Annotated in this window: 59 protein-coding genes, 8 pseudogenes and 1 riboswitch (1 of these 68 only partly in view); of the genes and pseudogenes, 29 read left to right on the top strand and 38 right to left on the bottom strand. The window is 51.0% G+C overall.

All coding sequences use genetic code 11. The features are described 5' to 3' along the window. Positions 1–183: 183 nt before the first annotated feature. Positions 184–330 carry an IS630 transposase-related protein gene (locus tag ACD630_RS07750; RefSeq protein WP_430358676.1) on the top strand — a complete coding sequence of 49 codons (147 nt, stop codon included), beginning with the start codon at positions 184–186 and terminating at the stop codon, positions 328–330. Positions 331–475: 145 nt separating this feature from the next. Next, positions 476–1843, top strand: coding sequence for a hypothetical protein (locus tag ACD630_RS07745; protein ID WP_430358675.1), 1368 nt, complete (start codon positions 476–478; stop codon positions 1841–1843). Between the two features lie 333 nt (positions 1844–2176). On the opposite strand, the gene ACD630_RS07740 is transcribed toward ACD630_RS07745, so the two are convergent. Beyond that, the gene (locus ACD630_RS07740; protein ID WP_430358674.1) at positions 2177–2536 is read right to left on the bottom strand and encodes a transposase; all 360 of its coding nucleotides are present in this window, start codon (positions 2534–2536) and stop codon (positions 2177–2179) included. A gap of 25 nt (positions 2537–2561) precedes the next feature. Here ACD630_RS07740 and ACD630_RS07735 point away from each other — a divergent pair. After that, positions 2562–3630 (top strand): annotated as a pseudogene (locus ACD630_RS07735) (IS256 family transposase); the annotation flags it as partial. Between the two features lie 40 nt (positions 3631–3670). On the opposite strand, the gene ACD630_RS07730 reads toward ACD630_RS07735, so the two are convergent. Both ACD630_RS07730 and ACD630_RS07725 read right to left on the bottom strand, forming a co-directional pair. Further along, on the bottom strand, positions 3671–4219 hold the full coding sequence (locus tag ACD630_RS07730) for an IS630 family transposase (RefSeq protein WP_430359949.1): 549 nt from the start codon (positions 4217–4219) through the stop codon (positions 3671–3673). Next, on the bottom strand, positions 4143–4508 hold the full coding sequence (locus ACD630_RS07725; protein WP_430358312.1) for an IS630 transposase-related protein: 366 nt from the start codon (positions 4506–4508) through the stop codon (positions 4143–4145). The genes ACD630_RS07730 and ACD630_RS07725 overlap by 77 nt, the downstream gene beginning before the upstream one ends. Before the next feature lie 35 nt (positions 4509–4543). Between ACD630_RS07725 and ACD630_RS07720 the strand changes: the two are divergent. Next, positions 4544–4780, top strand: a pseudogene (locus tag ACD630_RS07720) (transposase); the annotation flags it as partial. Between the two features lie 466 nt (positions 4781–5246). Here the strand turns inward: ACD630_RS07720 and ACD630_RS07715 are convergent. Continuing rightward, positions 5247–5528, bottom strand: a complete 282-nt coding sequence (locus tag ACD630_RS07715) for a DUF2946 family protein (protein WP_430358673.1) — start codon at positions 5526–5528, stop codon at positions 5247–5249. Between the two features lie 20 nt (positions 5529–5548). Between ACD630_RS07715 and ACD630_RS07710 the strand changes: the two genes are divergently transcribed. The 10 genes from ACD630_RS07710 (at position 5549) to ACD630_RS07665 (ending at position 13700) form a co-directional block, all read left to right on the top strand. Continuing rightward, the gene (locus ACD630_RS07710) at positions 5549–5719 is read left to right on the top strand and encodes a hypothetical protein (RefSeq protein WP_430358672.1); all 171 of its coding nucleotides are present in this window, start codon (positions 5549–5551) and stop codon (positions 5717–5719) included. Between the two features lie 498 nt (positions 5720–6217). Further along, positions 6218–7786 carry a glucan biosynthesis protein G gene (locus tag ACD630_RS07705; protein WP_430358671.1) on the top strand — a complete coding sequence of 523 codons (1569 nt, stop codon included), beginning with the start codon at positions 6218–6220 and terminating at the stop codon, positions 7784–7786. Beyond that, a complete protein-coding gene (gene mdoH / locus ACD630_RS07700) occupies positions 7779–10319 on the top strand; it encodes a glucans biosynthesis glucosyltransferase MdoH (protein WP_430358670.1) in 2541 nt (846 codons plus the stop codon). The genes ACD630_RS07705 and mdoH overlap by 8 nt, the downstream gene beginning before the upstream one ends. 565 nt (positions 10320–10884) lie before the next feature. Then, the gene (locus tag ACD630_RS07695; RefSeq protein ID WP_430358669.1) at positions 10885–11268 is read left to right on the top strand and encodes a reverse transcriptase domain-containing protein; all 384 of its coding nucleotides are present in this window, start codon (positions 10885–10887) and stop codon (positions 11266–11268) included. A 25-nt stretch (positions 11269–11293) separates the two neighbouring features. Beyond that, complete coding sequence (locus ACD630_RS07690) at positions 11294–12121, top strand: reverse transcriptase domain-containing protein (RefSeq protein WP_430358668.1); 828 nt, start codon at positions 11294–11296, stop codon at positions 12119–12121. After that, on the top strand, positions 12111–12731 hold the full coding sequence (locus ACD630_RS07685; RefSeq protein WP_430358667.1) for a hypothetical protein: 621 nt from the start codon (positions 12111–12113) through the stop codon (positions 12729–12731). Before ACD630_RS07690 ends, ACD630_RS07685 begins: the two co-directional genes overlap by 11 nt. A 126-nt stretch (positions 12732–12857) precedes the next feature. Further along, positions 12858–12986 carry a hypothetical protein gene (locus ACD630_RS07680; protein ID WP_430358666.1) on the top strand — a complete coding sequence of 43 codons (129 nt, stop codon included), beginning with the start codon at positions 12858–12860 and terminating at the stop codon, positions 12984–12986. A 142-nt stretch (positions 12987–13128) separates the two neighbouring features. Next, complete coding sequence (locus ACD630_RS07675) at positions 13129–13410, top strand: hypothetical protein (RefSeq protein WP_430358665.1); 282 nt, start codon at positions 13129–13131, stop codon at positions 13408–13410. Next, positions 13382–13507, top strand: a complete 126-nt coding sequence (locus ACD630_RS07670; RefSeq protein WP_430358664.1) for a hypothetical protein — start codon at positions 13382–13384, stop codon at positions 13505–13507. Before ACD630_RS07675 ends, ACD630_RS07670 begins: the two co-directional genes overlap by 29 nt. Continuing rightward, complete coding sequence (locus ACD630_RS07665; protein ID WP_430358663.1) at positions 13479–13700, top strand: hypothetical protein; 222 nt, start codon at positions 13479–13481, stop codon at positions 13698–13700. The genes ACD630_RS07670 and ACD630_RS07665 overlap by 29 nt, the downstream gene beginning before the upstream one ends. A 279-nt stretch (positions 13701–13979) precedes the next feature. Here ACD630_RS07665 and ACD630_RS07660 read toward each other — a convergent pair whose 3' ends face one another. The 3 genes and pseudogenes from ACD630_RS07660 to ACD630_RS07650 form a co-directional block, all read right to left on the bottom strand. Continuing rightward, positions 13980–14900 (bottom strand): Kdo(2)-lipid IV(A) acyltransferase, encoded by a 921-nt coding sequence (locus ACD630_RS07660; RefSeq protein ID WP_430359948.1) that lies wholly within the window; start codon positions 14898–14900, stop codon positions 13980–13982. Positions 14901–15340: 440 nt separating this feature from the next. Then, a pseudogene (locus tag ACD630_RS07655) lies at positions 15341–16642 on the bottom strand (IS256 family transposase). A 48-nt stretch (positions 16643–16690) separates the two neighbouring features. Then, entirely contained in the window at positions 16691–17050 is a 360-nt protein-coding gene (locus ACD630_RS07650) for a hypothetical protein (protein WP_430358662.1), read from the bottom strand. Positions 17051–17160: 110 nt separating this feature from the next. On the opposite strand from ACD630_RS07650, the gene ACD630_RS07645 reads away from it, so the two are divergent. Further along, positions 17161–18201: an IS481 family transposase gene (locus ACD630_RS07645; RefSeq protein ID WP_430358661.1), complete on the top strand. Its 1041-nt coding sequence runs from the start codon at positions 17161–17163 to the stop codon at positions 18199–18201. A gap of 986 nt (positions 18202–19187) precedes the next feature. Here ACD630_RS07645 and dsbA read toward each other — a convergent pair. From dsbA to ACD630_RS07630, 3 genes and pseudogenes are all read right to left on the bottom strand, one after another. Further along, complete coding sequence (dsbA, locus tag ACD630_RS07640) at positions 19188–19811, bottom strand: thiol:disulfide interchange protein DsbA (protein WP_430358660.1); 624 nt, start codon at positions 19809–19811, stop codon at positions 19188–19190. A gap of 23 nt (positions 19812–19834) precedes the next feature. After that, a complete protein-coding gene (locus tag ACD630_RS07635) occupies positions 19835–20821 on the bottom strand; it encodes a serine/threonine protein kinase (protein ID WP_430358659.1) in 987 nt (328 codons plus the stop codon). A 69-nt stretch (positions 20822–20890) separates the two neighbouring features. Beyond that, positions 20891–21160: pseudogene (locus ACD630_RS07630) on the bottom strand (YihD family protein). A 134-nt stretch (positions 21161–21294) separates the two neighbouring features. Between ACD630_RS07630 and mobA the strand changes: the two are divergent. The 4 genes and pseudogenes from mobA (at position 21295) to ACD630_RS07610 (ending at position 23310) form a co-directional block, all read left to right on the top strand. Further along, the gene (gene mobA, locus ACD630_RS07625; RefSeq protein ID WP_430358658.1) at positions 21295–21870 is read left to right on the top strand and encodes a molybdenum cofactor guanylyltransferase MobA; all 576 of its coding nucleotides are present in this window, start codon (positions 21295–21297) and stop codon (positions 21868–21870) included. Continuing rightward, positions 21863–21964: pseudogene (locus ACD630_RS07620) on the top strand (molybdopterin-guanine dinucleotide biosynthesis protein B); the annotation flags it as partial. The gene mobA and the pseudogene ACD630_RS07620, both read left to right, overlap by 8 nt. A gap of 111 nt (positions 21965–22075) precedes the next feature. Then, positions 22076–23149 carry a transposase gene (locus tag ACD630_RS07615; RefSeq protein WP_430358657.1) on the top strand — a complete coding sequence of 358 codons (1074 nt, stop codon included), beginning with the start codon at positions 22076–22078 and terminating at the stop codon, positions 23147–23149. Beyond that, entirely contained in the window at positions 23080–23310 is a 231-nt protein-coding gene (locus ACD630_RS07610) for a hypothetical protein (RefSeq protein ID WP_430358564.1), read from the top strand. The genes ACD630_RS07615 and ACD630_RS07610 overlap by 70 nt, the downstream gene beginning before the upstream one ends. 75 nt (positions 23311–23385) lie before the next feature. Here the strand turns inward: ACD630_RS07610 and ACD630_RS07605 are convergent, their stop codons facing one another. From ACD630_RS07605 to hinT, 6 genes are all read right to left on the bottom strand, one after another. Beyond that, positions 23386–24693 carry an NAD(P)/FAD-dependent oxidoreductase gene (locus ACD630_RS07605; RefSeq protein ID WP_430358656.1) on the bottom strand — a complete coding sequence of 436 codons (1308 nt, stop codon included), beginning with the start codon at positions 24691–24693 and terminating at the stop codon, positions 23386–23388. A gap of 299 nt (positions 24694–24992) precedes the next feature. Then, positions 24993–25535, bottom strand: a complete 543-nt coding sequence (ycfP, locus tag ACD630_RS07600) for an alpha/beta hydrolase YcfP (protein ID WP_430358655.1) — start codon at positions 25533–25535, stop codon at positions 24993–24995. A 150-nt stretch (positions 25536–25685) separates the two neighbouring features. Beyond that, entirely contained in the window at positions 25686–26531 is an 846-nt protein-coding gene (locus ACD630_RS07595) for a phosphotransferase (protein WP_430358654.1), read from the bottom strand. A gap of 1 nt (position 26532) precedes the next feature. Then, positions 26533–27111, bottom strand: a complete 579-nt coding sequence (lpoB, locus tag ACD630_RS07590; RefSeq protein ID WP_430358653.1) for a penicillin-binding protein activator LpoB — start codon at positions 27109–27111, stop codon at positions 26533–26535. Positions 27112–27131: 20 nt separating this feature from the next. Continuing rightward, positions 27132–27323, bottom strand: a complete 192-nt coding sequence (locus ACD630_RS07585; RefSeq protein WP_430358652.1) for a DUF1425 domain-containing protein — start codon at positions 27321–27323, stop codon at positions 27132–27134. Between the two features lie 197 nt (positions 27324–27520). Then, positions 27521–27871: a purine nucleoside phosphoramidase gene (hinT, locus tag ACD630_RS07580; RefSeq protein WP_430359947.1), complete on the bottom strand. Its 351-nt coding sequence runs from the start codon at positions 27869–27871 to the stop codon at positions 27521–27523. Positions 27872–28153: 282 nt separating this feature from the next. On the opposite strand from hinT, the gene ACD630_RS07575 reads away from it, so the two are divergent. From ACD630_RS07575 to cspE, 3 genes are all read left to right on the top strand, one after another. Then, positions 28154–29470, top strand: a complete 1317-nt coding sequence (locus ACD630_RS07575; RefSeq protein ID WP_430358651.1) for a hypothetical protein — start codon at positions 28154–28156, stop codon at positions 29468–29470. Positions 29471–29483: 13 nt separating this feature from the next. Continuing rightward, entirely contained in the window at positions 29484–29606 is a 123-nt protein-coding gene (locus tag ACD630_RS07570; RefSeq protein ID WP_430358650.1) for a hypothetical protein, read from the top strand. Positions 29607–29875: 269 nt separating this feature from the next. After that, entirely contained in the window at positions 29876–30085 is a 210-nt protein-coding gene (gene cspE, locus ACD630_RS07565) for a transcription antiterminator/RNA stability regulator CspE (protein ID WP_222159976.1), read from the top strand. Between the two features lie 53 nt (positions 30086–30138). Here the strand turns inward: cspE and crcB are convergent, their stop codons facing one another. Further along, complete coding sequence (gene crcB / locus ACD630_RS07560; RefSeq protein ID WP_430358649.1) at positions 30139–30522, bottom strand: fluoride efflux transporter CrcB; 384 nt, start codon at positions 30520–30522, stop codon at positions 30139–30141. Between the two features lie 75 nt (positions 30523–30597). Next, a riboswitch (Fluoride riboswitch) is annotated at positions 30598–30659 on the bottom strand. 172 nt (positions 30660–30831) lie between these two features. On the opposite strand from crcB, the gene tatE reads away from it, so the two are divergent. Then, complete coding sequence (tatE, locus tag ACD630_RS07555; protein ID WP_430358648.1) at positions 30832–31041, top strand: twin-arginine translocase subunit TatE; 210 nt, start codon at positions 30832–30834, stop codon at positions 31039–31041. A gap of 100 nt (positions 31042–31141) precedes the next feature. On the opposite strand, the gene lipA is transcribed toward tatE, so the two are convergent. From lipA to ACD630_RS07480, 15 genes are all read right to left on the bottom strand, one after another. Beyond that, entirely contained in the window at positions 31142–32107 is a 966-nt protein-coding gene (gene lipA / locus ACD630_RS07550) for a lipoyl synthase (RefSeq protein ID WP_430359946.1), read from the bottom strand. A 213-nt stretch (positions 32108–32320) separates the two neighbouring features. After that, on the bottom strand, positions 32321–33010 hold the full coding sequence (lipB, locus tag ACD630_RS07545) for a lipoyl(octanoyl) transferase LipB (RefSeq protein WP_430358647.1): 690 nt from the start codon (positions 33008–33010) through the stop codon (positions 32321–32323). 114 nt (positions 33011–33124) lie between these two features. After that, positions 33125–33388 (bottom strand): DUF493 family protein YbeD, encoded by a 264-nt coding sequence (gene ybeD / locus ACD630_RS07540; protein WP_430358646.1) that lies wholly within the window; start codon positions 33386–33388, stop codon positions 33125–33127. After that, entirely contained in the window at positions 33369–33527 is a 159-nt protein-coding gene (locus tag ACD630_RS07535) for a hypothetical protein (protein ID WP_430358645.1), read from the bottom strand. Before ACD630_RS07535 ends, ybeD begins: the two co-directional genes overlap by 20 nt. A gap of 90 nt (positions 33528–33617) precedes the next feature. Beyond that, positions 33618–34829, bottom strand: a complete 1212-nt coding sequence (gene dacA / locus ACD630_RS07530) for a D-alanyl-D-alanine carboxypeptidase DacA (protein ID WP_430358644.1) — start codon at positions 34827–34829, stop codon at positions 33618–33620. A 166-nt stretch (positions 34830–34995) separates the two neighbouring features. Beyond that, positions 34996–36102, bottom strand: a complete 1107-nt coding sequence (gene rlpA, locus ACD630_RS07525; RefSeq protein WP_430358643.1) for an endolytic peptidoglycan transglycosylase RlpA — start codon at positions 36100–36102, stop codon at positions 34996–34998. A gap of 14 nt (positions 36103–36116) precedes the next feature. After that, positions 36117–37229, bottom strand: coding sequence for a peptidoglycan glycosyltransferase MrdB (mrdB, locus tag ACD630_RS07520; protein WP_430358642.1), 1113 nt, complete (start codon positions 37227–37229; stop codon positions 36117–36119). Between the two features lie 8 nt (positions 37230–37237). Further along, positions 37238–39142, bottom strand: a complete 1905-nt coding sequence (mrdA, locus tag ACD630_RS07515; protein WP_430358641.1) for a peptidoglycan DD-transpeptidase MrdA — start codon at positions 39140–39142, stop codon at positions 37238–37240. A 34-nt stretch (positions 39143–39176) separates the two neighbouring features. Then, positions 39177–39647, bottom strand: a complete 471-nt coding sequence (rlmH, locus tag ACD630_RS07510) for a 23S rRNA (pseudouridine(1915)-N(3))-methyltransferase RlmH (protein ID WP_430358640.1) — start codon at positions 39645–39647, stop codon at positions 39177–39179. A 1-nt stretch (position 39648) separates the two neighbouring features. Next, positions 39649–39966 carry a ribosome silencing factor gene (rsfS, locus tag ACD630_RS07505; protein WP_430358639.1) on the bottom strand — a complete coding sequence of 106 codons (318 nt, stop codon included), beginning with the start codon at positions 39964–39966 and terminating at the stop codon, positions 39649–39651. A 221-nt stretch (positions 39967–40187) separates the two neighbouring features. After that, the gene (gene nadD, locus ACD630_RS07500) at positions 40188–40844 is read right to left on the bottom strand and encodes a nicotinate-nucleotide adenylyltransferase (RefSeq protein WP_430358638.1); all 657 of its coding nucleotides are present in this window, start codon (positions 40842–40844) and stop codon (positions 40188–40190) included. Further along, positions 40837–41874 carry a DNA polymerase III subunit delta gene (holA, locus tag ACD630_RS07495; RefSeq protein WP_430358637.1) on the bottom strand — a complete coding sequence of 346 codons (1038 nt, stop codon included), beginning with the start codon at positions 41872–41874 and terminating at the stop codon, positions 40837–40839. The genes nadD and holA overlap by 8 nt, the downstream gene beginning before the upstream one ends. Continuing rightward, on the bottom strand, positions 41871–42428 hold the full coding sequence (gene lptE / locus ACD630_RS07490; RefSeq protein ID WP_430358636.1) for an LPS assembly lipoprotein LptE: 558 nt from the start codon (positions 42426–42428) through the stop codon (positions 41871–41873). Before lptE ends, holA begins: the two co-directional genes overlap by 4 nt. A gap of 14 nt (positions 42429–42442) precedes the next feature. After that, the gene (gene leuS, locus ACD630_RS07485) at positions 42443–45025 is read right to left on the bottom strand and encodes a leucine--tRNA ligase (RefSeq protein WP_430359945.1); all 2583 of its coding nucleotides are present in this window, start codon (positions 45023–45025) and stop codon (positions 42443–42445) included. A 234-nt stretch (positions 45026–45259) separates the two neighbouring features. Then, positions 45260–45394 carry a hypothetical protein gene (locus tag ACD630_RS07480; RefSeq protein WP_430358635.1) on the bottom strand — a complete coding sequence of 45 codons (135 nt, stop codon included), beginning with the start codon at positions 45392–45394 and terminating at the stop codon, positions 45260–45262. 368 nt (positions 45395–45762) lie between these two features. On the opposite strand from ACD630_RS07480, the gene ACD630_RS07475 reads away from it, so the two are divergent. Beyond that, positions 45763–46248, top strand: a complete 486-nt coding sequence (locus ACD630_RS07475) for a zinc ribbon-containing protein (protein ID WP_430358634.1) — start codon at positions 45763–45765, stop codon at positions 46246–46248. A gap of 82 nt (positions 46249–46330) precedes the next feature. Here the strand turns inward: ACD630_RS07475 and ACD630_RS07470 are convergent. The 6 genes and pseudogenes from ACD630_RS07470 to miaB form a co-directional block, all read right to left on the bottom strand. Further along, a pseudogene (locus ACD630_RS07470) lies at positions 46331–47009 on the bottom strand (amino acid ABC transporter ATP-binding protein). An 85-nt stretch (positions 47010–47094) separates the two neighbouring features. Further along, the gene (gene lnt / locus ACD630_RS07465) at positions 47095–48684 is read right to left on the bottom strand and encodes an apolipoprotein N-acyltransferase (RefSeq protein ID WP_430359944.1); all 1590 of its coding nucleotides are present in this window, start codon (positions 48682–48684) and stop codon (positions 47095–47097) included. Between the two features lie 86 nt (positions 48685–48770). Continuing rightward, a complete protein-coding gene (corC, locus tag ACD630_RS07460; protein ID WP_430358633.1) occupies positions 48771–49664 on the bottom strand; it encodes a CNNM family magnesium/cobalt transport protein CorC in 894 nt (297 codons plus the stop codon). 285 nt (positions 49665–49949) lie between these two features. Continuing rightward, positions 49950–50417: an rRNA maturation RNase YbeY gene (gene ybeY, locus ACD630_RS07455; RefSeq protein WP_430358632.1), complete on the bottom strand. Its 468-nt coding sequence runs from the start codon at positions 50415–50417 to the stop codon at positions 49950–49952. A gap of 59 nt (positions 50418–50476) precedes the next feature. Continuing rightward, positions 50477–51496 carry a PhoH family protein gene (locus ACD630_RS07450; RefSeq protein WP_430358631.1) on the bottom strand — a complete coding sequence of 340 codons (1020 nt, stop codon included), beginning with the start codon at positions 51494–51496 and terminating at the stop codon, positions 50477–50479. Between the two features lie 341 nt (positions 51497–51837). Next, positions 51838–53262, bottom strand: coding sequence for a tRNA (N6-isopentenyl adenosine(37)-C2)-methylthiotransferase MiaB (gene miaB / locus ACD630_RS07445; RefSeq protein ID WP_430358630.1), 1425 nt, complete (start codon positions 53260–53262; stop codon positions 51838–51840). 209 nt (positions 53263–53471) lie between these two features. On the opposite strand from miaB, the gene ubiF reads away from it, so the two are divergent. From ubiF to ACD630_RS07420, 5 genes and pseudogenes are all read left to right on the top strand, one after another. Next, a complete protein-coding gene (ubiF, locus tag ACD630_RS07440) occupies positions 53472–54653 on the top strand; it encodes a 3-demethoxyubiquinol 3-hydroxylase (protein WP_430358629.1) in 1182 nt (393 codons plus the stop codon). Between the two features lie 76 nt (positions 54654–54729). Continuing rightward, positions 54730–55059: an SMR family transporter gene (locus ACD630_RS07435; protein WP_430358628.1), complete on the top strand. Its 330-nt coding sequence runs from the start codon at positions 54730–54732 to the stop codon at positions 55057–55059. Between the two features lie 347 nt (positions 55060–55406). Further along, a complete protein-coding gene (locus tag ACD630_RS07430) occupies positions 55407–55772 on the top strand; it encodes an IS630 transposase-related protein (protein ID WP_430358627.1) in 366 nt (121 codons plus the stop codon). Further along, positions 55696–56124 (top strand): annotated as a pseudogene (locus ACD630_RS07425) (transposase); the annotation flags it as partial. The gene ACD630_RS07430 and the pseudogene ACD630_RS07425, both read left to right, overlap by 77 nt. A gap of 129 nt (positions 56125–56253) precedes the next feature. Further along, positions 56254–56824, top strand: a pseudogene (locus ACD630_RS07420) (IS256 family transposase) (its annotated part continues 251 nt past the right edge of the window); the annotation flags it as partial.

Here is a 56824-nt window from a genome sequence, read left to right as displayed (position 1 = left end):
TTTTTATCGATAAATATCAGCAAGATATAAATATACCTTTGACAATCTTGCCAAAGATCATTTTACGCAGGCAAAGAGAAACCTGTGGATAAGTCTGTTAAGAAAATTATGAGATTTTATATTACATGAAACGCAAAAGAGAGGAGTATAGCTAAACGACTTAATTTTGATTACATTATTTAAATGAGCTATTCAATTGATTTTAGAGGTAAAGTGATATCTACACGGGAAGAAGAAGGGTTGAGTATCCGAGAAACAGCGAAGCAATTTCGGATTGGCCCTGCCTCTGTATCGCGTTGGATTAATCAAATAGAGGGCTTTGTTGAATAAATAGAACTTTTGGGTAATCATCGGAGCAGATCAACACAGTTGTTTCAAAATCAGGTCTCCATGGCAAAACAAAATTTTAAAATCACCAACTGGCCCTCTTATAACCATAGGTATCTACACATCTTTTGCAATATCTGCTATTACGTTGCTGCATGATCTCAACTTATCCATCGGCGGGATTGATGCCCGCCTTAACCGGCGTTATCAGCGTCTGGTTAAGCAACACATGACTCCCGCAGCACCATTGACGTCAGCCGTTAAAGATCTTGCCTGCGCGCAGAAAACAACATTCGCCACTACTCAGGCCGTTTGGCGTTTTTTTAATAATGAACGTATTAGCTTCAGTCAGCTCAATGAACCGATTATTTCGCTGGCTCTCCGGCAGGTTGCACTTAGCCCGCATCCATACGCTCCAGTCGTTCATGACTGGTCTCATTTACAGTTTCGTACCCACAATGGGAAAGAAGAACGTTTGAAAATGACGCATGGTGGCGACGTCGGTTATGAACTACAAACCCGCCTACTGCTTGATGCTGCAAATGGTTTACCAATAGCGCCCCTGTCTCAAACTCTAACCGATAGGGCGGGTTGTCGTTCAACGCTAACCGAGGGCTTGTCTGAGAGTCTGACTCATATGGATGCTTTGACGGCTGATATCGCCCGCGTTGAGTCTCTTGCTACCGGGAAGAAGTTAGTTCATCTCATTGACCGTGAAGGTGACTCTATCGGGCATATGCGCACATTAAGCTCCCAGGGAATATGTTGGCTTATCCGGGGAAAGGAAGGGCATCGGGCCGAGTGGGGCGGTGACACCCGTAAAATTGGTGAAATTGCAGACGATCTGCCATTTATCGCAAACGGACAGGTTGGCTGGAAAGGGAAAAAAGCCAATATGGAGATCGGGGAAACATCCGTGATCATAACGCGAACAGCAAAACCGAAGCGGAAAGACAAGAGCACCGGACGGCGAGTGAAAGTTCAGCCAGGCGTAGCTCTGACACTCAGATTAGTTGTGGTTCGCCTTACCAATACTCACGGTAAATTTATCGGACGCTGGACGCTGCTCACAAACGTTAGCAACGAGATCACCAGCGCGGAAGTCGCTCGCTGGTATTACTGGCGCTGGGGTATTGAATCCTTTTTTAAGCTGCTGAAAGGTGCCGGTCATGATGTAGAAAAATGGCTTCAGCGCAGTGCTGGTGCCCTGCTACGCAGGTTATTGATAGCTAGCATGGCATGTGTGCTGGTATGGCGGCTGCAACGCGCTGAAGGAGACGACAATGCGGCAGCCCGTCAGTTAATTTGCCGATTATCCGGACGACAACAAAAACGAGGGCGTAAAGAAAGCGCCCCAGCGCTGCTTGCCGGACTATCCATCCTGCTAAATACCTTGACGTTATTAGCAGACTATACCCCGGAAGAACTTGCCCACTTAGCTATGGTGGTTTTTAACCCTTTATGGGCTTTGTTGAATAATAGTGAGTCATGCTGTTTTTTCAGCCAGTTTTGGTAGAAAATGCTTGTCACCTTAGGTTTACAGTTTTCTTATGAGGCCTAACTGCATGATTTTGCGTTGCGAGGATCTGTCGTTTCACCGGGGGGTGCAGCATAAAATATGTTTATTCAACAAAGCCCCCTTTATGATGTGTAGATACCTATGCCCCCTGATCAGTAGAGAAACCGAGCTTGTGACTTGGCGAATACACGGATAAGCATGTACATGCTATTACACTTAAATATTTTGGAATTTAAAGACATTATTCGCATTCAGCGAGTCAAGCCCAACGCTATTTCTGTCGACTTCATAAAAGGGCTTGAGAAATATAGCCAAGCGACTTAATTTTGATTACACTATATGGACTGAGAACAAAATCTCTGTATCGCAACCACTCTCTCTTTTTTTGCTTTTTGCTTGTGCCCATTTATGCTCAATTGGGTTAAGATCTGGCGAATATGTAGGCAAATGCTCCACCATATACCCTGCATCGATGATGACTTGTTGAATATTATGTTTTTTGTGAAAAGTTGCATTGTCCATCACGATTACACTGTTTTTAGGGAGTACTGGGATAAGGACTTGTGTGACCCAGGAATAGAAAACATCGCTGTTAATATTGATACCAAATAATCCTATAGCAAACAGCGTTGTGCCTAATAAGGAGCCTGTACACGAGATTGTGTAATTGCTTGGTTTTGATATGTTCAATCCAACATCAAAAGCAGGTTACTTTATGGACGAAAAACAGTTACAGGCTCTGGCTAACGAGCTGGCCAAAAATCTCAAAACCCCTGACGATCTCAACCAGTTTGATCGCCTGCTGAAAAAGATCAGCGTTGAAGCTGCCCTTAATGCTGAAATGACCCATCACCTCGGGCATGAGAAGCCCCAGTCCAAATCTGGAACTAACACGCGCAATGGCTACTCCACAAAGACTGTTATAGCCAACCGACTTAAAAATGATTACAGCCAATGCCCTGATATGTGGCAAAAAAATACAGCTAATTGTTATCAAAATAATGTCGCTTGGCTATACCACCGGCGATGGTCCGCTGGAACTGCGTACACTACGTGATCGTGATGGTTCCTTTGAACCGCAGCTGCTGAAGAAGAACCAGACCCGGCTCTCCGGGATGGATAACCAGATTTTATCGTTGTATGCCAAAGGGATGAGCACCCGCGAAATTGCCGCTGCGTTCAAAGAGCTGTATGACGCGGATGTCTCACCCGCCCTGGTATCGAAGGTCACTGATGCCGTTATGGAGCAGGTTGTTGAATGGTAAAATCGCCCCTTGGATACGGTTTATCCCATTGTTTACCTTGACTGTATCGTTCTGAAAGTCCGGCAGGACAGCTGCGTTATCAATAAGTCTGTGTTCCTGGCGCTGGGTATCAATATCGAAGGCCAGAAAGAGCTACTGGGGATGTGGCTGGCCGAAAATGAAGGCGCAAAGTTCTGGATGAACGTGCTGACAGAACTGAAAAACCGTGCCCTGACCGACATCCTCATTGCCTGTGTGGACGGCCTGAAAGGGTTCCCGGATGCCATCAACACGGTCTACCCGGAAGCCCGCATCCAGTTGTGCATCGTGCACATGGGGCGCAACAGTCTGCGCTTCGTTGCCTGGAAGGATTATAAGGCGGTAACACGCGACCTCAAAACAGTGTATCAGGCTCCAACCGAAGAGGCCGCGCTTCAGGCGCTGGAGACGTTCGGTGGGACATGGGATCACCGCTATCCGCAGATAAGCCGGAGCTGGCAGTCAAACTGGGCCAACCTGTCGACATTCTTCTCGTACCCCTAGGAACTTCGCAAGGTATAGCCAAGCAACTTAATTTTGATTACACCATTTTGATTACACCATATGGACTGAGAACAAAATCTCTGTCTCGCAACCACTCTCTCTTTTTTTTGCTTTTTGCTTGTGCCCATTTATGCTCAATGGGGTTAAGATCTGGCGAATATGTAGGCAAATACTCCACCATATACCCTGCATCGATGATGACTTGTTGAATATTATGTTTTTTGTGAAAAGTTGCATTGTCCATCACGATTACACTGTTTTTAGGGAGTACTGGGATAAGGACTTGTGTGACCCAGGAATAGAAAACATCGCTGTTAATATTGATATCAAATAATCCGATAGCAAACAGCGTTGTGCCTAATAACGCGCCGATAACATTTGTTCTTCCCTTGGCTCCCCAGTTCTTCAGCCCAAAACACCGTTGACCTTTTGGGGAATAGCCGTGAGTCCGTGGGGTATCGTGTGGAAAACCACTTTCATCAATAAAAACAATAGGCTTACCTTCTTTTTCATACTGTTGTATTTTTTGTTGAAATGCTTGCCGGGCGCTTCCGTCGGCTTTCGGATGACGTAGAGTTTTTTTTATAGGTCAATCCCAGCTTTTTAAGAGCTTGCCAAATGGCCTTCTGACAAACGCCAAAACGCTCTGCACGTTCTTTTTGGTAAGCATCTGGATATGGTTCAACATCTTTTATCAACTCGGATTTATCGCTCTTTCGCTGACGCGTAGTCGATGCTTTTGACGCTATTTGATTAATCCAACGCGATACAGAGGCAGGGCCAATCCGAAATTGCTTCGCTGTTTCTCGGATACTCAACCCTTCTTCTTCCCGTGTAGATATCACTTTACGTCTAAAATCAATTGAATAGCTCATTTAAATAATGTGATCAAAATTAAGTCGTTTAGCTATACAGCACAGGAGGTAAACCGACTCTGCTGGGGATAAGCAAACGAGGTGATAAAAATTTACGCAAACTTCTGGTTCAATGTGCCCGCTCATTCATGATGCGACTTGAACATCAACAGGGCAGGCTTGCTGAATGGGTTCGGGGGCAACTCGATAACAAACATTCAAATATTGTCGCCTGTGCTCTGGCAAACAAACTGGCACGAATAGCCTGGTCAATCACAACTAATCACAACTAATCACAACTAATCACAACTAATCACAACTAATCACAACTAATCACAATGAATATCAGGCCTGATGTTATATAGAACCACATCAATACACTGATTATTAAGTAATTAAACAGCAGTTACCTATCTGGTTTTGCGAAGACTGATTATTGATGACATGAACGGCATATCGGCCTGCTGAAAAACCTGACGACAAAAATGGCTCACTGAAGCCGAGGGCCTTTTCAGGTTCACCAGGCGCGGAACTCATCAAGGCGCAGGCATCTCGCCCACAGAGACGCCGGATAGATTAGCCCACCATTAGTCAAAAATCAGTGTTGCAAAAATGGGGGTGACCATGGATTTGTCAGCGTTTACGGTATCCATAGCATGGGAGCCCTTGTCATCGTAACAAGAAGAAAATAAAGGAAAAGGAGACGTCGTCTTGTGACAGGACGTTATCCAATATCAAATTTTTGTGTTTATGGTTGTGTTATATGACTGTCGGCGGTGCGCGAGGCGATTGGGCGCGATAACACGCGGCGACGATCTTGTGCCGTGGGCGCGGCTCATTCGCCTCGAACTGAGTGACAAACCGCGGATCAAGCGGCGGCGGGTTTTCAGGAAACAGCGCTGGGTGATGGGATAACAGCCCGCAGTAATCACAGGCGTCATGGCCCATGGTTGCATAGGATGACATCGGTGACGATGTTGCCGGTTTGTCGTGAGAATGATGGTGCTGAGTATGAGTGGGCGGAGTATAATCATGCCGCATTATAGCCAAGCGACATTATTTTGATAACAATTAGCTGTATTTTTTTGCCACATATCAGGGCATTGGCTGTAATCATTTTTAAGTCGGTTGGCTATAACGCCTGTGAAACGATGGGCGCGATGAAAATCATCAGCAACGCGAAGAGGCTTAGCGTGGTGGCAATTTTGTTGTGGCGCAATGCGTTCATGTAAGAATCAGTAAGTGTCGATGCTAGTAGGTGGACGGACATAACTATGTCACCCTGCTGTACCTGATTTAACGCGATTTTGTTACCAATGGGTGTAATTCGTGTTGCATCCGAATTTTTTAATGCATCAACGTGCAATCGTTCGGATTATTCTTGAAAGTTGCACGAGCTTAAACGTCATGGTGGACGTGTTAACAAAAGCAGCATGTATTCTCTGCAACCACAGCATAAACAGGGTGTTTTGCTAACAGTGCAACAGGTAGAATTGTAGGTAAGCAGCGCGCCGCTGGCATAAATAACCGCAAGGGGTTGCCAACGCCTGACCGGTGACGGAGTATCCTCTCTAATTTTCGATTTTTTACAGAAATTTATCGGGGTTGCAGTTTGCGTTGTTTAAACACTGACCTATCATGATGAACCGGGCTTTTATCAAGTTGTCGGAAGGTTAACTTATCCATTAATATGGATTTTAGTTGATTTAAGCACACGAACAGGGGGAGCTGTGCTGTTTAATAATTTTGGGGTTAAACGTCGAGTAGCGAATTTGCGCTGGTTGTCCGCAGCGATTGTGTTGTCTTTCACTGCGTTGCCTGCTTGGGCATTCTCGCTGGATGATGTGGCAGCGCAAGCTGAACAGCTGGCAGCGAAAGGCTATGAAGCGCCGAAGAGCAATCTTCCCGCCCAGTTCCGCGATATGAAATTTGCTGACTATCAGCAGATTCGTTTTAACCAGGAGAAGTCATACTGGAATAACCTGCAAACGCCGTTTCGCATTCAGTTCTATCATCAGGGCATGTATTTCGATACACCGGTAAGAATCAATGAAGTGACGGCCACTGAGGTTAACGAGATCGCCTATTCACCGGAGTATTTTAATTTCGGTACGGTGAATCACGATGCAGAGACCGTGAAGAATCTCGGTTTTGCGGGCTTTAAAATCCTGTATCCCATCAACAAGCTTGGCAAGGATGACGAAATTGTCAGCATGCTAGGTGCCAGCTATTTCCGTGTGATCGGTAAAGGGCAGACTTATGGCCTTTCTGCGCGCGGTCTGGCGATTGACACTGCATTACCTTCTGGGGAAGAGTTCCCACGTTTCCGCGAGTTTTGGATCGAACGTCCAAAACCCAATGACAAGCACCTGCTGGTATACGCGCTGCTCGATTCACCGCGTGCAACAGGTGCATACCGTTTCGTCATTTATCCTGGACGTGACAGCGTGGTTGATGTTCAGGCTAAAGTGTTCCTGCGCGCTCGCGTCGGTAAACTGGGGCTGGCACCGTTAACCAGTATGTTCCTGTTTGGGTCGAACCAGCCTTCTCCCACTTTGAACTACCGTGGAGCGTTGCATGACTCTAACGGTTTATCTATCCACGCGGGCAACGGTGAGTGGATTTGGCGTCCGCTGAATAACCCGAAACACCTGTCTGTCAGCACCTATTCGATTGAAAACCCGAAAGGCTTCGGTTTACTGCAACGTGGGCGTGATTTCTCCAGCTATGAAGATCTGGATGACCGTTACGATCTGCGTCCTAGCGGCTGGCTTGAAACCAAGGGCGAGTGGGGGAAAGGGAAAGTCGAACTGGTGGAAATTCCGACTGCCGATGAAACCAACGATAACATCGTTGCTTTCTGGACGCCGGAAGCGCTGCCTGAAATTGGTAAGCCGCTGGAAGTGGGCTATCGCCTGCACTTCACGCGTGACGAAGAACAATTGCATTCACCTGAATTGGCCTACGTTCAGCGCACCATGCGCTTCACCGGGGATGTGAAACAGTCTAACCTGATTCGCCAACCGGATGGCACCGTTGCGTTCTTGGTCGATTTTGCCGGCCCGATGATGAAAGAGATGGAAGAGGCAACGCCTGTGTCCTCTCAAGTTAGCATCGGCGACAACGGTGAAATCGTTGAGAACAATGTTCGCTATAATCCGGTAACGCGCGGCTGGCGTTTAACACTGCGTCTGCGTGTGAAAGATCCTAAACAGCCAACCGAGCTGCGCGCTGCGTTGGTGAACGGCGAAACGCTGTTATCGGAAACCTGGAGCTATCAGCTACCTGCCAATGAATAAGTTAATTTCGAGCCCTGATTATATCGGGAAATTGCCTCTGTCCGCGCAAGCGGCGGAGGCGTTGCAGCATGCGTTGCCTCAGGCAGAGAGTAAAAGTCTCTCTGCAATACATCGGGCTCTGGCGCAGGGGGAATCCCCTGCGACGCTGCTGACGGAAGACGATTCGCCGCTGCAATCTGTCAAGGCGCGTCTGGATGCCGCTTGGCCCGATACGGCAACGGCGGTTAAACCGGTGATGGTTGATAAAGAAGGGCGTACTGCATTACAGGCGATGCCCACGATCAAACGTGCGTCGATGTTTCCTGACATGTGGCGCACCAACCCGCTGGTACGCTGCTGGGAAAGTATGCTCGGGCGCTCCCCGGCGCCGAGTCGTCCGCATGCCAGCCCGGAAGAGAAGATTGCCGAGAACCGCTGGAGAATGGTGGGGACGTTGCGCCGTTACACCCTGCTTATCTTGACGTTGTTCCAAACGGCAATCGCCACCTGGTACATGAAAACCATTTTACCTTATCAGGGATGGGCGCTGATCGATCCGTTCGCAATGGTGAATCAGCCTTTCCTGCGCTCCTTTATGCAGGTTCTGCCTTATATCCTGCAAAGTGGCATTCTGGTGCTGTTTGCCGTACTGTTCTGTTGGGTCTCTGCCGGTTTTTGGACTGCGCTGATGGGCTTTTTACAGCTGCTGATCGGCAAGGACAAATACAGTATCTCGTCAACGACGGTAGGGGATGAGCCGCTCAATCCCGAGCACAGAACGGCGTTAATCATGCCTATCTGTAACGAAGACGTTGAGCGCGTGTTCGCTGGATTACGGGCGACCTACGAATCGGTGGCAGCGACCGGACAGCTCGATCACTTCGATCTGTATGTGTTGAGTGACAGTAACGACCCGGACAAATGCGTTGCAGAGCAGAAAGCCTGGATGGACCTGTGCCGTGAAGTGGATGGGTTTGGCCGTATCTTCTATCGCCGTCGTCGTCGTCGCGTGAAACGTAAGAGCGGTAATATCGATGATTTCTGCCGTCGTTGGGGCAGCCAATATAGCTATATGGTGATATTGGATGCCGACAGCGTGATGAGTGGCGAATGTCTGACGCAACTGGTACGTTTGATGGAAGCCAACCCCAATGCCGGGATTATCCAGTCTTCTCCCAAAGCGTCCGGGATGGATACCTTGTATGCACGCTGTCAGCAATTTGCCACACGTGTGTACGGGCCGTTGTTCACCGCCGGTCTGCACTTTTGGCAACTGGGTGAGTCGCACTATTGGGGCCATAACGCCATCATCCGTGTGAAACCCTTTATCGAGCACTGTGCGCTGGCACCGTTGCCCGGTGAAGGTTCTTTTGCGGGCGCAATTTTGTCCCATGACTTTGTTGAAGCGGCACTAATGCGCCGTGCGGGCTGGGGGGTATGGATCGCCTATGATCTGCCCGGCTCTTATGAGGAGCTGCCGCCTAACCTGCTTGATGAACTTAAGCGCGATCGCCGCTGGTGCCACGGCAACCTGATGAATTTCCGTTTGTTCCTGGTGAAAGGGATGCACCCGGTACACCGTGCCGTGTTCCTGACCGGTGTGATGTCTTATCTTTCCGCGCCGCTGTGGTTTATGTTCCTGGCGCTGTCAACCGCACTGCAAGTGGTGCATACGCTGATGGAGCCGCAATATTTCCTCCAACCGCGTCAGCTCTTCCCCGTGTGGCCACAATGGCGTCCTGAATTGGCAATAGCCTTGTTCTCGACCACATTGGTGCTGCTGTTCCTGCCAAAATTGCTGAGTGTGATTCTGGTATGGGCAAAGGGGGCGAGACCTTACGGCGGTGCCGTGCGCGTTTTCCTGTCGTTACTGCTTGAGATGCTGTTTTCGGTATTGCTGGCCCCGGTGCGTATGCTGTTCCATACCGTTTTCGTGGTCAGTGCCTTCTTGGGCTGGTCCGTGCAATGGAAATCGCCGCAGCGTGATGATGATGCCACGCCGTGGAGCGAAGCCTTCGCTCGTCACGGCTCTCAACTGGTGCTGGGGTTGGTGTGGGCCATTGGTATGGCTTGGCTGGATTTGCGTTTCCTGTGGTGGCTGTCGCCGATTGTTTTCTCGTTGATCCTGTCGCCATTCGTGTCAGTAATTTCAAGCCGTGCCTTGATTGGGCTGGCATGCAAGCGTGCTAATCTTCTGTTGATTCCGGAAGAGTACGAGCCGCCGCGCGAGCTGGTAGCAACGGACACCTATTTCCGTGCCAACCGTGCACGTAAATTGGAAAATGGTTTCGTGCAGGCAGTCTTTGATCCTTCGCTCAATGCGTTGGCGAGTGCAATGGCAACTGCGCGCCATGGCTTTAGCCGTGCGGTTGAGCAGGGCCGTGCCCAGCGCGTGGCTGATGCGTTGAAACAGGATCTGGATGCGCTAAGCGACAATCAGCGTTTGGTGCTGTTGAGCGATCCGGTGACGATTTCCTGTTTACACTACGCTGTGTGGCACGATCCGCAGCAGTTTGTCGCATGGCATCAGCGCTACCACGCACTGGAGTCCTGACGGTTTTACCGTAACGGTGTTTTTTATGTGTGCCGGGCATGCCCGACAGCTTGGGGGTGAAAGTCCCCTGTACAGCATGATGGTGGCGAAGGACTAGCGAAGTGCAAGGGCGTCATCGCGAGGTGGGGTCTGAAGGAAGCGTGGAGCAAAGCCATGACCTGACGAACAGAAACCTGATACAAGGCTCATCCGATCGGCAGAGCGAGCATATGATCGCGAAGGCCATAACCATCAAGGGTCGAGTGAGTAAATCAGGCAGGTGTGTGGTGAAGGCGGTCGGGCTTACCCCGGGAGGTCTGCATAGCGTCCTGCATTCAGGACTGAGCTCATCGTGAGGTGCGCTGATCGCTATACAGAAGTCAGCAGAGGGCGTAGGGGAAACCTGAAGGCCCGAACAGTGATGAGTGGCGAGTATCACCGGAGGTTCTGAACGGTCATGCAGCAGAAAACGCAATGCGACCCCGATGAGAGCAGAAGGGGTGAAGCCCCGACTCCTGCCCCATCAGGGGCTGAAACCGTCCAGACACAACCGGAGCGGGAGAGCCCGTCGTCCGGGGATAGTCTCATGGAGGTTATCCTCAACCAAGAAAATCTGAAGCAGGCGCTGAAAAGAGTAAAAGCCAACAAAGGCGCGCCGGGTGTGGACGGAATAAGCGTGAGCGAACTCCCCGACCATCTGAAACGCCAGTGGCCGGAACTGCGGAGTAACCTGCTGGCTGGCAGATACAAACCTCAGCCCGTCCGCAGGGTGGACATACCGAAACCCGGGGGAGGAACCCGACAACTGGGAATCCCGACGGTAATGGACAGGTTCATTCAGCAGGCAGTGATGCAGGTGCTGCAAAGCCAGTGGGATCCGACCTTCAGTGAAAGCAGCTATGGGTTCCGCGTTGGCAGGTCAGCGCATCGTGCGGTGAAGCGAGCAAAGAGATATAGCCAACCGACTTAAAAATGATTACAACAGATGCCCTGATATGCGGCAAAAAAGCATAGCTGGCTGTTATCAAAATAATCTCGGTTGGCTATACTTGGAAGAAGGCCACCACTGGGTGGTGGACATCGACCTCGAAAAATTCTTTGACCGGGTAAACCACGATGTACTGATGAGCCGGGTGGCAAAGTGGATAACGGATAAGCGGGTGTTAAAGCTTATCCGGGCCTTCCTGAATGCTGTAATCATGCAGGCAGGGCTGGTCAGCCCACAGATGGAAGGCACACCGCAGGGTGGTCCGTTGTCGCCCCTGTTGTCGAATGTGTTGCTGGATGAACTGGATCGCGAGCTTGAAAAGCGCGGCCTGAAGCACGTCCGCTACGCAGACGACAGCAATATCTACGTCAGAAGCGAAAGAGCCGGTAAACGTGTGAAGGAAAGCATCACCCACTGGCTGGAGAAGAGACTGAAACTGAAGGTTAATGAGCGGAAAAGCGCGGTGTCGCCACCGTGCGAACGTAAGTTCCTGAGTTACAGCATCAGCTCCGGCAAAGGGAGAGCGTGGATCCTCATTGCCCCGGAGTCGATAAGACGGGCTAAATCCCGCCTGAGAGAGATAACCGGGCGCAGCAAAGGCCGCAGTCTGGAACAGGTTATCGGCAAACTCAGGGTATATCTGACGGGATGGCGGAACTACTACAGTCTGAACGAGTTACCGTCACTGACGCGCAACCTGCTGGGGTGGGTAAGAAGGAGGTTGCGCAGTCTGCTGTGGAAACAGTGGAAGAAAGGGCGGACTCGTTATAGCGAGCTCAGGGTGCATAGGTATCTACACATCTTTTGCAATATCTGCTATTACGTTGCTGCATGATCTCAACTTATCCATCGGCAGGATTGATGCCCGCCTTAACCGGCGTTATCAGCGTCTGGTTAAGCAACACATGACTCCCGCAGCACCATTGACGTCAGCCGTTAAAGATCTTGCCTGCGCGCAGAAAACAACATTCGCCACTACTCAGGCCGTTTGGCGTTTTTTTAATAATGAACGTATTAGCTTCAGTCAGCTCAATGAACCGATTATTTCGCTGGCTCTCCGGCAGGTTGCACTTAGCCCGCATCCATACGCTCCCGTCGTTCACGACTGGTCTCATTTACAGTTGTGTACCCACAATGGGAAAGAAGAACGTTTGAAAATGACGCATGGTGGCGACGTCGGTTATGAACTACAAACCAGCCTACTGGTTGATGCTGCAAATGGTTTACCAATAGCGCCCCTGTCTCAAACTCTAACCGATAGGGCGGGTTGTCGTTCAACGCTAACCGAGGGCTTGTCTGAGAGTCTGACTCATATGGATGCTTTGACGGCTGATATCGCCCGCGTTGACTCTCTTGCTACCGGGAAGAAGTTAGTTCATCTCATTGACCGTGAAGGTGACTCTATCGGGCATATGCGCACATTAAGCTCCCAGGGAATATGTTGAATTATCCGGGGAAAGGAAGGGCATCGGGCCGAGTGGGGCGGTGACACCCGTAAAATTGGTGAAATTGCAGACGATCTGCCATTTATCGCAAACGGACAGATTGGCTGGAAAGGGAAAAAAGCCAATATGGAGATCGGGGAAACATCCGTGATCATAATGCGAACAGCAAAACCGAAGCGGAAAGACAAGAACACCGGACGGCGAGTGAAAGTTCAGCCAGACGTAGCTCTGACACTCAGATTAGGGCTTTGTTGAATAATAGTGATTCATGCTGTTTTTTCAGCTAGTTTTGGTAGAAAATGCTTGTCACATTAGGTTTACAGTTTTCTTATGAGGCCTAACTGCATGATTTTGCGTTGCGAGGATCTGTCGTTTCACCGGGGGTGCAGCATAAAATATGTTTATTCAACAAAGCCTCAGATTAGTTGTGGTTCGCCTTACCGATACTCACGGTAAATTTATCGGACGCTGGACGCTGCTCACAAAAGTTAGCAACGAGATCACCAGCGCGGAAGTCGCTCGCTGGTATTACTGGCGCTGGGGTATTGAATCCTTTTTTAAGCTGCTGAAAGGTGCCGGTCATGATGTAGAAAAATGGCTTCAGCGCAGTGCTGGTGCACTGCTACGCAGGTTATTGATACTAGCATGGCATGTGTGCTGGTATAGCCAACCGACTTAAAAATGATTACAGCCAATGTCCTGATATGTGGCAAAAAATACAGCTAATTGTTATCAAAATAATGTCGCTTGGCTATATGGCGGCTGCAACGCGCTGAAGGAGACGACAATGCGGCAGCCCGTCAGTTAATTTTCCGATTATCCGGACGACAACAAAAACGAGGGCGTAAAGAAAGCGCCCCAGCGCTGCTTGCCGGACTATCCATCCTGCTAAATACCTTGACGTTATTAGCAGACTATACCCCGGAAGAACTTGCCCACTTCGCTATGGTGGTTTTTAACCCTTTATGATGTGTAGATACCTATGCTCAGGGTGAGAGGGGTCGGTAAGGACCTTGCAGCCCAGACAGTGGGCAGTTGTCACAAGCAATGGCGGATCAGTCTGTCACCAGCGCTGTGCATAGCCCTACCAAATAGACTGTTCAGAGAAATGGGCCTGCCGGATATATAAGGTGGGCGACGATTAACATAACTGAACCTGCGTATACGGATCAGTATGTACGGTGGTGTGGGAGGAAGCTGATCGTGAGATCGGCTCCTATCCCTATTGCACGGAGAACATCCGGCGATTTAATACAGCGCGGGTTCGCCTTCCGGACGCGTTTTGAAACGGCGGTGTAACCACATATACTGATCGGGCGCCAGCAGCACATTTTGTTCTACCAGCGCGTTCATCCAGGCGGCTGTTGTGACTTCATCATCTAACGGTACGCTGAGTTCAGCAGGCTGGATGATCAATTCATAGCCTTTCCCCTCCTCGCGCCGCCGAGGGACAAACGGCACAATGGCGGGTTTAGCCACTTTTGCCAACAAATAACTCCCGCTGGTGGTTGCAGTACTTTCCATGGCAAAGAAGGGAACAAACACGCTGCTGCGCGGGCCATAGTCATGATCGGGGGCATACCAAATAATCTCCCCCTGCTTGAGCGCACGGATCATGCCCTTGAGATCTTTGCGATCCAACATGGTCTTATTTGAGCGCATGCGGCCCCAGGTTTGCAACCAGTCAATCAGTTTGTTTTCATTGGGCCGATAAACACCGATCCCAGGGGTATGCATGCCGAAAATGCGTGCCCCCAGTTCCAGCGTAAGAAAATGTAATCCAATCAGAAGCATGCCGCGTTTTTCTGCACGCAGTAGTTGTATATGCTCAAGGCCAGTGACAGTAAACCAGCGAGCGATGCGCCAGTCAGGCCAAAACCAGGCCATGCCGGTTTCTAGCAGTCCCATGCCCACGGATTCAAAGTTTTTACGTACCAATGCGGCACGCGCTTGTTCTGTCATCTCTGGAAAACAAAGTTCCAGATTGCGCTCTGCAATGTGCACGCGGTGCTTCATAACGCGCATGGCGACACGGCCTAGCGCTGTGCCGAGACGATAAATAACCGGGTAAGGCAGTAACACGACAAGATAGAGTATGGCGATCCCTAGCCAGGTCAACCAGTAACGAGGGTGTAACAATGAACGAGTGAATGATGGGAGTTGTGTCATGAGTTCCAGTATCAAAAAATGCAGGCGCAGTCATCCGCGCTTGTCGTTAAAAAAATCAGTCACACCAAGTGATAGTGTCTAATATGGTGCGGTGCATCAGCTATCGTAATGATGCGGGAAAGCGTTCCGGTATAGGAAGGCTTTCCCGCCGTAAGGCAATGTGGAATACTCCAAAAAATCAATATCCGCCTTTTATCTTAGCATCGACGAATAATGATGTTTAACCTTTGGTGGGATGTCTGTGCAGAAGAGACCCCTCCCGTTTGTGCATAGGTATCTACACATCATAAAGGGTTAAAAACCACCATAGCGAAGTGGGCAAGTTCTTCCGGGGTATAGTCTGCTAATAACGTCAAGGTATTTAGCAGGATGGATAGTCCGGCAAGCAGCGCTGGGGCGCTTTCTTGAGCCTGTTTAAGATTTTGTGTAAATGCCTTTCCTCAGAAGTGACCATCAAGACGCTCACCGAACTCGATAATAAAGTGACTCATTGCCATACGCCAGTCCTGTAAGGGCATCGTCCATTTCTGTGATGCCACTTGGATTGCCAGCCATACGACCTTCTTCAGCGAGTCATCAGTCGGGAACACCTTGCGTTTCTTGATTGCATGCCGGAGCACGCTGTTCAGTGATTCTATATAGCCAACAGACTTAAAAATGATTACAGCCAATGCCCTGATATGTGGAAAAAAATACAGCTAATTGTTATCAAAATAATGTCGCTTGGATATAGCGTTCGTCGTGTAGATTACCTTGCGAAGTTCCTGCGGGTACGAGAAGAATGTCGACAGGTTGGCCCAGTTTGACTGCCAGCTCCGGCTTATCTGCGGATAGCGGTGATCCCATGTCCCACCGAACGTCTCCAGCGCCTGAAGCGCGGCCTCTTCGGTTGGAGCCTGATACACTGCTTTGAGGTCGCGTGTTACCGCCTTATAGTTCTTCCAGGCAACGAAGCGCAGACTGTTGCGCACCATGTGCACGATGCACAACTGGATGCGGGCTTCCGGGTAGACCGTGTTGATGGCATCCGGGAACCCTTTCAGGCCGTCCACACAGGCAATGAGGATGTCGGTCAGGCCACGGTTTTTCAGTTCTGTCAGCACGTTCAGCCAGAACTTTGCACCTTCATTTTCGGCCAGCCACATCCCCAGTAGCTCTTTCTGGCCTTCGATATTGATACCCAGCCCCAGGAACACAGACTTATTGATAACGCGGCTGTCCTGCCGGACTTTCAGAACGATACAGTCAAGGTAAACAATGGGATAAACCGCATCCAGGGGGCGATTTTGCCATTCAACAACCTGCTCCATAACGGCATCGGTGACCTTCCATACCAGGGCGGGTGAGACATCCGCGTCATACAGTTCTTTGAACGCAGCGGCAATTTCGCGGGTGGTCATCCCTTTGGCATACAACGATAAAATCTGGTTATCCATCCCGGTGAGCCGGGTCTGGTTCTTCTTCACCAGTTGCGGTTCAAAGGAACCATCACGATCACGTGGTGTACGCAGTTCCAGCAGACCATCGCCGGTGGTAACAGTCTTTGTGGAGTAGCCATGGCGCGTGTTAGTTCCAGATTTGGACTGGGGCTTCTCATGCCCGAGGTGATGGGTCATTTCGGCATTAAGGGCAGTCTCAACGCTGATCTTTTTCAGCAGGCGATCAAACTGGTTGAGAGCATCAGGGGTTTTGAGATTTTTGGCCAGCTCGTTAGCCAGAGCCTGTAACTGTTTTTCGTCCATAAAGTAACCTGCTTTTGATGTTGGATTGAACATATCAAAATCAGGCAATTACACAATCTCGTGTACAGGCTCGCTTTCTTTACGCCCTCGTTTTTGTTGTCGTCCGGATAATCGGCAAATTAACTGACGGGCTGCCGCATTGTCGTCTCCTTCAGCGCGTTGCAGCCGCCATACCAGCACACATGCCATGCTAGCTATCAATAACCTGCGTAGCAGGGCACCAGCACTGCGCTCAAGCCATTTTTCTACATCATGACCGGCACCTTTCAGCAGCTTAAAAAAGGATTCAATACCCCAGCGCCAGTAATACCAGCGAGCGACTTCCGCGCTGGTGAGATCGTTGCTAACGTTTGTGAGCAGCGTCCAGCGTCCGATAAATTTACCGTGAGTATCGGTAAGGCGAACCACAACTAATCTGTATTAGTCGCGACTAGATCTGACACTGGACCTTGAAAGGTTGAGAGTTACCGGTTTTGATATGGGTGTCTAATCCTTAAACAAAACGCGAGGTAACTCTCATGCTTCATACTAACAATCCCATTATCAAACACAAAGCCGGCCTGCTCAATCTCGCCGAAAAACTCGGTAACGTATCAAAAGCCTGCAAGAGCATGGGCGTGTCACGCAATACATTTTACCGTTATCAGGAACTGGCTGCTAAAGGCGGCATTGATGCGCTGGTTAACCAGAACCGCCGGGTTCCGAACCTGAAGAACCGCGCCGACGAAGCCACTGAACGCGCGGTTGTTGATTATGCTATTGAGTTCCCGCCCCATGGGCAGCACCGGACCAGTAATGAGCTGCGTAAAAAAGGCGTGTTTATCTCCGGCAGCGGCGTGCGCTCCATCTGGCAACGACACGACCTGGAGAACTTCCGTAAACGCCTGAAGGCGCTTGAGGAAAAGGTCGCCAGAGAAGGCATTGTCCTTACCGACGCTCAAATCGCAGCCCTGGAGAAGAAGGCGCACGATGATGAGGCCTGCGGTGAAATCGAGACGGCACATCCCGGATATCTGGGCTCGCAGGACACCTTCTACGTGGGCAATCTGAAGGGGGTGGGCCGTATCTACCAGCAGACGTTCGTGGATACGTACTCGAAAGTGGCACACTGCAAGCTGTATACGAATAAAACACCACTCACCGCCGCCGACCTGCTCAATGATCGCGTACTCCCGTTCTACGAGGCTCAGGGACTGCCGGTGCTGAGAATACTGACCGACAGGGGTACGGAGTACTGTGGTAAAGTGGAGCAGCATGATTATCAGCTTTATCTGGCTATCAACGATATCGAGCATACGAAAACGAAGGCGATGTCTCCGCAGACGAACGGCATCTGCGAGCGCTTCTATAAAATCATTTTGCAGGATTTTTATCAGGTTACGTTCCGCAAGAAGTTATATGGAGACCTGGAAAGCCTGCAGGTAGATCTGGACAACTGGTTGTGGCATTACAATAATGAGCGAACTCATCAGGGAAAAATGTGCTGCGGGCGTACGCCGATGGCCACTTTACTCGATGGAAAACGGATCTGGGCAGAAAAGAATCTGAACCAGATGTAATCTGACAGACACCTGTATAAATAATCGGTAACTGTCAGATCAGGTCTGAGCTAGTACAACTTACGGTAAATTTATCGGACGCTGGACGCTGCTCACAAACGTTAGCAACGATCTCACCAGCGCGGAAGTCGCTCGCTGGTATTACTGGCGCTGGGGTATTGAATCCTTTTTTAAGCTGCTGAAAGGTGCCGGTCATGATGTAGAAAAATGGCTTCAGCGCAGTGCTGGTGCCCTGCTACGCAGGTTATTGATAGCTAGCATGGCATGTGTGCTGGTATGGCGGCTGCAACGCGCTGAAGGAGACGACAATGCGGCAGCCGTCAGTTAATTTGCCGATTATCCGGACGACAACAAAAACGAGGGCGTAAAGAAAGCGCCCCAGCGCTGCTTGCCGGACTATCCATCCTGCTAAATACCTTGACGTTATTAGCAGACTATACCCCGGAAGAACTTGCTCACTTAGCTATGGTGGTTTTTAACCCTTTATGATGTGTAGATACCTATGTATATAAGGTGGGCGACGATTAACATAACTGAACCGGCGTATACGGATCCGTATGTACGGTGGTGTGGGAGGAAGCTGATCGTGAGATCGGCTCCTATCCCTATTGATATTTATTGTTTTTATGTGTTTCACCGCCGCTAAGCATGCCATAGCTCACAGCAAGAGACGAACGTTAACGCACAGAAAACCGCAAATCTGCCACATGCAAAGCAAATGCCTTGTGGATAACTTTGTGCATAGAAAGAGAAAATCAGAATGATGCTAATGTTATATCAAAAAGTGATTCACATATTATGGATTTTTTTCAGCAAGATAAAAAAAAATCCTCGGTAAATACTCGTAATACAAAAAACATTTTTTTTGTGGATAGATATTAGTTAAACGCTAATTAAACGTCACAGAGGCAAAACTGTCGTAGCGGATAAACGATATATCCAAGGTATAACTGCGCCTGTTATCAGACGCAGTTATAAGAGCAGTGCTATTTTTTCTCGATAAGGAATTTCACAAGATCAGCATATTGCTTCACATATGCATCCATTGAGCTGGTATCTAAACCGTCACTTTTCACCATATATTTGCCATTAACAAACATGGCCGGCACACCGCGCAATTGCAAATCCGCAGCCGCTTTTTCTTGCTGGGCAACCAGCGACTTAACCACGAAGCTATTCAATGCAACGTCATAATCTTCAGCTTTAACACCCGCCGCCACAAACACCTTACGAATATCATCCGTGGTTTTCAGCGTTTGGCTTTTTTGCAGCGCATCAAACATTAACGGGGTGACTTTATCTTCAACACCCAAAGCGATGGCAACTGCCCAAGCCTGCGCTAGTTCTTTCCCCAAAGGCCCGAGGAAATCGACGTGATAGCGCGTAATTTTGGTATCCGCTGGAAGCACCTTACTGACAGCTTCAGGAATATGGTAAACCTCAGCAAACTGATAGCAATGCGGGCAGTAGAAGGAGAAAAACTCCAGCACCTGCGGTAATTGAGGTACCGGTTTATTAACTTCAACGTACTGTTTTCCATCAGAAAAATCTGCCGCTGATGCACCGAAGGCCAACATGATGCCCAATAATGCCGCAAATACACTCTTCATATAACACATCTCTCCGTTAAACATCAGTACATGGACAATAGCTGTAAAGGAGGCTCCTGTAACAGCTTAACCTGTCCAGTAAATATTGCTGTTTGCCTGAACCAGAAATCATCATTTTTTATCCAGGGAAAGCTCGGGGGAAATGCCGGATCTTCCCAACGGCGAATAATCCACGCTAAATAATGCACCATTCGCATCGCATGCAGCAGCTCAATTAACGCCAGCTCTTTCTCCTGAAACGTCATAAACTCACTATAAGCTTCCAGCAGAATATCAAGCTGAATTCTCTGTTCCTGACGCTCGCCATGAAGCAACATCCACAAATCCTGCACTGCGGGTCCGTTACGGGCATCATCTAAATCGACAAATAGTGGTCCGTCGCGCCAGAGAATATTTCCAAGATGGCAATAGCCGTGCAACCGAAGAAAGGAAGCATCCAATGTCCAATAGCGTTTTACCATTTCGATAAGTTGCTGGGTGGACTGCAAAAAGGAATCTCGGCACGCGGCAGGAATACGTTGTGTTTGCGTCAATAATTGATAAGGTCTGTCGAGATATTCCTCAACCCCAATGGTAGAACGAGCAAGAAAAAGCGCTTTTTGCCCCGTTTGATGCCAACGACCCAGAAAACGGCCAACGCCTTCCAATTGATCGTCATTATCCATTTCATATTGCCGCCCCCCTATGCTTGGGAAAACGGAAAAATAAAAGCCATCATAACAATGCAAGGTTTGACCCTTGAGTTTCAAGGGGGCAACGACGGGCACCTCATCGTCAACCAATGCGAGGGCAAAATCGTGCTCTTCCTGAATCTGCGACTGCGTCCACCGTTCAGGACGATAGAATTTAACGACAAAACGGTGCCGGTCTTCATCCATAAATTGATAAACCCGGTTTTCATAGCTGTTGAGCGCCGTCAAACCAGAATCAACCCGGATACCTACCGCGAAAAGTGCATCGATAATCAGCGAGGGAAACAGCGTCTGAAAATTAAACACTGAACTTTGCATAGCCGTCATCATTACTTGCAATAGGAATCAAAATAAGCCGCGGAAAAGCAGCGCCTGTTGATAAAGGCATCAGTCCTTGATAACACCCCGAGCTCGCAGCAATGCTGTTTTGAAATCTTCCTCATAATCCTTTTTCAAGCCAGGAATGACCTGCTCTTTATCCGTGTCATGCATTTTCAAATGGTAGATCAGGATATCATCTGTCAGCTCACTTAGCTGCCCCTAGAACCCCGCCTCCTGTGCAAGTTTTTGTAAAAATTGAACCAGATTCAGGTCCGGATCTTTTTGCCAGGCAGGATGCAGTAACTCAACCAACTCGTTAACGCGATGACATTTCATGATTTAATTCTCTTATAGTGTATACACAAGCGTGGATATCACCTTAACAGCCTTAATCACGGGTGGAAAGCGCTTGGCGTCAGGAATTATTTTGCCCAGAATAGAGCCTCTGCGGCGCGACAACGAGGGATCACGTGATCACAGGCATCATTCTGGCAGGTGGCCATGCCAGCCGAATGGGCGGGCAGGATAAGGGACTATTAACGTTGCGCGGCATACCGCTCTACCAACACGTTTTAACCCGCCTGAAACCCCAAGTGGACCGCGTCTACATCAATGCCAATCGTAACCAGGCTGTTTATCAGGAAAGTGGCTGCACCGTTTTTAGCGACTTACCGAATGGCTTTTCAGGCCCCTTGGCAGGTATCTTATCCAGCCTGAAAATCATCGAGACGGAATGGGCCGTTTTCACTCCCTGTGATGTCCCTAATTTACCCACCGATCTGGTGGAGAGACTGTGGCACAGCAAACAGCAAGGGCATGCCGCCTACGTAAACGATGGCCAGAGAGAGCATCCAACCTTGTTGCTTATCCACCGTTCCCTGATGCCAAAGCTTGAAACCTACCTGGAACGTGGCAATCGTAAGCTGATGCTTTTTCTGGCAGAGATCGAGGCGACTCCCGTACTTTTTGCGGAGTGCCCTTTGGCATTCCAAAACCTGAACACCCCAGACGATCTCTCCAATTGGCAAGAGGCCAAACATGACTGAGTTGCATCGCCCACGCCTGCTTGCCGTTAGCGCGTATAGCGGTACCGGGAAAACCACTTTGCTCACCCACGTGATCCCACTCCTTAAAGAGCATAGGTATCTACACATCTTTTGCAATATCTGCTATTACGTTGCTGCATGATCTCAACTTAGCGGGATTGATGCCCGCCTTAACCGGCGTTATCAGCGTCTGGTTAAGCAACACATGACTCCCGCAGCACCATTGGCGTCAGCCATTAAAGACCTTGCCTGCGCGCAGAAAACAACATTCGCCACTACTCAGGCCGTTTGGCGTTTTTTTAATAATGAACGTATTAGCTCCAGTCAGCTCAATGAACCGATTATTTCGCTGGCTCTCCGGCAGGTTGCACTTAGCCCGCATCCATACGCTCCCGTCGTTCACGACTGGTCTCATTTACAGTTTCGTACCCACAATGGGAAAGAAGAACGTTTGAAAATGACGCATGGTGGCGACGTCGGTTATGAACTACAAACCCGCCTACTGCTTGATGCTGCAAATGGTTTACCAATAGCGCCCCTGTCTCAAACTCTAACCGATAGGGCGGGTTGTCGTTCAACGCTAACCGAGGGCTTGTCTGAGAGTCTGACTCATATGGATGCTTTGACGGCTGATATCGCCCGCGTTGAGTCTCTTGCTACCGGGAAGAAGTTAGTTCATCTCATTGACCGTGAAGGTGACTCTATCGGGCATATGCGCACATTAAGCTCCCAGGGAATATGTTGGCTTATCCGGGGAAAGGAAGGGCATCGGGCCGAGTGGGGCGGTGACACCCGTAAAATTGGTGAAATTGCAGACGATCTGCCATTTATCGCAAACGGACAGGTTGGCTGGAAAGGGAAAAAAGCCAATATGGAGATCGGGGAAACATCCGTGATCATAACGCGAACAGCAAAAGCGAAGTGGAAAGACAAGAGCACCGGACGGCGAGTGAAAGTTCAGCCAGGCGTAGCTCTGACACTCAGATTAGTTGTGGTTCGCCTTACCGATACTCACGGTAAATTTATCGGACGCTGGACGCTGCTCACAAACGTTAGCAACGAGATCACCAGCGCGGAAGTCGCTCGCTGGTATTACTGGCGCTGGGGTATTGAATCCTTTTTTAAGCTGCTGAAAGGTGCCGGTCATGATGTAGAAAAATGGCTTCAGTGCAGTGCTGGTGCACTGCTACGCAGGTTATTGATGCTAGCATGGCATGTGTGCTGGTATGGCGGCTGCAACGCGCTGAAGGAGACGACAATGCGGCAGCCCGTCAGTTAATTTGCCGATTATCCGGACGACAACAAAAACGAGGGCGTAAAGAAAGCGCCCCAGCGCTGCTTGCCGGACTATCCATCCTGCTAAATACCTTGATGTTATTAGCAGACTATACCCCGGAAGAACTTGCCCACTTAGCTATGGTGGTTTTTAACCCTTTATGATGTGTAGATACCTATGCCCTTCAGGACCGGGCAACGTGCCACCCCAACCGACAGCACGTTGTAGAACCCCGTCGGTTAATGCAGTTTCAAGCGCGGACGAATCACGCGGTTAATACCGCCCACCAGCATCATCAACCCGGTTTTGGTGTAGCCGTGCAAGGCAATCTGGTGCATACGGTACAGTGAGATATACACCACACGCGCAATGCGTCCTTCCACCATCACTGATCCACGCATCAGGTTACCCATCAGGCTGCCGACGGTGCTGAATTTAGACAGCGACACCAATGAACCGTGATCCTTGTAAACATAAGCCTTCAGCGCCTGGCCATTGAGCTGGGCAAGGATATTGTGATAGCAACGTGTCGCCATCTGGTGCGCCGCCTGGGCTCGCGGTGGGACAACGCTGCCGCTGGGTTGCAGGCACGATGCGCAATCGCCGATGGCATAGATATTCGGATCGCGCGTGGTTTGCAGCGTCGGTTCCACCACCAGTTGATTGATGCGGTTGGTTTCCAGATCAGCGATCTCTTTCATGGCATCGGGTGCTTTGATCCCAGCGGCCCACACCATCAAATCGGCTTCGATAAACTCGCCCTCTTTGGTGTGTAAACCACCGGGTTTCGCTTCCGTGACCATCGTTTTGGTCAGAACACGTACACCGATATTGGTCAACTCCTGATGTGCTGCGGAAGAAATGCGCGGCGGCAACGCGGGCAAAATGCGCTCCCCAGCTTCTACCAGCGTGACGTTCAGTGCCTGATTATCCAGCCCGTCAAAACCGTAGCTGTGCAGTTGCTTCACCGCATTATGCAGTTCTGCGGAGAGTTCCACCCCAGTTGCACCACCGCCGACGATAGCAATGTTGACCTTTTCCTTGTCGTCATTAGCGGTTGAGGTAAATTTCAGGAACAGGTTGAGCATTTCATTGTGGAAACGACGCGCCTGTTTGGGGCTGTCGAGAAAAATACAGTTGTCTTTAACGCCGGTGGTGCCGAAATCGTTGGAGATACTGCCTAGCGCGATCACCAGAATGTCATAGGGAAGCGAACGTTCAGCTACCAGCATTTCACCCTGATCGTTATCGATTTCGGCCAGTCGAATACATTGACTTTCACGATCGATATCCATCAGCGTCCCTAACTGAAAATGGAAGCCATGGTTGCGCGCATGTGCCAGATAGCTCAGCGCGTCAATGTCATCATCCATCGAACCTGTTGCTACTTCGTGCAGCAGCGGTTTCCATAAATGACTTTGATTACGATCGACCAAGGTGATCTCAGCTTTGCTTTTACGCCCCAGCTTATGGCCTAGGCTGGTGGCTAATTCCAAACCGCCGGCGCCACCGCCGACAATAAGAATTTTTTTAAGTGCTGATGTCAAAACGCCCCCCTAATTGTGAACCAATAGTTAATAAGGCGTAAAAATAATATCCTTATATTACATAGGGTTCTCATAAGTTAAATGCCAAATCTGTGGGAAGAATAGCACGTCAGGTCATTTGGTCATACCAGAATTTATATATATCAATTTATTTTTTATCCGCTTGATTCGCGGCAAAAAATTTCCTTTTTAATTCATCAAATTATTTTGCAGGTACTGATATCAGTATGGGACACACGACGTTAGACGAGGAACGTCAAACGCCGTGGCAGGGAAAAGGGGAGTAGAGTTGTTATCGATTAACCGAGCGTTTTAAACGCTTTAATGCGCTGAAGATGCGGAGAGATACTTTTGAATTTATGCGTCTGGATGTTGTCCCAAATGATTTCATAGAACGATCCCAACAGTGCGGCACTGCGCTGGCTATCGAGCATTTCATCGTTGCGCGACAGCACAGTCAGACAGCGGTCGCGATTCTTCTCACGGAAATTAGCGACACACTTGGTGGCAATGTCCGCATACTCTTCGGGCCTGTCGATTTTTCCTGCCATGTTCTCTTGCGGGAACAGATTTGGATTAAAAATGACCTGGCGAATATCACATAAAAAGCCGATACGTTCGGCCCAAAAGCCGCCCAGCCCTACACCGCAAATCAGCGGCCGCTCGTCCTGCGCACGCTGGATCAGCTTGTCGACTTGTTTGAGCAAATGTTGCATATCATGCCGGGGATGAAGCGTACTGTAACTCAGCAGCTCAACGTCTTGGTCAATAAACTGCAACTGCAACACTTTTTCATGGTTGCCAGGGCTAGTGGAATCAAAGCCATGCAAGTAGATAATCATCTGAATCTCATCCTCCGGATACGACCAACGCCAGACGTCACCGCCTATCACAACAAGCAAACGCTTTCTTGATAATACACCTGATGGATTGTGCCTGCATTGACCGATGATAGGTTATCTGGCGCACAGTGCCTAGATTATTCTCCCGGATTACGAGTTTAGACCAAGAGCACGACGCGATGCCGAACCTGCCGCTAAAAACGCCGTTTGTCCCGTTTGATGCCAGCACACCTCACACCACATCAGAATAAGATAATCGGCCCAGGGCAGCCACTGTTGAAGCGATGTGTTCAACGCCTGCGCGCACAAACCGGGCCGCTGCTGTTGGTAGGTTCGCAGTAAGCGCCGTTGCGACTCAACGTCAAGCCCATTGCCCCGCACCAACAGCGCCAGTTCCAGTCCAATATCTCCATCGGCGGCATATTCCCAATCGATAAGCAGCAGCGCCCCCTGCGGCGTGATCAACACATTCTCGCTATGTACGTCTAGATGCAACGGTGCCCACGCGAGCAAGTCAGGCGGGGCTTTACGCTGAAAATAGTGGTGCCAGCGCAGTAATGCTGGCGAGCGTCGACGCGGATCCATATTTTGCCAGTGATGGATAAACTGCGCCGGTAAATTCAAATTAAAGCCACAACACGGCTGGCAGTGAAGCTGGCTGAGGAGTTGTGCCAGCGATCCGTTTTCCAATACGCCTGAAAAATCCTGCGCAGACACCGTAGCCCCTGCGGCCCATTCCACGATGAGCCAACCGTCGCGGTAGACAACAGGCTTAGGAGCCAACTGCCGTGCAGAGAGCTGGCGTAACACCCGGTATTCACGTTGCCTGAATACGCCCAACTGCGCCGCCTCGGTGGTTTGCGGCCGCGCTAGCAATTGACGATCGCCCACGCGAACGCGCCAACAGCCGCGTCCCGAACCGTTCACAGCTTCGAAATGAAAACCGGCGGTATCAACCGCCGGAAAGTGTTGCGCAAGCAGACGTTCAAGCGCCAATTTACTGTTGGACGGCACCATTTCCCGACCATACGATTTCACCGGTTTGCACCAGCATCAGCTGCATGTCCAGCTGCGGGGTTTTCACATCACCGCTGACATCGCTGTAGAGCACATACTGCGCGCTCACGTGGCGCGCCAGGCCAATCGCCTTAGTACGCGAGCCCAGACTGTCCTCTGCCGATAACCCTAGCGTCTGTTTCGCCACGGCCACCTGTTCACGTGGCACCAGCGCGAACGCGTTGCCGTTCGCCAACGCATCATAAATCACCGCTGTCGCCTTCGCGACCGGCAACGAGCCGTTGGTGTTGTTCTTCACGCTGTCAACCAGCAGGATACTGCCGGGCGCTACGCCGCTGACCTGTCGCATTTGTGCCACTAAAGGCCCGACACTACCTTCCCAGTTCAGGGTTTGAATTTTCGGAGGCGTAGGCACCGGCTGCCCCGCTGGCGGCGTGACCACTTCCGGCTGTGACGGTTGCACCGGTTCGATCTGCGCCGGTGGCTGTTGCTCTGGCGGACGGGTCATACAACCGGTCAACACCATCGCCCCGAACAGCAGCACAAGATACTTTTTCATGCGTTCCTCTCTAAACACTTTTACAGAAACAGATGGGGGCGGACTTGCTGAACATTCTGCCCCTCGTGCGTGCCAGAAATACGCACTTCGCTCTGTGCCTGAATCAGAACGCTGTGCACATCGTCATAAGGCAGCACATCCAACCCTTTTCCCTCATACCAGTAGAAGCGGTACTGTACCGTCACCGCCTGGGATGAAGTATTGCGCAGCACCGCCTAGGCGCTTCCGCCCTCACTGCGCGTGGTCAGATCGGGTTTTGATGCCGTAATTCCAGCGGACAACAGAGAAGCATCGAGCACTAACGTTTGCCGCTCATTGATGGTTAACACGGGGGGAGCTGGAACACGCAACAACCCTCAGCACCAACACAGCAGATAACAGGCAGCGCACAATCTGGAAGTTCATGAAGTTAGTCCGACAACAATGGCCCCAGAGGACGTCCACCCAGCAGGTGCATATGAATATGATAGACCTCTTGGCCGCCATAGCGATTGCAATTAACGATCAGACGATAACCGTCTTCATCAATGCCCTCGTCGCGCGCAATCTTGCTGGCGACTGTGAACAATCTTCCCAGTGCCTGTTCGTGCTCAGGCAAAACATCGTTTAGGTTCGGAATCAATACGTTAGGAACGATCAAAACGTGTGTTGGCGTGCGAGGCGCGATGTCACGAAAGGCCGTCACCAGTTCATCCTGATAGACGATGTCGGAAGGAATTTCCCGGCGGATAATTTTACTGAAAATAGTTTCTTCAGCCATGTTTGAGTTCCTTATAAACGTGTAACGCCGAATGGTTACGGCAGTATGAGTGACACTTTCGGTTGCTTTCAACCTTCTTTCTGTTTTTTCTTGTTCAGATGTTTGAATTGCGGCTTTTTCACCGCAGGTCAGCGCCCAATAGGGATAGGAGCCGATCTCACGATCAGCTTCCTCCCACACCACCGTACATACGGATCCGTATACACCAGTTCAGTTATGTTAATCGTCGCCCACCTTATATACATAGGTATCTACACATCTTTTGCAATATCTGCTATTACGTTGCTGCATGATCTCAACTTATCCATCGGCGGGATTGATGCCCGCCTTAACCGGCGTTATCAGCGTCTGGTTAAGCAACACATGACTCCCCCAGCACCATTGGCGTCAGCCGTTAAAGACCTTGCCTGCGCGCAGAAAACAACATTCGCCACTACTCAGGCCGGTTGGCGTTTTTTTAATAATGAACGTATTAGCTTCAGTCAGCTCAATAAACCGATTATTTCGCTGGCTCTCCGGCAGGTTGCACTTAGCCCGCATCCATACGCTCCCGTCGTTCACGACTGGTCTCATTTACAGTTTCGTACCCACAATGGGAAAGAAGAACGTTTGAAAATGACGCATGGTGGCGACGTCGGTTATGAACCACAAACCCGCCTACTGGTTGATGCTGCAAATGGTTTACCAATAGCGCCCCTGTCTCAAACTCTAACCGATAGGGCGGGTTGTCGTTCAACGCTAATCGAGGGCTTGTCTGAGAGTCTGACTCATATGGATGCTTTGACGGCTGATATCGCCCGCGTTGAGTCTCTTGATACCGGGAAGAAGTTAGTTCATCTCATTGACCGTGAAGGTGACTCTATCGGGCATATGCGCACATTAAGCTCCCAGGGAATATGTTGGCTTATCCGGGGAAAGGAAAGGCATCGGGCCGAGTGGGGCGGTGACACCCGTAAAATTGGTGAAATTGCAGACGATCTGCCATTTATCGCAAACGGACAGGTTGGCTGGAAAGGGAAAAAAGCCAATATGGAGATCGGGGAAACATCCGTGATCATAACGCGAACAGCAAAACCGAAGCGGAAAGACAAGAGCACCGGACGGCGAGTGAAAGTTCAGCCAGGCGTAGCTCTGACACTCAGATTAGTTGTGGTTCGCCTTACCGATACTCACGGTAAATTTATCGGACGCTGGATGCTGCTCACAAACGTTAGTAACGAGATCACCAGCGCGGAAGTCGCTCGCTGGTATTACTGGCGCTGGGATATTGAATCCTTTTTTAAGCTGCTGAAAGGTGCCGGTCATGATGTAGAAAAATGCCTTCAGCGCAGTGCTGGTGCCCTGCTACGCAGGTTATTGATAGCTAGCATGGCATGTGTGCTGGTATGGCGGCTGCAACGCGCTGAAGGAGACGACAATGCGGCAGCCCGTCAGTTAATTTGCCGATTATCCGGACGACAACAAAAACGAGGGCGTAAAGAAAGCGCCCCAGCGCTGCTTGCCGGACTATCCATCCTGCTAAATACCTTGACGTTATTAGCAGACTATACCCCGGAAGAACTTGCCCACTTCGCTATGGTGGTTTTTAACCCTTTATGATGTGTAGATACCTATGCCCACAGGCATAGGTATAGCCAACCGACTTAAAAATGATTACAGCCAATGCCCTGATATGTGGCAAAAAATACAGCTAATTGTTATCAAAATAATGTCGCTTGGCTATAACGCCGGTTAAGGCGGGCCTCAATCCCGCCGATGGATAAGTTGAGATCATGCAGCAACGTAATAGCAGATATTGCAAAAGATGTGTAGATACCTATGCACAGTGTGTAGGGAGAAAACGGTAACAAAGGTGTCTCATTTCAAACTATTGGTAAATCGGAGCGCATATTTAGCGATTTTCATCACTTTTTATCCAAGTTCAACTGGACAAATGCGTTACTAATTGCTGTACTGTACCTGACACACATTTTGTGTCTTTCATTCATGTTAAAGGTAAGTTTGATGTCTAAGATTAAGGGTAGCGTTAAGTGGTTCAATGAGTCCAAAGGTTTTGGTTTCATCACTCCGGAAGACGGCAGCAAAGATGTATTCGTACACTTCTCTGCAATCATGAGCAATGGCTTCAAAACTCTGGCTGAAGGTCAGCGTGTAGAGTTTGAAATCACTGACGGTGCTAAAGGCCCATCTGCGGCTAACGTTATCGCTATTTAATAATACCGATTTCTTGAAAACCCGCCTTATGGCGGGTTTTTTTTATCCTGTTGTCAGGATACCAGCCAGTTGATCAGTACGAATGACAGCGCAGTCATGAGCAGTGAGCCTACCAGATTACACAGAATGTTGATGGCAGCCGCTGAGAGCTGGCCCTGATTGATAAACAGAAACGTCTCCGCCGAAAAGGTGGAAAATGTAGTTAATCCGCCACACAGCCCGGTCGTTATCAGCAGTTTACAATGCGGCGGTAACTCCGCATGACTGGCAAAATAGGCGAGGGCACCACCGATGACAAAAGCCCCGATCAGGTTTGCCATCAGCGTACCCACAGGCAGTACTGACACCGCTGTGGTGTTATAGCGCATTCCCAATGCCCACCGGGCAACGCTTCCCGCTCCGCCGCCGATAAACACGGCAAGAAACATCATCCACATAATGACCTCGTGTTGTGCATTATTTTACGTTGAAAGTGATTCAGAGCGTGCAGATCCCTACGCGCCTGCTCTGAGGCGTACGTAGGCATCATCAGCCCAAAGGGCGGTTAGGGAGGAATGCCATCTCCATGTGACAAAAACAGTGTAGCGGCGATAGGTATCTGGATTCAAGCACTGGCAATAGGCATATCAGCAGTATGGTCTAATTTTGTTACAAATGGATTTTGTGTTCGCGCTGTCGCAGGCATAAATAAGAAATATGGTTTTTATTCGATGGTATTCCAGTATTCGTAATCAGGTAGGTGTGTGATGGAAGGTATTAGCATTGCCAAACTGTTGGTGATTGCCGCGCTGATCGTATTGCTGTTTGGCACCAATAAACTGCGCTCGCTGGGCGGCGATTTAGGGGCTGCAATCAAAGGGTTCAAGAAAGCGATGAATGACGATCAGTCAGTGAAACCGACCACCACAGGGGGTGATGCAGCGCCTGCCGGTGAAATTCGTCATAACAAGGACTAATTGTCTTAATGAAAAAGGGCGGCCTGTTGGCCGCCCTTTTGCGATAAGTACGTCAGCAACAGAGTCAATGTGTAACTAAATATTGTTACACCCGACGTGCTTACTTAACCTCAATGCCTTTCGCTTGCAGATCGGCGTGATACGACGAACGCACGAACGGGCCGCAGGCTGCGTGGGTAAAGCCCATCGCCATTGCCTCGGCTTTCATTTCATCGAACTCTTCCGGACTCACATAGCGTTTCACTGGCAGGTGATGACGGCTGGGCTGTAAGTATTGCCCTAACGTCAACATGGTGACACCGTGGCGGCGCAGGTCACGCATTACTTCAACGATCTCCGCATTGGTTTCCCCCAGCCCAACCATCAGGCCGGATTTAGTCGGAATTTCAGGGTGAGAGGCTTTAAAGTTCTCAAGCAGCTTCAATGACCACTCGTAGTTGGCACCAGGGCGTACCTGACGGTAGAGGCGCGGTACGTTTTCCAGATTGTGGTTGAACACATCCGGCGGCGTCACGTTCAGGATATCCAGCGCCTTATCCATACGGCCGCGGAAATCGGGCACCAGCGTCTCGATGCGAATGTGTGGGTTTTTACGGCGGATAGCGGCGATGCAGTCTGCGAAGTGCTGTGCGCCGCCGTCACGCAGGTCATCCCGGTCTACGGAGGTGATCACCACGTAGCGCAACCCCATGTCATGGATGGTCTGTGCCAGTTTCTCTGGCTCATTGGCATCGGGCGTTACCGGGCGGCCGTGTGCCACGTCGCAGAACGGGCAGCGGCGGGTACAAATGTCTCCCAGAATCATGAAGGTGGCTGTACCGTGGTTGAAACATTCGGCCAGATTCGGGCAGGAAGCTTCTTCACAGACAGAATGCAGGCCGTTTTTGCGCATGGCCGCCTTGATGCCCTGAATACGGCTAGAATCGGCAGGTAACTTGATTTTCATCCATTCAGGTTTACGCGGTAGCTCCTGCCGCTCAGTGACGACGGTGCGTACCGGGATGAGTGCCACTTTGTCTGCATCGCGGTATTTAACGCCGCGTTCCATCTGAATCGGTTTACTCATGATAGCCAGGTTCCAGTTCTGAATCACAGGTTGAATCATGATTTAAGTTCTATGATTCAATGGATTATGTTTCTAATTAAACTTTTTTTAAAAACTATAAAAAATTATACCATCTTTGCTGTCTGACATTCAGCCTTTACGTCGCACAAATGCATAAATAATGTAAACGGAATGTGATTTGGCACCGATAAGCATAAACCCAACGGCACCATTTCACGTCGATATACTGCGCGGTACGGGCGCGCCATGAGAGGCCCAATCCCATACCAGTGGCGCTTGTTGCGTGTAGCCAAGCTGTTGCATAAAGGTCGCGACCAATAGCGGGGCGACATCTGCCACTTCCACACCGGGTACATGCTGGCTGACCTGCGTCATTACCATGCCCGCATAGCCGCACGGGTTAATACGCAGGAACGGCGTCAGGTCCATATTGATGTTGAGTGCCAGCCCATGGAAAGAGCAGCCCTTACGAATGCGTAGTCCGAGTGAACAGATTTTAGATTCCTGCACATACACACCCGGCGCATCAGCGCGGGCATGAGCGGTGATACTGAACTGTGCCAGTGTATCGACCACGGTATTTTCAATGGCGGTGACCAGTTCCCGCACGCCCACTTTTCGGCGTTTTAAATCCACCAGCACATACATCGCTTGCTGGCCCGGTCCGTGATAGGTCACCTGGCCGCCGCGATCGCTTTGAATCACTGGAATATCGCCGGTAGTGAGCAGATGCTCTGCCTTGCCAGCTTGACCTTGGGTAAAAACGGGAAGGTGCTGCACCAACCAGAGCTCATCCGCGCTTTGCGTGTCACGCAAATCGGTAAACTGGTGCATCGCCAATGAGACGGGCTCATAGGGTTGTACGCCAAGCTGACGTACGATGATCTTATCCTGTAGCAACATCGTGATCTTCAGGTTAAGGAAAACAATGGAGCCGATTATAGTCGCGGGAGGCGCCAGCGAACAGCGCTGAAACACATTTTCCCGCGATTATCCGGTCGGGTAGGCGTCATGCCCTTACAGTACAACGCGTACGATATCGATAGCGCCCAGCTCTTCATAGAGCGTTTCGACTTGCTCAATGTGCGTGGCGGTAATGGAGATGGAAACCGAATGGTAATTGCCTTTGCTACTCGGTTTGACCTGCGGGCTATAGTCGCCCGGCGCATGACGTTGCACCACTTCGACAACGCGGTCTACCAATTCTGGCTGCGCGTGTCCCACCACCCGGTAGGTGAATGAGCAGGGAAATTCGAGCAGTTCATTGAGTTTGGTTTTCATGTGTTCTCCAGATGGATCGGTGCCCATGCTGATCGTCGCTGTTCAATAGCGTTTGGTTCAACATATAGCCAAGCGACATTATTTTGATAACAATTAGCTGTATTTTCTTGCCACATATCAGGGCATTGGCTGTAATCATTTTTAAGTCGGTTGGCTATAAAGTATAACTCCCGCCGCAGCGGGAGTAATCATCTCTGAATATGGGGCCAAAAATGGTTAACCCAAGGGCTTACCTTAACCAGCGATGGAACATCAGACGAATGTAGTCAAACAGACGGCCAAAAATGCCCCCTTCTTTGACTTCATTCATCACGACCAGCGGGCGTTGCTCAATGGTTTTGCCATCAAGTTGGAAGTTGATGGTACCAACCACCTGGTTTTTGCTCAGCGGTGCGTGCAGTTCCGTGTTATTGAGCACATAGCTGGCTTTCAGATCTTTCATCCGACCGCGCGGAATGGTGAGGTAGGCATCTTTTTCCACGCTCAGGGAAACCCTGTCGCTATCACCGAACCAGACGGGCTCGGATGCAAACTCTTTGCCGGCTTTCAGCGGTGCAACGGTTTCAAAGAAACGGAAACCCCAGGTGAGCAGCTTTTTGCTCTCGGTTTCACGGCCTTTGAAGGTGCGTCCGCCCATCACTACCGAGATCAAGCGCATTTGACCTTCAGTGGCCGAGGCAACCAGATTGTAACCTGCTGCATTGGTGTGGCCGGTTTTGATACCGTCGACGGCCAAGCTGCTGTCCCACAACAGGCCATTACGGTTGGTCTGTTTGATGTTGTTAAAGGTGAACTCTCTTTCTTTATAAATGGCGTACTCGTCCGGTACATCGCGAATCAACGCTTGGCCAATCAGCGCCATATCGCGTGCGGAGCTGTGTTGCCCCGGTGCATCCAAGCCGTGCACGGTCTGGAAATTGGTGTTCTGTAAACCCAATGCTTTCACATAGTTGTTCATCAGGCTAACGAAGGCATCCTGGCTACCCGCCACATAATCTGCCATCGCAACGCAAGCGTCATTACCCGATTGCAGAATGATGCCGCGACTGAGTTGTGAAACCGGTACACGATCGCCCGGTTTCAGGAACATCAGCGACGAGCCCTGAAAGGTCGGGTTTCCGGTTGCCCAGGCATCTTTGCCGACGGTTACGATGTCATTCTGGGTAATCTTGCCGGATTTCAGCGCCTGACCGATAACATAACTGGTCATCATTTTGGTCAGGCTTGCGGGATCGCGGCGCGCATCGGCATTCATTTCTGCCAACACTTTGCCAGAGTTGTAATCAATCAGGATGTACGACTCGGCGTCGATTTGTGGTACGCCGGGGATCATCGTCTTGAGATTGACGTCTTCCGCATGGGCCGTTGTGGCAACGCTGACGGCAAGCAGCGTGCCCAGTGCTGTACCTAAGGTGAAACGAGACGTGATAACAATATTCATGATTGGAACTACAACATCCGTGGAGTGAAGTTAAAAAACGAGCTGTACTATAGCAGATGCGCCATAGCGCGGCACCAGACATTCCGTTACGTGATTTTGCTAAAGCAGATGGCGTAACAACCCCATGCCCGCACATTAACAGGCGGCGGACTGGGGCGCGAGAGGGTTATTGTGCGTCTGCCGCCGTGACAAAGGCGTGCTGCTGCGCTTCTGTTGCCAAACGCTGCTGAAGTTCAGTGGCCTGTTGGTGGTTTTGAAAAGGGCCAAGCTGAACGCGATACAACCCGTTGCTGGGTGTCACTTTTCCCGTCACGTGGAAGCGTTCGCTCAGGCTTTTCAGCCAGGTTTGCGCACGCAGTGGGTCGCTCAGCGCTCCAACCTGAACCAGATAGCGCCCGTTACTGTTGCCAATCGGTGTCGCTGCCGGTGTCACGGCAAGCAGGTGCGCTGCTGTGGTTGCTGGCGCCCTGGTCACAGGCGTAGCGGCACGTGTATCTTCCAATACGCCAGAACGCAGGGCGGTAGGAGCACCCAGAAACCCACTTGGGCTGGCACTGGTGCTGCTGGCCGGCATGTCGCTGTTATTTTGCACACTGAGGGCGTTGTTACTGACGGGCCTGCTGGCAATGGCTGCTGGCGCACTGGTTTCCATCATAGGCGTACCCAATCCGCTGGCACCGAGGTTCGGGCGATCGGGCAGGGCAAAACTCTGTTTGGCGACGGTTGTCCCAACAGTGCCTAGCCCGGAGAGCGTGCCATCCGGCGCGACCACGATCGCTTCAACTTTCACTTTGGTATTGTTGGAGATATTGAGGCGATCGCCAGCCGCCGTGGACAGATCGATGATTCTGCCCGGCGTATACGGGCCGCGATCGTTCACACGAACCACCAGACGGCGGCCGTTGCTCAGGTTAGTCACGCGGACATAGCTGGGTAATGGCAGCGTGGGGTGCGCAGCGGTAATGGCGTTGGGATCGAAGATTTCGCCGATAGAGGTACGATCGCCGTTGGCTTCAGCGCCGTACCAAGCTGCCAGACCGACCTCGGAGAAGTTCTGCGCGTTCAGGATCACCTTGTAGGTTTTTCCCTTGATGGTGTAATCCTGCAACGTGCTCGGATTATAGGGCTCATAGCGCGGCTCGGCTCCGCCAATCTCTTCCACCGGACCATTATAAGCCGGGGTCGGCGTAATCGGCGCGTGCGGGGCTTCCGTGGTGATACAGGCTGCAAGCATCAAGGTGACGATGCCGACCCAAAGCCAGTCCTTACGCATGTGTTTACCTCACTTTATAAGTTTTTTGAGAGCATCTTACGGTGCGTGTGGATTGACATCACGATGCCAAACCCTGCCATCAACACCACCAACGCTGAACCGCCGTAACTGATAAGCGGGAGCGGCACCCCGACCACGGGCAATATGCCACTCACCATACCGATGTTAACAAAAACATAGACAAACAGAATGAGAATAAGGCCGCCGACCATCACCCGCCCAAACGAGGTTTGGGCATTGGCGGCAATTACCAGACCACGCATGATGACAAACAGATACATGGCGATCAGAAGCAGCACACCAATCAACCCCAACTCCTCTGCCAATACGGCAAAAATAAAGTCGGTGTGGCGTTCAGGTAGAAATTCAAGCTGCGACTGGGTGCCTTGTAGCCAGCCTTTACCCGACAACCCCCCAGAGCCGATAGCAATTTTGGATTGAATAATATGGTAGCCCGCCCCCAGCGGATCGCTTTCCGGATCGAGCAGCATCATCACGCGGGCGCGTTGGTAATCGTGCATCAAAAAGAACCAGAGCACGGGAATAAACGCTGCGAGCAACACTAGCGCCACGGCGATCAGTCGCCAACTCATGCCCGCGAGAAAAAGCGCAAACAGGCCGGATGCCGCGACCAGAATCGACGTGCCCAGATCGGGTTGAGCCGCCACCAACAGGGTTGGCAAAAAGATTAATACTAGGGCGATCCCAGTGTTTTTCATCGACGGTGGGCACATATCACGGTTGATAAAGCGCGCTACCATCAACGGCACGGCAATTTTGGCAATTTCTGAAGGCTGAAAACGGACAAAGCCAAGATCAAGCCAGCGCTGTGCGCCTTTACTTATCTGGCCGAACACATCCACCATGATCAACAGAATGACACAGACGATATAGAGATAGGGTGCCCAGCCTTCGTAGACGCGTGGTGGAATTTGCGCCATGGCGATCATCACGGTAAGACCAATGGCTATCTGTGCCGCTTTACGCTCCATCATGCCGATATCCTGGCCGCTGGCGCTCCACATCACGAATAAGCTATACCCCAGCAGCGCCAGAATACAGAGCAGGAAGGGCAGGTCGATATGCATCTTGGTCCAAATCGACCTTTTTTGTTGGCTTTCAGTCATGGCGGTGGTTACTCGCTTTCAGAACCGGGTGCGCTGGGTGGCGCATCGGGCAATTCGGTGTTGTTATCGCCCAGCATAATGTGGTCGAGCATCTGGCGTACCAAGGCGCTGATAGCAGGGCCTGCACCGCCATTCTCCAAAACGATTGAGATGGCAATTTTCGGGTTGTTATAGGGGGAAAATGCCGTCAACAGTTTGTGGTCACGCAGGTGTTCAGCGATTTTATGCGCATTGTAGGTCTCATTTTCTTTCAGGCCAAATACCTGCGCAGTACCGGTTTTTGCTGCGATCTTATAGGGCGCATCGGCAAAAAATTTATGTGCAGTGCCGTTCTGACGGTTAGCAACCCCGTACATCCCGTCTTTGGCGATTTCCCAATAGCTGGCACGAACATCGCTAAGTCGTGACACTTCTTGCTGACGATAAGGTACGATGACGCCGCTATTGCGAGCGCTATAAAACAGGTGTGGTGTTTTCACGTTGCCATCGTTGATAAGCGTCGTCAGTGCTTTCGCCATTTGAATCGGCGTGGCAATCCAGTAGCCTTGACCAATGCCAACCGGAATGGTGTCCCCTTGATACCAAGGACGTTTGAAGCGTTTCTGCTTCCACTCACGTGTGGGCATATTGCCAGAACGCTCTTCCGCCAGATCGATACCGGTGTATTCACCGTAGCCGAACTTGTTCATCCATTCTGCTAGGCGATCGATACCCATGTCATAAGCGACCTGATAAAAGAAGGTATCCGCAGATTCTTCCAGCGATTTGGTCACGTTCAAGCGGCCATGGCCCCATTTTTTCCAGTCGCGGAACCGTTTTTCTGAGCCCGGTAATTGCCACCAACCTGGATCGAACAGCGAGGTGGTGGGGGTAATCACATTGGCGCTTAATGCAGAGGCGGCAATGTAGGGTTTCACCGTTGAGGCAGGAGGATATAGCCCCTGCGTGGCGCGGTTGATCAGCGGTTTGTTAGGGTCATTAAGCAGTGCGCGATAGTCTTTGCTCGAGATGCCATCAACGAACAGGTTGGGATCGTAGCTCGGGGTGGAAACCAGTGCGCGCAGACCACCATCGCGTGGATCGATAATCACCACCGCTGCCCGGCTGCCTTCCAGCAGCTTTTCAACGTAGATTTGCAGGTTGAGATCGATGGTGAGGTAGATATCCTGACCCGCTTGCGGCGGCTGCTCGTGCAGTTGACGGATGACACGGCCACGGTTATTGACTTCCACCTCTTCATAACCAGGTTTACCGTGCAGAATATCTTCGTAATAGCGCTCAATGCCCAGTTTTCCGATGTCGCGCGTGGCGGCGTAATCGGCAATCTTTTCTTCCTTACTCAGTCGCTCTACGTATTTATCATTGATTTTTGATACGTAGCCGAGGACATGGGTTAGGGCAGAGCCATACGGATAATAGCGGCGTTGATAGCCTTTAACTTCCACGCCGGGAAAACGGTACTGGTTGACGGCAAAACGGGCGACATCAACGTCGCTTAAGGCTGTTTTGAGCGGAATGGAGGTGAAGCGGCGTAAGCGTTTACGTTCTTTCTCGAAGTTTTCCAGATCATCATCAGTGAGATTGACAATGGGTTTCAGAGCAGCCAGCGTATCTTGCAGGTTATCAACTTTGTCCGGCACCAGTTCCAGCTGGTAAATGGTGCGGTTGAGCGCCAGGGGAATACCGTTGCGATCGTAAATGATGCCGCGGCTGGGCGCGATGGGTACCAGCTTAATGCGGTTTGCGTTTGAGCGTGTGCGGTAGTCATCAACGCGCACCACTTGCAAATGGTACAAATTGGTCACCAGCACGCCGGAAAGCAGCAAAATACCGATGAACGCCACTAAAGCACGACGTACGAAAAGGGCGGATTCCGCCGAATAATCACGAAAGGGTTTATGTTCTGTTTTCATCCGGCAACTATTTCGTGTGTTTCATCGTACAGTCTTACTCTCTATGGTAAGGGTGATTGGTGGTGATGCTCCAGGCCCGATACAGGCTCTCGGCCACCAATACGCGCACCAGCGGGTGCGGCAGCGTTAACGGCGGTAGCGACCAGCTTTGCTCCGCCGCCGCTTTGCAAGCGGGGGCCAGCCCTTCCGGGCCGTCAATCAGCAGGCTGACGTCGCGCCCGTCCTGTTTCCAGCGTTCCAATTGGCTGGCAAGCTGCGGCGTTTCCCACGGCGTACCGGGAATATCTAGTGTCACAATACGGTTACTTTTCCCCACTGCCGCCAACATCAGTTCCCCTTCGCGCTCGAGAATACGTTTGATATCCGCATTCTTTCCCCGTTTAGCAGCAGGGATCTCCGTGAGCTCGAAGCGCATGTCTTTGGGAAAACGTCGCAGATAATCCGAAAAACCTGTCTGCACCCAGTCCGGCATTTTGGTGCCAACGGCGACCAGCTGCAGCCTCATGCTAGCTCCACAGTTTTTCCAGTTCGTACAGGTGACGGCTCTCTTCCTGCATCACGTGCACCATCACATCACCGAGATCGACAACTACCCAGTCAGCACCTTGCTCACCCTCAACACCCAGTGGGATCATTCCGGCAGCGCGTGAGGCTTGTACCACATGCTCGGCGATAGACGAAAAGTGGCGGCTGGATGTACCGGTGCAGATAATCATGCAGTCGGTAGTGCTGGATTTGCCACGCACGTTCAGCGCAACGATATCCTGGCCTTTTAAATCATCTATTTTATCAATAACAAAATCTTGGAGTGCTTGGCCTTGCAAAGGTTCCTCCTGCCTGGCGGTTCAACCGGAGAAATGTGCTCCGGCGGGTAAAAAGGGTTGCGTGTTCATGCGTGATGCACCGCAGGTGTTTCAGGGTATTATCGGCCTATTTTGCGGCCCATATTGTGGCATAGAAACGCGCTTTACCGTTTTTTACCGGACTGAAAAACCAGCGGCGGAGTATAGCATGCCCGGTGAGAGAGTGGTATGCGGGAAGCGGGTTAACGGTATAAGTCGTGAGCATCCATAAAATGCAGCACGGCAGGGGGAACCAAATCGTCGCAGGATTCACCCTTCTGACTGCGCTGGCGAATATCCGTGGCAGAGACGGTGACCAGCGGCGTGTGCGCCAAATAGATCAATCCGTGCGGCTGCGTGTGAAGAGCTGCGGCATTTTCAGCGCTGTGCGCTTCCAGCCACGCCTGCTGTTCTGGCGTGTCCAACGTGGTGCGGTAACCTAGGCGTGCGCAGACCAGTAGATGACACACCTTGAGCAGGTCTTGTCCGCGGTGCCAGGCGTGTAATGTGAGCAGCGAATCCTGGCCGATAATAAAGGCCAACGGAATGTTATCGCCCATTTCTGCGCGGATCATCTCCATGGTATCAATGGTGTAAGACGGCGTGATGCGCTGCAATTCACGGTCATCCACGCTGAATAACGGCGTCTCGGCGATGGCGAGTTCCACCATGCGTTTGCGCTGTTGCGCGGTGGCTTCAGGTTGTTCGCGGTGAGGCGGTACGTTATTGGGCATCAGCGTGATGCGCGTTACGCCTATTTCATCCGCCAGCGCAGTGACTGGACGTAAATGCCCATAATGAATGGGATCAAAGGTGCCGCCGAAGTAGGCGATCAGTTCAGGGGGAGTAACGCTATTCATCGGCGTTGACCATACCGGGCGCAAGCACCTTGCCGCACAATAACAGCGTCAGCGTTTGCATTTCTGGCCGGATGGATTGGCCATAATCCTGTTTTAGCGTCAATTCCAATCGCGTCAGCAGGTGCATAGCTTGCTGCAACTGATGTCCATTGAGCCGTTGGAGTGCCTGAGTGAGCAGTGCGCGTCGGTTTTGCCACACTTTATGCTGATCAAACAGGGTACGTAACGGTGTTGTCGCCATGTTGCGCTGCAAGGTGACCAGCAGCGTCAACTCACGTTGCAGCGTGCGCAGCAGAATCACCGGTTCGCAGTCTTCTGCTTGTAACTGTTGCAACACGTGCCAGGCGCGTTTGCTTTTGCCTGCCAGCATGGCATCCAACCAGTGAAAGGGCGTGAAGTGTGCGGCATCGTTTACCGCCTGTTCAACGCGTGGCAACGTGAGCTTGCCGTCAGGATAGAGCAATGACAAACGTTCCAGCGCCTGCATCAACGCCAGAAGATTGCCTTCATAGCAGTAACACAGCAGCTGAGTTGCGGCATCATCCAGTTGCAGTTTACGTTGCTTGGCGCGTTGTACCACCCAGCGCGGTAATTGCGTCTGTTCCGGTGTTAAACAGTTGATGATCACGCCGTGCTGCGACAGTGCTTTATACCAGGCGCTGTTTTCTTGCGCTTTGGTGAGTTTGCTGCCGCGTAGAATAGGTAAGACGTCCTGATGCAGCAGTCCAGACAGTTTGACCAGATTTTCTGCCATGGCGGCGTTGGGGCCGTTTTCCGGCAGTTGCAGCAGTAGGCTTTGCCGTGAAGCGAACAGGCTGAGTGCCTGACATACGCTGAAAATAGCATCCCAATCGGTGCTTTGATCGAGTGTGAAACTGAAATGTTCGGTGAAACCCTGCTCCCGCGCGCGATGGCGCAGCATATCTAGGCTTTCCTGCAACAACAGTGGGTCGTTGCCAAACAGCAGATAACAAGCGCGCAGCCCTTCATTGAGCTGCGCGGCAAGCTGTTCCGGATAGATACGGATCATGAACGCCCGTTGTTATCGCTGATGGCGGTGGCACGTTGCTGGCGGTTTTTCACCTCATCACTGCCGTTGATGGTCACCAGCTTACGCACTAACTGCTCGGCAGCCTGACGGCGCATCTCCTTACGTATGATGTCCTGTTCGGCGTTTTTTGCCAACGCGGCGAGCGGGTTATCAAAGAAGGTGCGGAACACCGTGACCGAGAGTGGGTAAATATCTTCACCAGGCAGCAGCACCTGTGCCTGAATGGTCAGCACCAGCTGGTACTCTGCGGTGGTCCCATCCTGGAAAATAGAGACAGTGTCTCTGGCTTCCGTGGAGCCGAGAATACGCAGGGATGCGATATCCTGACGCGCGGCGTCTTCCTCGATTCTTACATCACTGGCACGTAGCTGATCGCGAATGGCCCGGGTCAACGGACCAAAAGGATCGTTACTGGTCAGCGTTAATACCTTCAATTCGCTGGGCAGTTGTGTGGTGCCACGCAGATGAAAACCGCAGCCGGCGGTAACCAGCACCGCCAACCCCAGCAACAACGTGAATAAACGATGTCGCACAGTGCCTCCTTGGCTTAACCTACAACCAGGTTAAGCAGTTTGCCCGGAACGTAAATGACTTTACGTACTGTAACGCCTTCTAGGTATTTTGCCACCAGATGTTCCTGTGCGGCACGCGACTGAACCTGCTCCTGCGTGGCATCGGCAGCAACCGTAATTCTGCCGCGCACCTTGCCGTTCACTTGCACCACGACCAATTTGGAGTCTTCCACCATGGCATCTTCATCGGCAACAGGCCACGGGGCCGTATCGATATCGCCATTGCCACACAGCGCCTGCCACAGCGTGAAGCAGGCGTGCGGTGTGAACGGGTACAGCATACGCACCACGGCCAGCAGCGCTTCCTGAGTCAGTGCGCGATCCTGCTTGCTTTCTTGCGGCGCTTTTGCCAGCTTGTTCATCAGTTCCATCACGGCGGCGATAGAGGTGTTGAACGTCTGACGACGACCAATATCATCGGTAACTTTAGCGATGGTTTTGTGCAGGTCGCGACGCAGTGCTTTCTGATCTTCGGTCAGCGCGGAAACATCCAGCGCACCGCTAGCGCCTTTTTCCGTGTGGTCGTAAACCTGTTTCCACACACGCTTGAGGAAGCGGTTAGCCCCTTCAACCCCTGATTCCTGCCATTCCAGCGTCATTTCTGCCGGAGAGGCGAACATCATAAACAGACGCACAGTGTCGGCACCGTATTTCTCTACCATAACCTGCGGGTCGATACCGTTGTTCTTCGATTTAGACATCTTGCTCATCCCGGCGTACACCAGTTCGCGGCCTTCTGCATCGAAGGCTTTCAGGATGCGTCCTTTGTCATCGCGCTCCACGGTGACGTCAGACGGTGATACCCAGATACGTTCGCCACTGTTGCCGGTGTAGTAGAAGGCATCAGCCAACACCATCCCCTGACACAACAGGCGCTTGGCGGGTTCATCGGATGTGACAAGACCTGCATCACGCATCAACTTGTGGAAGAAGCGGAAATACATCAGGTGCATGATGGCGTGTTCGATACCGCCCACGTATTGATCGACTGGCAGCCAGTAGTTGGCCGCCGCCGGATCGAGCATACCATGATCGTATTGCGGGCAAGTGTAGCGCGCGTAGTACCAGGAGGATTCCATAAAGGTATCGAAGGTATCGATTTCACGCAGCGCAGGCTGACCGTTGACGGTGGTTTTTGCCCAGTTGGGATCGGCTTTGATAGGGCTGGTAATGCCATCCATCATCACGTCTTCCGGCAGAATCACTGGCAGTTGATCTTCCGGGGTTGGGATAACGGTGCCATCTTCCAACGTCACCATCGGGATTGGCGCCCCCCAGTAACGCTGACGGGATACGCCCCAATCGCGCAGGCGATAGTTGACTTTGCGTTCGCCGACGCCGAGTGCGACCAGCTTGTCAGCAATGGCGTTAAAGCCCGCCTCGTGATCCAGACCGCTGAATTCGCCTGAGTTGAACAGTGCGCCTTTCTCGGTCATGGCTTGTGCAGAGGTATCGGGTTCGCTGCCGTCCAGGTTCAGGATAACGGGTTTGATCGTCAGCTGATATTTCGTGGCAAATTCCCAGTCGCGCTGGTCGTGGCCCGGAACGGCCATCACCGCGCCAGTGCCGTAATCCATCAGTACGAAGTTGGCTGCCCATACTGGCAGTTTTTCGCCGGTCAGTGGATGCACCACGAACAGACCTGTCGCCATGCCCTTTTTCTCCATGGTCGCCATATCTGCTTCGGCAACTTTGGTGTTACGGCATTCATCGATAAACGCGGTCAACGCCGGGTTAGTGGCGGCGGCGCACAGCGCCAGCGGATGCGCGGCAGCAACGGCGACATAGGTGGCACCGATAAAGGTATCCGGACGCGTGGTGTAGACGGTCAGCTTGTCAGCGCTGTCTGCCACGTCAAAGGTAATTTCCACCCCTTCCGAACGGCCAATCCAGTTGCGTTGCATGGTTTTAACCTGCTCCGGCCAGCTTTCCAGCGTGTCCAGATCGTTGAGCAGTTGATCGGCGTAATCGGTGATTTTGATAAACCACTGCGGGATCTCTTTACGCTCCACTTTGCTGTCACAGCGCCAGCAGCAGCCATCGATAACCTGTTCGTTGGCCAGCACCGTCTGATCGTTCGGGCACCAGTTCACCGTAGAGGTTTTCTTGTAGACCAGACCTTTTTCGTACAGCTTGGTGAAGAACCACTGTTCCCAGCGATAATAATCGGGTTTACAGGTGGCGACTTCACGATCCCAGTCATAGCCAAAGCCCAGCAGCTTCAACTGGTTTTTCATGTAATCGATGTTGGCATAGGTCCAGGGGGCCGGTGCGGTGTTGTTTTTTACTGCAGCCCCTTCCGCTGGCAGACCGAAAGCGTCCCATCCGATTGGTTGCAGGACGTTTTTCCCTAACATGCGTTGGTAGCGGGAAATAACATCACCGATGGTGTAATTACGTACGTGCCCCATGTGTAGGCGGCCAGAAGGGTAGGGGAGCATGGAAAGGCAGTAGTACTTTTCCTTGCCGGGCTCTTCGGTCACTTTAAACGTTTTGTTTTCTTGCCAGTGAAGCTGGACGCGAGTTTCTATCTCTTCTGGGCGGTATTGCTCTTGCATGGCTGCCAAGGGTCCTATTTAGTAAAGAAGGGCTACACCCGTAGCGTGTTCCGATTCATCATAATGATCCACATAGCATAGCTGATAAGCAACGCTGGCAACAACCGTCTCTGCACCCTAAGCGCTGATTTATACCCGTCATACTTCACGTTGCAGGTGCGTTAGCTAAACTCGTCCACCCGAATCACTTACCTGAGTAAGCTCATCGGGATTGATGAACCTCATCCCTGAGGTTCACCCTTCGGGCCAGCGCAAGCGCTGTTCAAAACGCAAACGTTTTGTCCTGCAACTCGAATTATAGCCAAGCGACATTATTTTGATAACAATTAGGGCTTTGTTGAATAATAGGTAATCATGCTGTTTTTCCATGCCAGTTTTGGTTGAAAATGCTTGTCATCTCAGGTGTACACTTTTCTCATGAGGCCTAACTGCATGATTTTACGTTGCGAGGATCCGTCGTTTCGCTGGGCTGCCAGCATAAAATCTATTTATTCAACAAAGCCAACAATTAGCTGTATTTTTTTGCCACATATCAGGGCATTGGCTGTAATCATTTTTAAGTCGGTTGGCTATATTTAGGGTATATGGATGCAAGCCGCAAAGTTGGCAAAAAGTGGGGCAAAGAGAGGTGATGAGCAAGAATAGTGTTTAAAACCGTCTAAAATAGAGAGGGATAGCTAAACAGGTACCGTCATTGCCCCGCCAATGTTAACCAATCCGCGTATTCAGGAGGCACCATGAACAAGAAAGCCCGGCATTATCGTGCGCTGATGTCTTCCATCATGACGCGTTTAAGCGCCGGTGAACGCGATCTGACTCAGATGCTCCAACATGCCCGGGAGAGCTTGCACGACAGCGAAGATCTCACCCACCGCGAACGCGAAGATATTATTCAGTCCGTAGAGCGCGATTTGGCCGAATTTGCTCAGCGTTACACGGATAGCCAGGACGAGGATTTATCCGATAGTGTGTTTCTGCGTGTCATCAAGGAGAGCCTGTGGAAAGAGCTGGTGGATATTACGGATAAAACTCAGTTGGAATGGCAGGTGCTGTTTAAAGATGTCAGCCATCACGGCGTTTACCACAGTGGCGAAGTCGTCGGGCTGGGTAATTTGGTGTGTGAAAACTGCCATCACCATTTGGCATTCTATACGCCGGAAGTGCTGCCTCGTTGTCCGAAGTGCGAGCACGATCAGTTTCAGCGTCAGCCTTTTCAGCCCTGACGAGGTAGCTTAAGGGAGAGGCGTTCCCGCTTGCGCGGGAACGCGCGTCGCAACGTCAGGCGCTGCGATACTGGATAATGGCTTAGTGCAGGATCTTCGCCAAAAAGTCTTTAGCGCGCACGGATTTGGGATTGTTGAAGAACTCTTCTTTAGGCGTGTCTTCCACAATCTTGCCTTCATCCATGAAGATGACGCGGTGTGCCACTTTGCGCGCAAAGCCCATTTCGTGGGTAACGACCATCATCGTCATGCCTTCTTGCGCCAGTTCAACCATAACATCCAACACTTCGTTGATCATTTCCGGATCGAGCGCGGAAGTCGGTTCGTCAAACAGCATGGCAACCGGGTCCATGCAGAGTGCACGCAATGGCGACACGCTGTTGCTGACCACCGGAGAGCTGGCCGGGAAATTTGTTAGCGTGTGCGGACAAACCCACGTGATTGAGCAACTTGGTGGCCTTTTCACGCGCGGCCTCTTTATCACGCTTGAGCACTTTCACCTGCGCCAGCGTCAGGTTCTCAATGATGGAGAGGTGGGGAAACAGTTCAAAATGCTGGAACACCATGCCCACTTTGGAACGCAATTGTGCCAGATTGGTTTTCTTGTCGTTAACCGAGATGCCGTTAACGTCAATCTGACCTTGCTGCACGGGTTCAAGGCCATTAACCGTTTTGATCAACGTGGATTTCCCGGAGCCTGACGGCCCACAAACGACCACCACTTTACCTTTCTTCACTTCTGTCGAGCAATCGGAGAGCACCTGAAAGTGACCATATAGCCAACCGACTTAAAAATGATTACAGCCAATGCCCTGATATGTGGAAAAAAAATACAGCTAATTGTTATCAAAATAATGTCGCTTGGCTATATGGTACATATTGACGGGAAACCGGCAGGCCGCGCCTGCCGGTTATTGTGTTAACGACGCAGGCTATCCCGGCCAGCACGGCGAGAATGATCCACATTGGCCAAGCACCAAAGCGTGCGTAAGGGGTGATGCCGGTGGTTGGCGTCACTTTGGTGAGCAGCACCTTGCGCGTAAACTGCGGCAGTTCGGCACTGATTTCACCCTGTGGGCCGATAACGGCGGTCACGCCATTGTTGGTCGCACGTAGCAGCGGACGCCCTAACTCAAGAGCACGCATGCGGGCCATTTGTAAATGTTGCCATGGACCGATAGAACGACCAAACCAGGCATCGTTGGAGATGGTCAGCAGCATATCGGTATCAGGCCGGAAGTTATCGCGTACTTGCTGCCCGAGAATAATTTCATAGCAGACCGTAGCCGTCATCCGTATACCATTAACCAAGAGCTGAGGCTGTTGGTAAGGGCCACGGCTGAACGAAGACATCGGCAGATCGAAGAACGGCGCTAACGGACGGAGCAGCGTTTCCAGCGGAACGAATTCACCAAATGGCACCAGATGATTTTTGTTGTAGCGGTTGGTGCTGGGGTAACGGTACGGTTCGCTGCCACCCAGCACGATAATGCTGTTGTAGAAGTCAACCTGCTCGTTTGTGCGGCGGCGTGCATCCACAACCCCCGTGACCAGACTGCTGTTGTGCGCGCGCAGTAGCTCATCGATATGCTGCAAATACGCTTGCTGACGCGTTTCTACATCAGGGATGGCCGATTCTGGCCAGATAACGATTGGCGCTTTATCCAGATAAGGCAGCGTGGCATCCCGGTAGATGTTCAGAATCTGTTGCAGCGCATTGGGATCCCATTTTTGCACCTGGGCAATATTGCCTTGCACCAGCGCGACGTTGACCGCGCGATCTGGTTGAGGCGTGAACCAATGGATAAACTTCAACGGCCAAGGCAGAAGCAGCAGCGCAATGGCGCAGTAAAGCGGGATAGTTTTGCGTCGTGTGGTACCGAACACCAGCAGGCCGGCAATGATGACCAACAAGAGGTTGATACCATCAACGCCAAGCAGCGGCGCCAGGCCTTGCAGCGGCCCGTCAATCTGGCTATAGCCAAATTGCAGCCAGGGAAAGCCGGTGAGTACCCAACCGCGCAACCACTCAGTGAACTGCCACAGGACCGGCGCGACCACGATAAGACGCACCAGCGTCGTTCGTGGCCACATGCGCGTTAACAGTCCAGAGAAGAGCGCGGGATAAAGCGACAGATAGAGCACGAGCAGTACCACCAGAAACACGTTAATGGCTTCCGGCATGCCGCCGAACTCGGCAATACTGACGTACACCCAGTTCACTCCGCTGCCAAACAGGCCAAAGCCCCCGCTAAAACCAATGGCGGCGGATTGCCGCCAGGTTCTGTTCAGCGTCAGGGCTTGCAATCCGCACAGCGAAACCAGCGCGGCAGGCCAGAAATCAAACGGTGAAAACGCCAAGGTGCCCCAAGCACCGCAGAACAGCGCAAGCAGGATGCGCACCCGCTGGAGGCGTAAAACAGACATGACAGACATTGTCGAATTATAGCCAAGCGACATTATTTTGATAACAATTAGCTGTATTTTTTTGCCACATATCAGGGCATTGGCTGTAATCATTTTTAAGTCTGTTGGCTATAAGGTTCCAGTGTTGGTTGAGGCGCCTCGTCAGGGATTCTGACATGAGTCTGAATAATACGTCGGCTGTCCGCCATGGCAACTTTGAACAGGTAACCGTTGATGTCGATGGTTTCACCACGCGCAGGCAGATGGCCGAAGGCTTGCATCACTAGTCCGCCGATGGTGTCCACTTCTTCATCGCTGAACTGGGTGCCAAACACCTCGTTGAAATCTTCAATCAGTGTTAGCGCGCGCACGGTATAGGTGTGTCGGTTCAGCTGACGGATATCGCGATCTTCTTCGTCGTCGTACTCATCTTCAATTTCGCCAACGATCAGCTCGAGAATGTCTTCAATGGTGAGCAGCCCAGATACACCGCCAAACTCATCGATGACGATAGCCATGTGATAACGCAGCGAACGGAACTCGTGCAGCATGCGGTCCACGTGTTTGCTTTCCGGCACCACGAGTGCAGGACGAAGCACCTGCTCCATGCTGAACGGCTCGGCATCGCTGCGCATAAACGGCAGCAGATCCTTGGCCATCAGGATGCCTTCAATGTGGTCCTTGTCTTCACTGATCACCGGAAAACGCGAGTGCGCTGATTCGATAATCACATCCAGACACTCTTCCAGCGTTTGGTTGTGCTTCAGTGTGATCATCTGCGAACGGGGTATCATGATATCCCGCACGCGCTGTTCCCCGATATCCATTACCCCTTCGAGCATGTCGCGGGTGTCTGGATCGATCAGATCGTTTTGTTCGGAATCACGGATAAAGGCGAGGAGGTCACTGCGATCCTTGGGTTCACCATGAAAAAGCTGGTTAAGGATCAGTGAGAAGAATCCTTTCTTGGGACTGGGGCTATCGCTGTTTTGAGAATGGTCGTCGCTCATGGCGTTCTATTTACTGTCTCTCTGGTTAGTCAATCATCATCAACCACGCAAAAGGGGCATGCGCTGTAAGAGCATCAGGCGCGCGGGCGGGTTGACATAAAGGTGCGCGGTGATTACTGCGCGTGGCGTTATGTTTAACCATAACGCCGTTAAGCTATGATGACGAAGAAGGCATCATAACGAAAAATGCGCCATCAAAAGCAATATCAGGGTCTACGGTAATCTACTGTATTTTTCATAATAACAGAATATACCCGTCATACTTCAAGTTGCCGCCACGTGGCCTTACTCTTTCTCGGACAGATAAGGGTCAACATAGCCCATTTGTTGCATAATCTCGGTTTCCAACGCTTCCATCTCTTCTGCTTCGTCGTCCTCGATGTGATCATAACCCAGCAGATGCAGACAACCGTGTATCACCATATGTGCCCAGTGGGCGTCTGCGGTTATTTGCTGTTCAATGGCTTCCTGCTCCACCACCTGGCGGCAAATAATCAGATCGCCCAATAACGGCAGCTCGACTTCCGGCGGTGCTTCAAACGGAAAGGAGAGTACGTTGGTAGGTTTGTCTTTGCCGCGATAGGTGTGATTCAGTTCGTGGCTTTCCGCTTCATCAACGATACGAATGGTCACTTCCGCTTCTGGCTGAAACTGCGGCAGTACCGCCTCCAGCCAACGCTGAAAATCCTGTTCGCTCGGCAGCCCTGCAGCATTGTTGCTGGCAATTTGTAAATCGAGAATAACCTGACTCATTGTGACTCCTGCTTATCACCCGCCCCTGATACCGCGGGTGCACTGGCTGCTTGTGCTTCTCATTTGCGCTCTTCGGCCTGCGCTGCACGGCGTTTCTGGTCGGCTTCTTCCCAGGCTTCATAAGCGTTGACGATGCGTGCGACCACAGGGTGGCGCACCACATCTTCACTGTGAAAGAAGTTAAAACTGATCTCTTCCACATCGGCCAACACGTCAATCGCGTGGCGCAGCCCCGATTTGATATTGCGTGGCAGGTCAATCTGAGTGATATCGCCGGTGATGACGGCTTTGGAGTTGAAGCCAATACGGGTCAGGAACATCTTCATCTGTTCGATCGTGGTGTTCTGGCTCTCATCGAGGATAATAAAGGCGTCATTCAGCGTGCGGCCGCGCATATAGGCCAATGGCGCTACTTCAATCACGTTGCGCTCAATGAGTTTTTCCACGCGCTCAAACCCCAGCATTTCGAATAACGCATCGTAGAGTGGGCGCAGATAAGGATCGACCTTTTGGCTCAAATCGCCGGGCAGAAAGCCGAGTTTTTCTCCCGCTTCAACGGCCGGGCGCGTTAACAAAATGCGGCGGATATCCTGACGCTCGAGCGCATCCACCGCGGCAGCGACTGCCAGATAGGTTTTCCCCGTTCCCGCAGGGCCCACGCCGAAGGTAATATCATGATCGAGGATGTTGGCGATATACTGCGCCTGATTGGGGGTGCGCGGCTTAATGATGCCGCGTTTGGTGCGGATGTTGATCGCCTTGCCAAAATCCAGCACGCTCTCGGCGCTTTGCTCCAGCACGCCCGATTCTTTGATTGCCAGATGAATCTGCTCGGGGTCAATATCCCCTTCCACACCACGCACGGGTGCGGTATCAACATAAAGACGTTGCAGAATATTTGCCGCCGCTTCAATACACAGGCCTTTTCCGACCAGTTTGAATTTATTGTCTCGATGGTTGATTTCGATTCCGAGACGGCGCTCCAACTGTTTGATATTACTATCAAAGGGGCCGCACAGATTAAGTAGGCGTTTATTATCAGCAGGTTCGAGGGTAATCTCTTTTATCGTAACGTTCAAATTATTCCTCTTGGTATATCAACGCTCGTCATCATGAGTGATGAGAACAATAAGGGACGAGATGATGATTGAATTATTTATCGGTAATAGGGAAAGGTGCAAGTGGCAATATGTTCATACCCGTCATACTTCAAGTTGCAGAAGCGTTGGAGGCGTTCACTCACCCGAATCACAAGCTCATTGGGATAAATGAATCTCATCTCTGAGATTCACCCTACGGGCCAGCGCAAGCGCTGTTCAAAACGTAAACGTTTTGTCCTGCAACTTGAATTATTTAGGCTATATGATGGCGCGCGGCGGGCAAGTGCACGGGCGAGTGCATCACCCGTGCGGCTTATCCATCAAGGCTGGTAGAGACCAACGCCGATATCGTTCTCTTTGCGGGTTCGTGCAATCACGGAGGCTGGAGATTCGTTGATGCGCAGACCCATCTGGTTTTCGGTTTTGACAACCACACCGCGCAGTGAATTAGGACGAACGTCGACAATTTCAACATCAACGAACTTACCAATCATATCCGGGGTGCCTTCGAAGTTAACCACACGGTTATTTTCTGTGCGACCTGACAGTTCCATCACGCTTTTGCGCGATGTACCTTCCACCAGAATGCGTTGGATGCTGCCTAACATACGGCGGCTGAACTGCATCGCTTGCTGGCTGATACGTTCTTGCAGAATATACAGGCGCTGCTTTTTCTCTTCTTCGCAGACATCATCAACCATGTCTGCGGCGGGGGTCCCCGGACGCGCAGAGTAGATAAAGCTAAAGCTCATATCAAAATTGACATCACCAATCAGTTTCATGGTTTGTTCGAAATCTTCTTGGGTTTCACCGGGGAAGCCGATGATAAAGTCGGAACTGATATGAATATCCGGTCGTGCGCTGCGCAGTTTACGAATGATGGCTTTGTATTCCAGCGCGGTATGGCGGCGCTTCATCATGGTTAGAATACGATCGGAACCGCTCTGTACTGGCAGATGAAGGAAGCTCACCAGTTCAGGCGTATCTTCGTAGACGCTGATGATATCGTCGGTAAACTCAATCGGGTGACTGGTGATAAAGCGGAGACGGTCGATACCGTCTATTGCGGCTACCAGACGCAGCAAATCGGCAAACGAGCAGATACTGCCATCAAAATTTTCACCACGATAGGCGTTGACGTTTTGACCCAACAGGTTAACTTCACGTACCCCTTGTGCGGCCAGCTGCGCAATTTCATATAAGACGTCGTCACAGGGCCGACTGACTTCTTCACCGCGCGTATAAGGCACCACGCAAAATGAGCAATATTTGTTGCACCCTTCCATGATGGAAACAAACGCCGTCGGCCCTTCGGCACGAGGTTCCGGCAGCCGATCAAATTTTTCGACTTCCGGGAAGCTGATATCCACCACCGGGCTATGTGTGCCCTGCACGTGGTTAATCATTTCTGGCAGGCGGTGCAGCGTTTGCGGGCCAAAAATCAGATCGACATAGCTGGCGCGTTCGCGAATATGCTCGCCTTCCTGAGAAGCAACACAGCCGCCCACTCCAATAATCAGATCGGGGTTGTTCTCTTTCAGCGCTCTCCAGCGGCCAAGTTGATGGAAAACTTTTTCCTGTGCCTTTTCACGGATAGAACAGGTATTCAGCAGCAGAACGTCAGCCTCTTCGGCCACCTCGGTCAGCTCATAACCGTGTGTACTTTCCAGCAGGTCAGCCATCTTGGATGAATCGTATTCATTCATCTGACAGCCCCAGGTTTTAATGTGCAGTTTCTTTGTCATCGACTTGTCATTACTCAGTGCGGGTGAAAAAGCGTATTACCAAATCATAGATGCCCAGAAATACGGACGGGGCACGTATTGTAATCTTTTGCTGCGGTTGTGACCATAGCGCGAAATTTGTTGAGCGTTTTTTCGCAGGGTCAACACAGTTGTCGAAAATCCAGTACACTGTGCCTATCAGTTACACAGTTTGAGTCGGTTTAGACACGATGAACGGAATAAATCAACGGTATGATGCCATCGTGGTCGGTGGCGGGATGGTCGGTGCCGCAGTCGCGCTCGGGCTCGCGCGCAACGGTTTTCAGGTCGCGGTGTTGGAGCAGGCCGCTCCCGCCGCCTTTATGGCCGACAGTGCGCCGGATATTCGGGTTTCAGCGCTGGGATATGCGTCTGTTTCACTGTTAAAGTCGTTGGGTGCATGGTCGGGCGTTGAGCAGATGCGCTGTGCGCCTTATCGCCGGTTGGAAACCTGGGAATGGGATGATGCACGGGTTGCCTTTAGCGCCGCCGACCTGCACCTGCCCGAATTGGGATTTATGGTGGAAAACCGGGTATTGCAGCTGGCATTGTGGCAATGCCTGGCTGAGCAGCAGCGGTGTGATATTCGTTGCCCCGCGCAAATACGCAGCATGGTTCGCACGCCTGCGTGCTGGCAGATCGCGCTGGATAGCGGTGAGACATTGAGTGCGCCCTTGGTGCTTGGTGCGGATGGCGCGAACTCGCGTGTGCGCCAGTGGGCAGGTATCGGCATCAATGGATGGCAGTACCGGCAATCGTGTCTGTTGATTGCCGTGGATACCCAGCAACCTCAGCAGGATTGTACTTGGCAGCAGTTTACGCCTCAGGGACCGCGTGCATTTTTACCGCTGTTTGGATCATGGGGCGCGTTGGCGTGGTATGACAGCCCGCGCCGTATTCGTCAGCTTCAATCACTGTCGTTGCCACAGTTGGATAAGGCAATTGCAGAAACTTTCCCCACACGTTTGGGGCACGTGAAGTCGGTTGCCGCCGGGGCGTTCCCACTGGTGCGTCGTCATGCACAACGTTATGTGGCTGAAGGGATCGCCTTGGTGGGGGATGCAGCCCATACCATTAATCCACTCGCCGGGCAGGGCGTGAATCTCGGCTATCGTGACGCGGACGCGTTGATTGATGTTGTGACTGGCGCGCGGGAGGCAGGGGAGTGCTGGTATAGTGAGGCCGTTTTGCTGCGTTATCAGCGTCGGCGTAAGACTGATAATTTGTTAATGCAAAATGGCATGGACCTGTTTTATAACGCGTTCAGTAATCGTTTACCACCATTGACCTTTGCTCGAAACATGGCATTGCTGACTGCTGAGCGTGCAGGACATCTTAAAACGCTGGCGCTGAAATATGCCATCGGTGTGTAACTTGTTGGTGTTAGTGTGGTGACGGTTGTCGATTTCTAAGGCGCTAGGGTGCAATTTTTTAAGGTAGCGGTTGTTTATGACGTATCTGTTTCTTTCTCTCGCCATTGTGGCGGAAGTGATCGCCACCTCGGCGCTCAAACTTTCGGATGGCTTTAGTCGTTTAATGCCTAGCATTATTACTGTGATCTTTTATGGCGTGTCGTTCTATTGCCTTTCTCTGACGATGCGCACGTTACCGACTGGCATCATTTATGCCATCTGGTCTGGGGTTGGGATTGTGCTGATTGCCACGGTGAGTTGGCTATTTTACGGACAGAAGCTCGATTTGCCTGCGATACTGGGGATGTTGCTGATTATTCTGGGCGTGATTGTGATTAACCTGTTTTCCAAGTCGCTGGCGCATTGAAACGGTATCTTTGGTAGGGAAACTGAAGTGCTATTCGTTTGTTGATTTGTGGTTTAACGCTCTCACTATGATCGTCTCTCAGCACGTGTTTTCATTGTCCGATGGAGAAAGTAGACTCAATCTGTTAGTAATGATTATCGCGCTGTGCTGAGGCCATCAACTTTGGCAAGCAAAAGAACCAAACTTCGCTGTTGGGTTTTTTTTGCCTGTATATTGTGCGTTAATCGTGTTACTCAGGACCGCTCTTTAGTCGTTGTTATGCGGTTGCGCCCCCGGGCTAGGGTTATGTGGTATACGTCATGTTGAGAGGTATAGCTAAACGACTTAATTTTGATTACATTATTTAAATGAGCTATTCAATTGATTTTAGACGTAAAGTGATATCTACACGGGAAGAAGAAGGGTTGAGTATCCAAGAAACAGCGAAGCAATTTCGGATTGGCCCTGCCTCTGTATCGTGTTGGATTAATCAAATAGCGTCAAAAGCATCGACCACGCGTCAGCGAAAGAGCGATAAATCCGAGTTGATAAAAGATGTTGAACCATATCCAGATGCTTACCAAAAAGAACGTGCAGAGCGTTTTGGCGTTTGTCAGAAGGCCATTTGGCAAGCTCTTAAAAAGCTGGGATTGACCTATAAAAAAAACTCTACGTCATCCGAAAGCCGACGAAAGCGCCCGGCAAGCATTTCAACAAAAAATACAACAGTATGAAAAAGAAGGTAACCCTATTGTTTTTATTGATGAAAGTGGTTTTCCACACGATACCCCACGGACTCACGGCTATTCCCCAAAAGGTCAACGGTGTTTTGGCCTGAAGAACGGGGGAGCCAAGGGAAGAACAAATGTTATCGGCGCTTTATTAGGCACAACGCTGTTTGCTATCGGATTATTTGATATCAATATTAACAGCGATGTTTTCTATTCCTGGGTCACACAAGTCCTTATCCCAGTACTCCCTAAAAACAGGGTAATCGTGATGGACAATGCAACTTTTCACAAAAAACATAATATTCAACAAGTCATCATCGATGCAGGGTATATGGTGGAGTATTTGCCTACATATTGGCCAGATCTTAACCCCATTGAGCATAAATGGGCACAAGCAAAAAGCAAAAAAAAGAGAGAGTGGTTGCGATACAGAGATTTTGTTCTCAGTCCATATGGTGTAATCAAAATTAAGTCGCTTGGCTATACCATCAGCAGACTGAAACAGCAATGGCTTGAAGAGCACAGGCAATGGTGCCTGCGTGATTTAAGCGATACGCGCTACGTTTATTTCTGGGCCGATGGCATATACAGCCATGTCAGGCAAGATGATCGCCTTTGCCTGCTGGTCATTATCGGCGTCACTGAGCATGGACGTAAGGAGCTGGTTGCGGTCGAAGATGCTTATCGAGAGTCAGAAGCAAACTGGGCCGAACTTCTTAATGGCCTGCGAGCACGCGGCCTAACCGTATCTCCCAAGCTGGCTACGGGAGACGGTGCCCTTGGTTTTTGGAATGCAATGGCAAAGATATTCCCGGACACGCAGCACCAACGCTGTTGGGTGCACAAAACCGCTAATGTGTTGGCTTCACACCCCAAAGCCATGCAACCGAAAGTTAAGGCTGAGCTGCGGGAGGTTTGGCTAGCAGAGAGCCGCGATGCCGCTAATGAAGCCTTTGATGTTTTGTTGGCAAGGTTTTCAGCGAAGTATCCTTCAGCGATGAAGAAGCTGGAGAAAGCTCGAGAAGAACTGTTGGCATTCTACGACTTCCCGTCAG

The organism is Symbiopectobacterium sp. RP (assembly GCF_050472005.1).
Classification (GTDB): Bacteria; Pseudomonadota; Gammaproteobacteria; order Enterobacterales; family Enterobacteriaceae; genus Symbiopectobacterium.
This window is presented reverse-complemented; position numbering and strand designations above follow the sequence as displayed.

Bases quoted from the DNA above. Each gene is read 5' to 3' on its own strand.
- ACD630_RS07610 (WP_430358564.1), top strand. From the start codon at position 23,080: ATGGCATGTGTGCTGGTATGGCGGCTGCAACGCGCTGAAGGAGACGAC.
- lipB (WP_430358647.1), bottom strand. From the start codon at position 33,010: ATGTTGCTACAGGATAAGATCATCGTACGTCAGCTTGGCGTACAACCC.
- lpoB (WP_430358653.1), bottom strand. From the start codon at position 27,111: ATGAAAAAGTATCTTGTGCTGCTGTTCGGGGCGATGGTGTTGACCGGT.
- ACD630_RS07670 (WP_430358664.1), top strand. From the start codon at position 13,382: ATGTGTGCTGGTATAGCCAACCGACTTAAAAATGATTACAGCCAATGT.
- ACD630_RS07570 (WP_430358650.1), top strand. From the start codon at position 29,484: ATGCCCACAGGCATAGGTATAGCCAACCGACTTAAAAATGATTACAGC.
- rlmH (WP_430358640.1), bottom strand. From the start codon at position 39,647: ATGAGGCTGCAGCTGGTCGCCGTTGGCACCAAAATGCCGGACTGGGTG.
- ACD630_RS07695 (WP_430358669.1), top strand. From the start codon at position 10,885: ATGGAGGTTATCCTCAACCAAGAAAATCTGAAGCAGGCGCTGAAAAGA.
- lipA (WP_430359946.1), bottom strand. From the start codon at position 32,107: ATGAGTAAACCGATTCAGATGGAACGCGGCGTTAAATACCGCGATGCA.
- cspE (WP_222159976.1), top strand. From the start codon at position 29,876: ATGTCTAAGATTAAGGGTAGCGTTAAGTGGTTCAATGAGTCCAAAGGT.
- ACD630_RS07725 (WP_430358312.1), bottom strand. From the start codon at position 4,508: ATGAGCTATTCAATTGATTTTAGACGTAAAGTGATATCTACACGGGAA.
- dacA (WP_430358644.1), bottom strand. From the start codon at position 34,829: ATGAATATTGTTATCACGTCTCGTTTCACCTTAGGTACAGCACTGGGC.
- ACD630_RS07435 (WP_430358628.1), top strand. From the start codon at position 54,730: ATGACGTATCTGTTTCTTTCTCTCGCCATTGTGGCGGAAGTGATCGCC.
- ACD630_RS07535 (WP_430358645.1), bottom strand. From the start codon at position 33,527: ATGATTACAGCCAATGCCCTGATATGTGGCAAGAAAATACAGCTAATT.
- ACD630_RS07715 (WP_430358673.1), bottom strand. From the start codon at position 5,528: ATGCGGCATGATTATACTCCGCCCACTCATACTCAGCACCATCATTCT.
- ubiF (WP_430358629.1), top strand. From the start codon at position 53,472: ATGAACGGAATAAATCAACGGTATGATGCCATCGTGGTCGGTGGCGGG.
- dsbA (WP_430358660.1), bottom strand. From the start codon at position 19,811: ATGAAGAGTGTATTTGCGGCATTATTGGGCATCATGTTGGCCTTCGGT.
- ACD630_RS07615 (WP_430358657.1), top strand. From the start codon at position 22,076: ATGACTCCCGCAGCACCATTGGCGTCAGCCATTAAAGACCTTGCCTGC.
- nadD (WP_430358638.1), bottom strand. From the start codon at position 40,844: ATGAATAGCGTTACTCCCCCTGAACTGATCGCCTACTTCGGCGGCACC.
- ybeY (WP_430358632.1), bottom strand. From the start codon at position 50,417: ATGAGTCAGGTTATTCTCGATTTACAAATTGCCAGCAACAATGCTGCA.
- ybeD (WP_430358646.1), bottom strand. From the start codon at position 33,388: ATGAAAACCAAACTCAATGAACTGCTCGAATTTCCCTGCTCATTCACC.
- leuS (WP_430359945.1), bottom strand. From the start codon at position 45,025: ATGCAAGAGCAATACCGCCCAGAAGAGATAGAAACTCGCGTCCAGCTT.
- tatE (WP_430358648.1), top strand. From the start codon at position 30,832: ATGGAAGGTATTAGCATTGCCAAACTGTTGGTGATTGCCGCGCTGATC.
- ACD630_RS07690 (WP_430358668.1), top strand. From the start codon at position 11,294: ATGCGGCAAAAAAGCATAGCTGGCTGTTATCAAAATAATCTCGGTTGG.
- ACD630_RS07645 (WP_430358661.1), top strand. From the start codon at position 17,161: ATGCTTCATACTAACAATCCCATTATCAAACACAAAGCCGGCCTGCTC.
- holA (WP_430358637.1), bottom strand. From the start codon at position 41,874: ATGATCCGTATCTATCCGGAACAGCTTGCCGCGCAGCTCAATGAAGGG.
- ACD630_RS07430 (WP_430358627.1), top strand. From the start codon at position 55,407: ATGAGCTATTCAATTGATTTTAGACGTAAAGTGATATCTACACGGGAA.
- ACD630_RS07660 (WP_430359948.1), bottom strand. From the start codon at position 14,900: ATGACACAACTCCCATCATTCACTCGTTCATTGTTACACCCTCGTTAC.
- mrdA (WP_430358641.1), bottom strand. From the start codon at position 39,142: ATGAAAACAGAACATAAACCCTTTCGTGATTATTCGGCGGAATCCGCC.
- lnt (WP_430359944.1), bottom strand. From the start codon at position 48,684: ATGTCTGTCATGTCTGTTTTACGCCTCCAGCGGGTGCGCATCCTGCTT.
- ACD630_RS07480 (WP_430358635.1), bottom strand. From the start codon at position 45,394: ATGGAAAAACAGCATGATTACCTATTATTCAACAAAGCCCTAATTGTT.
- miaB (WP_430358630.1), bottom strand. From the start codon at position 53,262: ATGACAAAGAAACTGCACATTAAAACCTGGGGCTGTCAGATGAATGAA.
- ACD630_RS07635 (WP_430358659.1), bottom strand. From the start codon at position 20,821: ATGCAAAGTTCAGTGTTTAATTTTCAGACGCTGTTTCCCTCGCTGATT.
- rlpA (WP_430358643.1), bottom strand. From the start codon at position 36,102: ATGCGTAAGGACTGGCTTTGGGTCGGCATCGTCACCTTGATGCTTGCA.
- ACD630_RS07475 (WP_430358634.1), top strand. From the start codon at position 45,763: ATGAACAAGAAAGCCCGGCATTATCGTGCGCTGATGTCTTCCATCATG.
- ACD630_RS07750 (WP_430358676.1), top strand. From the start codon at position 184: ATGAGCTATTCAATTGATTTTAGAGGTAAAGTGATATCTACACGGGAA.
- hinT (WP_430359947.1), bottom strand. From the start codon at position 27,871: ATGGCTGAAGAAACTATTTTCAGTAAAATTATCCGCCGGGAAATTCCT.
- ACD630_RS07680 (WP_430358666.1), top strand. From the start codon at position 12,858: ATGGAGATCGGGGAAACATCCGTGATCATAATGCGAACAGCAAAACCG.
- mrdB (WP_430358642.1), bottom strand. From the start codon at position 37,229: ATGACTGAAAGCCAACAAAAAAGGTCGATTTGGACCAAGATGCATATC.
- ycfP (WP_430358655.1), bottom strand. From the start codon at position 25,535: ATGATTATCTACTTGCATGGCTTTGATTCCACTAGCCCTGGCAACCAT.
- crcB (WP_430358649.1), bottom strand. From the start codon at position 30,522: ATGTGGATGATGTTTCTTGCCGTGTTTATCGGCGGCGGAGCGGGAAGC.
- ACD630_RS07675 (WP_430358665.1), top strand. From the start codon at position 13,129: ATGTTTATTCAACAAAGCCTCAGATTAGTTGTGGTTCGCCTTACCGAT.
- mdoH (WP_430358670.1), top strand. From the start codon at position 7,779: ATGAATAAGTTAATTTCGAGCCCTGATTATATCGGGAAATTGCCTCTG.
- corC (WP_430358633.1), bottom strand. From the start codon at position 49,664: ATGAGCGACGACCATTCTCAAAACAGCGATAGCCCCAGTCCCAAGAAA.